This is a genomic window from Desulfovibrio sp. SGI.230 (assembly GCF_050313065.1).
GTDB lineage: Bacteria > Desulfobacterota > Desulfovibrionia > Desulfovibrionales > Desulfovibrionaceae > Desulfovibrio.
This window is the reverse complement of record NZ_JBNPKS010000004.1, coordinates 1-57,671: the sequence shown is the minus strand read 5'-3', so window position 1 is coordinate 57,671 and position 57,671 is coordinate 1. Positions and strand designations below refer to the sequence as shown.

Genomic DNA, 57,671 nt, shown 5'->3' with positions numbered 1-57,671 from the left:
TCTGCCCGCGCTGCCGGAGGCGGCCGTGCTGCCGTCCCTGACGGAAGATGAACGCCACGAACTGTGGCGCGGGGTGAAAAAACTGCTGCTCAAGGAGGTGGCTCCGTCATGGGCGCCGTGTTTCGACTGACGGGCAATACCGTGATGCCCGCCCCTGGGGTGCGGGTGCTGCGCGCGGCCGATTATGCGCGTCTTGTGGAAGCCAACGATGTGCTGGCCGCTGCCCGGGAACGGGCTGCCGCCATGGCTGCCGAGGCGGAAAAAGCCTACGAGGAGCGCAGGCAGGCAGGTTATGAGGACGGCCTCATGGAAGGCCGCATGGAGCAGGCCGAAAAGATGATGGAAACGGCCATGCAGGCCGTGGAATACATCGAAGGCGTGGAAGCCAAGCTCGTGGGCGTGGTGACCTCCGCCGTGCGCAAGATCATCGGCGAGCTGGACGACCGGGAATGCACGGTGCGCGTGGTGCGCAATGCCCTGAACGCCGTGCGCAGCCAGCAGCGTGTGCTCATCCGTGTCTCTCCCGACGACAAGGACGCGGTGCGGACCTCGCTGGCGGCCATGATCTCGTCCGCTCCCAACGGCGCCACGTTTCTGGACGTGACGGCCGATCCCCGCATGAAGCCCGGGGACTGCATCCTGGAATGCGAGCTGGGGGTCGTGGACGCCAGCCTGGAGACCCAGCTCAAGGCTATCGAGCACGCCTTGCTGGGCAAGATCAGGGAGTCGTAGATGGCCTTCGAATACATCGGCGACCTGCTGGAAGAGGCCGTCCGCGACGTCAATCCCCTGGAGACGCGGGGACGCGTGGAGCAGGTGGTGGGCACCATCATCCGTGCCGTGGTCCCCGGTGTGAAGGTGGGGGAACTCTGCCTGCTGCGCAATCCTTGGGAAAACTGGAGCCTCAAGGCCGAGGTGGTCGGCTTTGTCAGGAACGTGGCTCTGCTGTCGCCCCTGGGCAATATGCAGGGCATCTCCCCGGCCACGGAAGTCATCCCCACGGGCGAGATACTCTCCGTCCCCGTGGGCTATGAGCTGCTGGGCCGCGTGGTGGATGGTCTGGGGCAGGCCATGGACGGCGGTCCGGCCATCAGGACGCGCACCCACTATCCGCTGGTGGCCGAAGCGCCCAATCCCATGACCCGCAAGGTCATCAGCAAGCCCATCTCCCTGGGCCTGCGCGTCATCGACGGCGTGCTGACCTGCGGGGAAGGGCAGCGCATGGGCATTTTCGCCGCAGCCGGCGGCGGCAAGTCCACGCTGTTGTCCAGTATCCTCAAAGGCTGCACGGCCGATGTCTGCGTGCTGGCGCTCATCGGGGAACGCGGCCGCGAAGTGCGGGAATTCATCGAACGCGACATCGGTCCGGAAGGGCGCAAAAAGGCCGTGCTCGTGGTCTCCACGTCGGACCGTTCCTCCATGGAGCGGCTCAAGGCCGCCTATACGGCCACGGCCATTGCCGAATATTTCCGCGATCAGGGCAAGAGCGTGCTGCTGATGATGGATTCCGTGACCCGTTTCGGACGCGCCCAGCGCGAGATCGGTCTGGCGGCCGGAGAACCGCCGACCCGCCGGGGCTTCCCTCCGTCGGTCTTCTCGGAGCTGCCCAAGCTCATGGAACGGGCGGGCAATTCGGACAAAGGCTCCATCACCGCCCTGTATACGGTGCTGGTGGAAGGTGATGACATGACCGAACCCATCGCCGACGAGACCCGGTCCATCCTTGACGGGCATATCGTGCTTTCGCGCAAGCTGGCCGCTGCCAACCATTATCCCGCCATCGACGTCCAGGCCAGCGTCAGCCGCGTCATGAACGCCGTGGTGGACAAGGAGCACAAGGCCGCGGCCCAGGCCCTGCGCAAGATACTGGCCAAGTATGCGGAAGTGGAGCTGCTGGTGCAGATCGGCGAATACAAGAAAGGGGCCGATGCCGAGGCGGATTTCGCCCTGGGACATATCCAGGCGGTCAATGCCTTCTTGCGCCAGGGGCTGGAGGAAAAAAGTTCGTTCGAGGAGACCCTGGCGGCCCTGAAAAAGGTCGTGCTGTAAGCGGGGCCCGGCCTCTGCATATGGCAAAGGTGCATCATGGCGCAACGACTCTATCCCTTGCAGGCCCTGCTGTCCGTTCGCCACTATCGGGAGGACGCCGCCCGCAACGCCTTGCGGCTGGAGGAACGCCGGCTGGTACAGGCGCGTGAGGAAGTGGGGCGGCGGCAGGCCGAGCTGGAACGCTACCGCGTCTGGCGGCAGGAAGAAGAAGAGCGGCGTTATGCCGCCATCCTGGGGGCCAGCCTTTCTCTGGAAGAGGTGGCGGATTTTCGGGCCTCTCTGGGCATGCTGGCCACCGGAGAGCAGGAACGCTTCCAGGCCGTGCGCCAGGCGGAGGAGCAGGTGCGGCAGCAGGAACAGGCCGTGACCGGTGCGCAAAGGGCCGTGGCCCTGGCCCGCCGGGAAGCGGCGAAGATCGAGAAACATCGTGACATCTGGCAGGAGAACGCCAAACGGGAGCAGGAGCATCTGGAAGATCTGGAGCTGGAGGAGTTCGCCACCCCTTCCCGCGCCAGTGACGATGCCTGAGGCCCCCGCAGGGTGTTCGGCCGGATCCGCATGGCGGCATATGCTGGAGGTGCCCATGGGCATGGAGATCAGTTCCCGACGCTTGCAGGAAGCGGATTCCCGCATGCAGGCGGAGCGTGAAGGCGCGGATCGTCCCGTGGACGACAGGGACAAGGAACGTTTTGACCGGGCCATGCAGGAATCCCGGGAACGGGACGGGCAGGGCGGTCAGGAAAATGGTCGGGGCGGTTCCCGGCAGGATGCCCTGTCGCCCCAGGCGCTGCTGGACAGCCTTTTCGGCAGCCGCATGCAGAGCATGCAGACGAGCGCCGCACAGGCAGCTCCGGCTCCCGGGGATGTGGACGCCCTCGTGAACGAACTGGTGGACCGCATCCTGGTCTCCGAGCCGGGCAAGGGCTCTCCGGAAGTCCGCATCACGCTGGGGCAGGGCCCGCTTTCGGGCGCGGAGCTGTGTCTGGCACGGGCGCAGGACGGCCAGCTGTTCATCCGGCTCGCCTGCGCCGATCCGGCGTCCTTCCAGACGGCGGTGGGGGCACAGGATGCCTTGCGCAGCGCTTTGGAGCGCAGTGGCGAGAACGTTCGCGTGGAGATCGTCCAGAGCCGGGCGGACGGCGACAATGAAGGCGATGCCCGGCAGCAGTCCCGGGGCCGCCAGGATTACGTCCCTGACGTGGAGTAGCTACGGCCGCCACACGGCGCGCCGCGATATTTTCCCCCTCCGAAGGGGAGCGGACAGATCCCGCTGATTTCGGAAAAGGTGAGTCATGTCCCAGGTGATCCCTTCCCGGCCTTTCATCCCGCCAGCGCTGCCGCCGTTGCAGGCGCGGCTGGTCAATGCCCTCGTCTGCCGGGCCCTGCCGCTGACCGTAGCGCTGGATGCCGGTGCGGAGCAGCCTGTTCCCTGTACGTTGTCGTTCAATGTCGCAGCGGCCACCGCGGAGCAGGATGCTCCCTTTGTTCCGGCGGCCGTGCTGTATCTGAGCAGTGGCGAGGAGCTGTGGCGCTTGGAATGGTCATCTCTGGAGGCACTGGCCCTGAGGACGGATCTTGCCGCCTGGCGCAGCGCCCTGCCCGCAGGGGAGCAGACCTTTGCCCGCCTGCCCGGCGAATTGTGTCTGGCTGTTCTGGAGCGTTTGCTGCAGCCTGCGCTGCAACGGCTGGAACCCTTCCTGGGCTGTGAACTGCGTTTTAGCGGTACACCGCAGGCCGGGATCGCCTGGGGCGGTTCGTTGCCCCTGCGGCTGGATCTGCCCGGTGGTGAGGCTGTCTTCCTGCGTCTGTCCTGGACGAAGGAAAATGCCGCACGCTATGTGCTGGAGCGGCTGGAACAGCTCCCCATGCGCACGGAGGCCGGGGGCTGTTTCACGGGGACATTGGCCTGTCCGCTGGAAGCGGGGCGCATGCATCTGTCCGCAGACGAGGCGGCGACGCTGGTCCCGGGGGATGTCCTTTTGCCGGAGAGCTGGGCCCCTGAGACGCCGCGTCTGCGCCTGCCGCAGGGCAGGGCACTGGCCTGCCGGCTTGGGGAAGGGATCTTGTCCGTGCTGGGGCCGGATATGGGTGATCCCGGCCGGGAGTCTGCAGAGAAAGAAAGCGAGGACGGCATGAGTGAAGAACAGCTGGCCCCTGCCGGGGCCGTCCAGGGCGATGGGCCCGCCGCAGAAGCCCCCACGGTGGCCCCCGCATCTGTCGGGGCACTGGAACTGCCTGTGGTCTTTGAGATCGGCAGGCTGCATCTTCGTCTGGACGAACTGGCGGCGCTTGTCCCCGGGCATACGCTGGCCTTGGGCGGCGAGACGCCGTCGCCCGTCGTGGACATCCGTGTGGCGGGGCAGCTGCTGGCGCAGGGACGTCTGGTGGATGTGGGCGGCATGCCGGGCGTGCAGATCACCCGCATGCATGCTGCCGGACAGGACGGCGGTACGCCGCAGGGGGCCGGGGATGGAACTGGCCGGGATTAATCCCCTCTATCTCATCGCGGGCCTGGCGCTCTTAGGGCTGGCGCCCTTCCTGCTCATGATGGTCACGTCCTACGTGAAGATCGTGGTGGTCACGAGCCTTGTCCGCAACGCGCTGGGCGTGCAGCAGGTGCCGCCAGCCATGGTCATGAACGGCCTGGCCATCATCCTGACGGTCTTCATCATGGCGCCGGTGGCCATGGATACCAAGGCCCTGCTGGAGGAACAGCGGTTCAGCGCGAACCCGAAGCCTTCGGAGATGCTGGAGACCCTGCAGGCCGTCTCGCCGCCGTTGCGGCAATTCCTGGAAAAGAACACCAGCCCCGCCATCCTGCAGGAATTCATGGGTACGGCCCAGCGCATATGGCCGGAGCATCAGCGGCAGAGCATCACGCGTGACAACATGTTCATCCTGGTGCCGGCCTTTACCATCACGGAACTGACCAAGGCGTTCCAGATCGGCTTTTTGCTCTATTTGCCTTTCGTTGCCATAGACCTTATCATTTCCAATGTCCTGCTGGCCATGGGCATGATGATGGTTTCGCCCATGACCATTTCCCTGCCGTTCAAGCTGCTGCTGTTCGTGACGCTGGACGGCTGGCTGAAGATCAGTCAGGGCCTGCTGCTCAGCTATCAGTAGCCAGATTCGGAGGTTCTATGGAAGTCATCGTAACGGAACAGGACGGTATCGCCATCGTGGAGCTTGCAGGCCGCATGGACGCCACGACGACACCGGAATTCGAAAACGCGACCCGCGCCCTGCTGGAAGCGGGCAAGCAGCGTTTGCTCATCGACATGTCCCGGCTGGAATACATCAGCTCCGCCGGACTGCGGGGCATTCTGGGGCTCGTCAAGGCGCTCAAGGCCTGTGCCGGCAAGCTGGCCTTCTGTTCCCTGCAGCCCATGACGGCGGAAGTGTTCCGCATCTCCGGGTTCAACGCCATGCTGACTGTCCGGGACAGTCGACAGGAAGCCCTTGCGGCTCTGGCCGGCTGAGAGGGCAAGGAGGTAGGCTGTGGCCAGAATCATGCTTCCCGCCCGTGTTGACAGCTGCGCGCCGGCCATGGAATTCCTGCGTGAACACCTGGCCGCCGACTACGCCGACATCCTTGGTTTCGTGGAACTGGCAGTAGAAGAACTGCTGGTCAATGTGGCCACCTATGCCTATGCCGGCACCTGCCCGCAGGAAGGCGACAGGAGCGCCCACTGGGGGCAGATGGAACTGGGCTTCAAGCGGGTGAGCATGGACAGCGCGCCCTTCCTCTGCGTCTGGATACGGGACTGGGGCACGTCTTTCGATCCGTTCATGGAGACCGCCACACCGGACACGTCGCTGGCCGCAGAGGATCGCCCCATCGGCGGTCTGGGCGTCCACCTGGTCAAGAACGTTTCCGCGCACCATTGCTACAGCGGTGATGACGGCACCAATACCATCGAACTCTATTTCCAGCTTGCCCACGACGAAAATTGAGCCGTGAAGGATAGCCGCTGCCTTCATATTTTCTGTTTTTTTTGCCTGCTGCTGTGCCTTTTGCCGGCCGGGGGCTGTGGCTCCCGGACGTCCGGGCATGTGGCGCCTCCGCCGGAAGCGGCATTGCCGCCGGTGCCCCTGCAGCCCGGTACGGGCATCCTTTCCCATGAATATCAGGAGCAGAAGGTCCTGCCGCGCATGGTACGGGTCGCTTCCCTGCCGCAGAAAAAAGCCCCGGGCGATGCCCGGCAGGCCGCAGCGGCCATGACGGCTCCTGCCCCCCAGACCATGACCGTGGCCGCCGTATCAACGGCTGACCGGGACGAGCGGCAGGCTTTTGCTGCCGCACCGGCACGGCGTACGCCTTTTCGCCCGCCGTCCGCACCGGTGATCCATGACGACATCGTGCCTCCCGCACCGGAGGAATGGCGCCGTCTGGCCCGTGAGGCCGAGGAGATCTTCGGCCTTGACGCGGGGCTTGTGCTGGCGGTCATCCAGGCCGAATCCTCCTTTGACCACACCGCGGTCTCACCCGTAGGCGCCCAGGGGGCCATGCAGATCATGCCCCATACCCAGGAAGAGCTGGGACTCATCGACCCCTTCGATCCCCGGGCCAATGTCTATGCCGGTTCCCAGTATTTGATGCACCAGCTGCAGCGCTTCGGCTCCGTGGAGCTGGCCCTGGCGGCCTATAATGCCGGGCCCGGCAGCGTGGAGCAGTACGGCGGCATCCCGCCTTTTCCTGAAACGCAGGAATTCGTCCGGCGCGTCCTGGTCTACTGGAACCGGAACGTTCCTGCGGACCAGCCGACGCACTCTTAAGAACAGGCGGGGCGGGAGCCCTTGCTGCCTCTCTCATCTCCTCTGCCAGCCTTTATGCTGACGCGGGGCCGCTACAAGCCTCGCCTCCCTGGTGCCTCGGCTGAGCCCTTCCGGCCCTGAGCCGGTGCCCTTTCCCTGTCTATCCTCTCTTTTCCCTCTGCTTTCTCCGTTCCCTTTTGTTCCCTGTTTACCATGGCTGGAGGCTAAGCTGTCTGTCGGCGCATCCGGGATTTCTCGGGCGCATCCTGTCCGTATCGATTCTTCCGGGGGGCCTGCCTGGCGTCCTCTCCCGGCTTACTGCGGGCTCTGGCCGTTCGCCCGATCAAGGATGATACGTTCCCCTCGTGGTGCCGTCAGCGGGGAATGACGCCGGATGTAGTCGCCCGTCAGCTCCCTGACGGACAAGGGGCTGGTGCCCAGCAGACGGCCTTGCCGCAACATCCCGAAACCGTCGCCGCCTGACGCCAGAAAATCGCTCAGGACCACACCATAACGGCCCTGAGGATCGAGCACATGCCGCCGACCGCGTTCGTCCACGATATGGACGGCCTGCAGACGCCGGCCTGCAGGGCGGCTGGTATCCGCCTCATAGGCCAGGCCCGCCACCTGCAGCAGCTGCGGCCCTTCCCCGTCGGGCCCGGACACGGCGTGCTCCAGGGCGTCCATGATCTGTTTGCCTGAATATTCGCGGACATACACCTGACCGTCAAAGGGATGCAGGGCCAGCAGATCCCCCCGGGAAATGTCGCCTGCGGGCAGGGAGGCCCGGATGGCGCCGCCGTTCACCAGAGCCAGACGTGCGCCCTGTTTCCTTCCGTATTCCAGAAAAGCGTCTGCCGTCAGCAGGCCGCTGAAACAGTCGCCCTTGCGGCAGGCTTCCATGCCGTCCGGCATCCGCACGCTGTGGCGGCCTACGATCTCCGTACGATAGCGCTCCAGGCTCTTCGCGTAGCCGGCCACCAGACGGGTCATGGCTTCGTCCTGCGGCAGGGCCGGGAGGAGTTCCCGGGGACCGCCCGTCCAGGACACAGGGGTGCCCGCCGCATCGAAGGTGATGCTCAGATCCCCCAGATAGCGGGTCGCACGGGCGGCTGTCACCACGAGGACAGGAGCGCCGTCCGGCGCGTGTTCCACGATGGGGTAGGGACCATCCTTGGAACCGGGGCCGAGATAGGTGTGGGTATGGCCGCCCACGATGACATCCACGCCGTTGACGCTGCGGGCCAGCTCCCTGTCCCGTTCCAGCCCCAGATGGGTCACGACGATGATATGCCGGATGCCCTGAGCCTCCAGCTCGGCGACGTACTGCTGCAGTGTTGTCCGCGCATCCCGGAACGTGGTCCGGGGGCAGGCGGCCGCCAGTCCGGTGACTTCGTCATTGGCCAGCCCGATGATGCCCACCCTGGTCCCGCGTACCGTCCGGACAAGGTAGGGGCGTATGCGGCTCCCGGCCAGCGGGCAGCCCTGCTGCGGCGTCAGATTGGCGGCCAGCACCGGCAGGGGCTGGGCCTCCAGGGAAAGGGCCAGTTCGCGGCATCCTTCGTCGAACTCATGATTGCCCAAGGTCATGGCGTCGTAGGGCAGCAGCGCGTCCGCAGCGGCGATCACGGGCCATTTGTTGACGCTGTAGAACAGGGTGCCCTGGAACTGGTCGCCCGCGTCCAGGGCGATGACGTTGTCCTGCTTCTGCCGGGCAGTCTGGATGGCTGCGCTGATGCGAGCCAGGCCGCCGCGGCAGTCCGCGGCCTCGAAACAGGCGTTCATGCGGTCATCGATACCGGCAAGAAAGGCATGGGTATCATTCACGTGCAGGAGACGCAGCTCCAGACCTGCATCCGGGGTTGTCTTGCGGTGCGCAGGAGCGCAGGCAACCATGAGGAGGAAAAGAACACAAAGGAGGGCCGTTAACGGCAGGAGCCGCATTCGTTCCCGTAGCAGGTGATGCATGGATATATCCTTTCTGTTTGCCTGATGTGCGGGAGAACCGAGCCAGCACGATGGTGAGGGCCCCAATGCCTGCCAGGCTTATGCATGGAGGCATCCGTTGCAGGATCGCATGGTGAGGCTGGTCATGCGCAGGCAGCGTGCCTGTGTTTTCCTTGGGGCAGGATGGCCGCAGCCGGACGGTATGCACGGACGGGATAGGCAACCCTTCCTCGCCCGACGATTGTTATACGGGGAGGCCGTGAAAGGGAAGGGCATATCCGGGGTGGCGGGTGTGCCTTTGTTTTGCTTTTGGCTGAGGCCCCCGGGAACAGAAAAACGGCACCTGCATGACTGCAAGTGCCGTTGGACATGTTGCCGGATCGGGGCAATGGTGTGTATGGCTGGCAGCCTGCCGGTCAGACAGGCCGGGGAGAGGCGTTAGAGCGCTTCCCGGTAGATGTTGATGGCATCCTGCAACGAGACGCTGCGCGGATTGTTGCCCAGCAGGCGGGTCACTTGCAGTACGGATTCGGCCAGCACGGGCACATCGTCGGGCGTGACGCCGTAATCGGCAAGATGACGGGGCACCTGCAGGTCGCGGGCCAGGCTTTCCAGAGCATCGAGGCAGCGACCGGCGGCCTTTTCGTGGCTCAAACCGGTGGTGTTTTCTCCCAGCATGGCGGCCAGTCGGGCAAAGCGTTCCATATTGCCTACCATGTTAAAGCGGAAGACGGGCAGGAGCATCAGGGTATTGGCCAGACCGTGCGGGATGTGGTAGCGCGCGCCGATGGGATAGGCAAAGGCATGCACGGCCGTGACGCCTGCATTGCAAAAGGCCACACCGGCGTAGAAGCTGCCGGTCAGCATGGCCTGCCGGGCCTGGATGTCCTCACCGCGGGCCCAGGCCTTGCGCAGGTTGGGAGCGATGAGGGCGATGGCATGTTCCGCCCACATGTCGGTAAGGGGCGTGGCATGGATCGAGGTGTAGGCTTCCATGGCGTGGATGAGGGCATCCATGCCGCTGGCTGCGGTGGGGCCCTTGGGAAGGCTCAGGGTCAGTTCGGGATCCAGGATCACGCTGGCGGGCAGCATATGGCGGCTGACGATGCCCATCTTCAGCTGGGCGGCTTCGTCGGAGAGGATGGCGATGTCCGTGACTTCGCTCCCCGTACCGGCAGACGTGGGGACGAGGATCAGGGGCGCTCCCGGCTTGGACACCTTTTCGATGCCGTACAGTTCGCGGATGTCCTGCTGGTTGCCCAGCAGCACGGAGCAGGTCTTGGCGGTATCCAGCGATGAGCCGCCGCCGATGCCGATGACACAGTCGGCCCCAAAGGCACGGGCCTGTTCGGCGGCGGCCAGGACGCTCTCCACCCGGGGTTCGGGTTCCACGTCGGCATGGATCGCCACCTCAAAGCCCTTTTCACGCAGCAGGGCCGCGGTCTTCTCCGTCAGGCCCAGCTTGGCCAGGATGGGATCGCAGACCAGAAAGATCCTGTGGCCGTTCAGCGAGGCGGCCTCTTCGGCGATATTTCCGTAAAAGCTGCCGCATCCGTTGACGATACGGCGACAGATCTTGAACGTCGTGATGTCCATGGTGTTCTCTTTGATGTTGATGGTTCCGGTACGCCTGCCTACAGGCTGCTGAGGCCCAGCAGCTTCATGCCGTTCTCATAAAAGAGCTTGCGGCGGCATTCTTCAGTAAGATCGAGACGCTGATATTTTTCGACGGCCTTGTGGACTTCCACGAAGGGATTGGCGCTGGCAAAGACGACTTTGTCCGTGATGTATTCGTTGGCGGCCTGGATGTAGTTCTGTCCCATCAGCTTGGATTCGCAGGTGGAGAAGTCCATGTAGACATTGCTGTGGCGCAGGACCAGGGCGATGGCTTCCAGAACCCAGGGATAGCCGCCGTGGCTGAGCAGGATCTTCAGTTCGGGGAAGTCGGTGGCCACGCGGTCGATGTGACGGGGATCGGTCGAATCCAGGACGACCTTGGGCATGAAGGGCGAAAGACCGGCGGTCATGATGACGGGGATGTCGAACTCGCAGCACATGGCGTACAGCGGATAGAATTTGGCATCGTCCACGGCACAGTGGGCCATGGCGGCGTCGATGGCGGCACCTCGGATGCCGTCTTCGAGAACGGCCTTGCGGAAGCGGCGCACTGCCGTCATGCCCTTGTGGGGATCATAGGCCCAGAAGCCGATGAACAGGTCGGGCGCGGCCGCCATGCATTGCAGCACGTCGTCATTGGTGCTTTGGATGGCATAGGTGGATTCGATGTCGCGCCCGGAGACCACAGCCTTGGCGATGTCGAGGCCGCGCAGTTCGTCAATGCACTCCGGCAGGCTCTTCTCGGGGCGGGAGCAGAAATCCGTCTTTTTGATGTATTCGCAGTACACGGGGTTTTTGATGACACTGTCGAGAGAGGCACGGGTGCTGGGACGATAGCGGAAGTCGATGATCTTCATGATGTTCTCTTACAGGTTGATGGTGAGGTTCTTGCGGACGAGGGAAAGGGCCAGAGCGAAGACGCCCGTGAGGCAGAGGACATAGGAAACGATGCCGAAGTGGCTGTAGACCATGACAGGCAGCCAGGTCCCCAGGGCGCTGAAGGTGTAGTAAACGGAAAGATAGACGCCATTGGTCATGTTCTTTTCGGCCAGGCTCATGCGGTTCACCACGCCGGGCAGCGTGGTGTAGACCAGTACGAAGCCCGTCGTCATACCGAATATGGCCAGGAGCAGGGAGAGCGGGCTCGAAGGGAGAAGGCTCGGGACAGAGGCGAGGAAGAGCAGGACGCCGCAACGGATCGTGCGCATCTCACCGTGCAGCAGCCGCATGATCTTTTTGGAAAAGATCCCCAGCAGGGAGCAGATGAAGGCAGGGACATAGAGCAGGCCTGTAGCCCAGCTGCCGGCATCAGGCAGGAGTTCCCGCATACGGAAGGGCGCCAGGTTCAGGACAGAGGCATGCGCGAAGATGCACAGGGGGCCGATGAGCATGAGCAGCAGCAGGCCCGGCTGGCGCAGCACTCCTAACAGGTGGGCCGGGGAGAAAACGTCATGCTGTGTGCTCCTGGTCCGCTGCAAAAGCAGGAGGCAGGGCAGTGCAGACCCCAGCAAAAGGGCATATGTCAGGAAGGCGGCCTGCCACCCAAGCCAGCTGGTGATGAAACCGGAACCTATCCTGCCCAGGAAGGCCCCGAACATGGTGGTCGTGGTATAGATGGCCATGGCCCGTTGCAGGGACTCCTGCCGGCTGTGCAGGGAGATGTGCGTCATCAGGGCCAGCAGGATGGCAGGGACCAGCAGCCCGGTCAGGGTGCGCAGGGCCAGCAGCTGCCAGAAGGCCGTCGTAAACGAGGCTGCCAGCAGGACAAGAGCGCACAGAGCTGTGGTCAGCTGCAAAAGGCGGCGGGTACTGCACAGGTTGAGGATATAGCCGTAGCAGACCGGCGCCAGCCCCAGCGGCAGGATAGCCAGCGTCATGAGCAGACTGGCAGACTGGCTGCCGACCCCGAAATGTTGCTGGATGACCGGCAGCAACGGCTGGGGACCATAAAGAGCGGCAAAGGCCGCAAAGGTCGTCCAGAGCAGGACAAGGAATTCCACCTTGCCCAGGCTGGGGGCCGGTGAACGCATGGACATGGGGACTGCTTCCTCCGCATGGTTTTGGGGAGGCTGGCAGGATCTCCCCGTTGCGGAGGGGCAAAGCAAAAAGGGTGCCGTTATGGGGAATTTACTATGTTTTTACGTATAACTAGTTTATAATATTTATTAAATAATTTTTTATGGATGGCCTGCCCCTCGCAGGCAGGAGAGGAGTATAGAAGGATGGTATTGCATATTTGCATTGCGCAAATGCATGATGATCTCTGTAGCAAAGGAAAGTCTTCACAATTTGCATAAATGCAGTATCATCGCAAAAACAGCCGGGGCCGCTCCGGCCTGCCGGTCTGTACCGTGACATATCTCCAATCTTTTCAGGGCGTGCCATGAGTTCTATGGGTATTCAACTTTTGCCGCAGCAGCTTGTCCCCCTCATGCCCATCCTGGATGCCATGAGCGATGGTGTCCTTGTGGTGGATGCCAGCGGCAGCATCATTGCCGTCAATAAAAGCATGAGGCGCTTTTACCAAGGGGGCGAGACGCCCTTTCCCGGGTATCCGCTGGCGGATTTCAATGCCGCTGACTGGGTGGAAGCCAAACGGGTCCTGACATCGGGAAAACCGCTGCTGGGGCAGACCATGCACCTGCCTGCGGCCACGGTGGTGGCCAACCGGTTGCCTATCCTGCAAAACGGCAAGGTGGCGGGCGTGGTCTGCGCCATGCAGGAGATCTCATCGCTGGATGCCGTGGTGCGCCAGCTGGGGGCGTATCGGGAGCTGGACAGCCAGCTGAAAGGATTGCTGGAGGCCTTGCCGCAGGCCGTACTGGTGACGGATGCGGAAGGGCGCATCCTGCGGGTCAATGCTCCCTGCTGTCGCTTGTGCGCCATGGAGCGCGACAGCTTGCAGGGACGCAACGTGCGCGAGCTGGAAAAAGATTTTCCCGAGCTGGCCGTGGAGGTCGCGCACTGCCTCCAGCGGGCCCTGCCTGCCCAGAGCATCGCCCGCTGCCAGGGACGGCCCCTGCTGCTGTGGTCGGTCCCTTCTCTGGACAATCACAAAAAGCCCCGCTTCGTCGTGGTCTCGCTGATGGATCTGGAGCGTTTCGATTATGTGCGCCAGCAGCTGGAAGACAGCCGCCGGAGTGCCGAAGAGGCGGAAGCCGTGGCACACGGGGGCGACATCTTCAGTCAGGTGACCCAGGAAGTGGGCATGGTCGTCCGCAGCGCGGCCATACGTCGCGTGGTCGACAGGGCCATCAAGGTCAGCCAGACGGACAGCTCCGTCCTCCTGCAGGGAGAATCGGGGGTGGGCAAGAGCATGCTGGCGGCCATCGTCCACCGTCTTTCGCCCCGGAAGAGCGGGCCGTTCGTTTCCATCAACTGCGGTGCCATCCCCGAGCAGCTCATGGAGAGCGAGCTTTTCGGCTACGAACGCGGGGCCTTCAGCGGCGCCAATCCCAAGGGCAAGACAGGCTTGCTGGAAGCGGCCCACGGCGGTACGGTCTTTTTTGACGAGATCGGCGAACTTCCCCTGCCCATGCAGGTCAAGCTGCTGGAAGCACTGGACAAGCACGCCTTTTTGCGGGTGGGGGGGACGAAGCCGGTCTCCGTGGATGTCCGCATCGTGGCGGCCACCAACAGGAACTTGGCCGAGGATGTGGAGCAGGGCAGGTTCCGCAAGGACCTTTTTTACCGGCTCAACGTCATCCCGATCCTGATCCCGCCATTGCGGGAACGCAAGGAAGATATCTATGCGCTGGCCCTGGACATGCTGGACAGGCATAACGTCCGGCACGGCTGCCGGAAGCGCCTTTCTCCCGAGGTCATCGACCTGCTGCTTTCTCACTCCTTTCCGGGCAATGCCCGGGAGTTGGGCAATATCATGGAGTGGATGCTGGTCATGTCCGAAGGCAATGTCCTGCGGCCCGAAGACCTGCCCCTTGCCATGCGGCAGGGAGGGGCGGCGCAGGCGGCAGCCCCGGCCGAGCAGGAGGGAGATGCCGCGAGCCTGGTCTACCAGCACGGCAAGCCCCTGAAGGACATCCTTTTTGCTGTGGAGGAGGAATGCCTGCGGCAGGCGCTGCAACGCTGCGCGACCATGCATGAGGCGGCCCAGATGCTGGGCATGCATCCCACCACCCTGTGGCGCAAGCTCGCGCAGCACAACATGGGACAGGAAGGTAAGGCGTGATGGCATACGGGGAAGCAGTGGAGAATCTTTCCAGAGAGATGGTCCTGGTCTCCCATATCCAGCGGGGGGCCGTCCAGGACGGGCCCGGCTGGCGGACGACGGTCTATCTCAAGGGCTGCCCCTTGCGCTGCCCGTGGTGCTACAATGCCGAGAGCCTGCATTTTCAGCAGGAATTGCGCTATGTACCGCAGTTCTGCATCGGTGCGGCGGCCTGCGGCAGATGTCTGGAGGTATGCCGGTCCGGAGGGATCGTCCCGCCGGGACCGGATACGGACGGCAGGCCCGTGGTGCGGCGGCAGCTTTGCCGTGTCTGCGGGGAGTGCACGCAGGTCTGCCCCTCGGGGGCGCTCTCGCTGGTAGGGCGGGCCATGACGGCCGCGGACATCGTGCAGGAAGCGGAAAAAGACAGGGATTTTTACTGCACCTCCGGCGGAGGGCTGACCCTGAGCGGCGGCGAGCCGCTGGTCCGGCCGACCCTGGCCGCCGCGGTCATGACGCTGGCCCATCAAAAGGGACTGCATACCGCTATCGAGACCTGCGGCTGGTTCGATCTGGATGCTCCAGAAAACAGGACGGCCCTGCGGCATTGCGATTTGCTGATCTTCGACCTCAAGCATCTGGACAGCCGCCAGCACCGGGCGTTCACCCATATGGACAACAGCCGGATACTGGAGAATCTGGACAGGATCGTGCGTGAGTTCCCGGCCTTGCCCCTTTGGGTCAGGACCCCGGTCGTCCGGGGCTTCAATGACAATGAGGCGGATATCCGGGACATGGCACGGCATGTGGCCCAGTTGCCCACGGTGACGCGCCACGAGCTTTTGCCGTGCCTGCCGGTAGGGGAAGAAAAATATGCCCAGCTCGGGATGGTCCGTTCCCAGCTGGCCAGCGTTGGTCCCGACAGCGCCCAGTTGCAGGAGCTGCGGGCCGTGGTGGCGGCCTGCCGTCGTGAGGCGCGGCACGGACGGGCAGAAGGGGAGGCGTGATGAAGGCTGTCATGACGAGTCCGCGGGCACGTACGGCCCGCATATTGTCCCGCTTCGCGGGCCAGGTGCCTCGCCTGTCGGTGGACAGAGCACGTTATTTCACCCGTTCGTTCCGCACTACCGAGCACCTGCCGCTGGTGGTGCGCTGGGCCAAGGCCCTGGCGCACGTCATGGAGAACATAGACGTGCGGATCCTGCCGGACGAGCTCATCGTGGGCAGGGGGGGGCCTGAAGGACGCTACGGCATCCTTTATCCCGAACTGGAAGGAGCCTATTTTGCCACCGCCGGCAGCCTGCTGGAGTCGGCGGAAGATATGCCGCATCATTTTTCCGAGCAGGACATCGCCGTCATACGCGACGAGCTGCTGCCCTTCTGGGCCGGCAGGACCTTCCGGGAAAGTCTGGCCGATGCGGTGCCCCTGCATCTGCGCAGGCTTCTCTACAAGGACGGGGACATTTACGTACCGTCCTTCATCATCCACGAGACAGCCACGGTCCGCCATTCCCTGCAGTGGGTGCTGGATTACGGCAAGGTCCTGCAACGGGGGTTTTGCGGCATCTATCAGGAGGCCGCCCGGCGTCTGGATGCCCTGGACATCAACGACCCGTCCAACAACTGGGACAAGGCACCTTTTTACCGGGCGGTGATGATCCTTTGCGAAGGCATACGGAGCTTTGCCTGCCGCTATGCCGCGCTTGCCCGGCAGCAGGCGGCGGCCTGTGGCGATGCCGTGCGCCGTGAAGAGCTGGAGCGCATCGCGGCCATTTGCGAGCATGTGCCCTGGCAGCCCGCCCGTACGTTCCACGAGGCATTGCAGGCCCAATGGTTCACCCAGCTGGTGTCGCGCCTGGAACAGCTGCACGGCGGCATCATCAGCAACGGCCGCATGGATCAGTATCTGTATCCTTTTTACAAGAAGGACAGGGAGGAGGGCCGCCTGGACGAAGATCAGGCCCTGGAGCTGCTGGACTGCCTGTGGCTGAACATGGCGCAGTTCGTGCGTGTCCAGCCGACGGCGGCCGGGATCCAGATCTATGAAGGCAATGCCCACTGGGAACACACCTGCATCGGGGGCCAGCTGGCGGATGGCAGTGATGCCACCAACGAGCTTTCCTGGCTGCTGCTGCGTTCCCGGCGCGAGTTCCCGCTGGATTATCCCGAACTCAGCCTGCGGATCCACGAAAAGACGCCGGAAGATCTGCTGCAGGCGGCCTGTGCCGCCATCCGGGAGGGGCGCGGCCCGAAATTCATGAATGATGTCGAGATCATCGATCTGCTCGTGAGGAAAGGGGCCGGCCTTGAGGAGGCGCGTGACTACAGCGGCTCCGGCTACAGCGAGGTGCGTCTGATCAACCGGACGACCTATCTGACCGGCACGACCTGGTTCAACCTTGCGGCCGTGCTCGAGATGGTGCTGTATGACGGGCATTGCAGCATGGAGGGAAGCGGCCGGCTGGGGCTGGAGACAGGCGATCCGTGTGCTTTCAGCACATACGCTGCCTTTGAGGAAGCCTTTTTCGCCCAGCTTTCCTTCATTCTGGAGCAGGTCCTCATCCAGCAATATGTGGCGGATACCCTGCGCCCAGCCCATGTGGCGGCACCGTTGCTTTCCAGCCTGCATGACCTGTGTATGGAGCAGGGCAGGGACATCAACGTGGGCAGACTGGAAGGCGCCCTGATCCTGGGCGGGCAGATCGGCCCTACCGGCTTCGCGACAGTGGTGGATTCGCTGGCGGCCATCCGCTGGCTGGTCTATGAGCGGCGCGTTCTGGACATGGCCCGCCTTCTGGAAGCTCTCAGGAACAACTTCGAAGGTTTCGAGCTGGAGCGCCAGTACTGTCTGGCCGCTCCCAAGTTCGGCAATCAGGATGACAGGGTCGATGACATCGCTGCCAGGCTCGACCGTTTCATGGTCGAGTTCTGTGGCCGTCATCTCAATTATTACGGTGGTACCCCCGAGATTTTCTACGTGCCTGTGACCAGTCACCGGGCCATGGGGGGCGTCACGGGCGCCACGCCTGACGGGCGCCGGGCCGGCGATGCGCTTTCCGCAGGGATCTCGCCGGGGGCGGGCTGCGCCCGCAACGGCTTTACGGCGATCCTGCATTCCGTGGCTGCCTGCAAATATGAGCAGGGCCTGGCCCGTGCCGCCCGCATGCTGGAGATCCCCATGCCGCCGCGTGCGGTGGCTGGTAAGGACGGCTGCGCCAGGATGGCGGCTTTTGTCAGGACCTGGAGCCGGCAGAAGCACTGGCACCTCAATATCTGCATGCAGGATGCCCTGCAGCTGCTGGCCGCTCGTAACGACAAAGAAAAATTCTATGCCCAGATGATGCCTTTCGAGGGCTATGCGGCCCTTCCGGGGCCGCTTCGACCGGAGGTCCAGGCGGAATTGTTGCGGGATGCGCTGGAGCAGGACATCCAGGCATGATGGCCTGTTTCATGTGAACCTTTTCCTTATATGCGAAAAAAGGGAACGCTGTGCGTTCCCTTTTTTTATGCCCTGATGTCCTTTGTCGGCATCATTTTCCCCTTCGTTTTCGAAAGGATGCATCCCATTTAATATTATGGATAATCATTATTTGTTTTTACATTGCATCCCTACAGTATTGCAAAAATGAAATAAATATTATAACTATTTGTTTTTATTTATTTTATTTATAAAATAGAATGTATACTGCGAATTTGCAAATGTGCAGGCATCACACGGGCATTGATTATTGCAATAATGCAATAATCACAAAAGGAATCGAGGGGATTATTTTTTAACATATTGAAAATATTGCTTGTTATTTTTGTGGCACAGCCTTTGCTTTATACGGACCAAGAAATCAACAGGAGTTTCCCAATGGCAAACCATAAGATCACCATTTACCATGACGGTACCATCCTGACCATGGATGCGGATTTCCCCCAGGTCGAAGCGCTGGCCGTGATGGACGGGCGTATAGTGGCCACGGGCTCTCTGAAGGATGTGAAGCAGGCTGTGGGCGATGGCGCCGACCTGGTTTCTCTGGAAGGGGGCACGCTGCTGCCGGGATTCATCGACGGGCACAGCCATTTTTGCAGCGGCGGCATGAACCGTCTGTATGCGGCCGACTGTGCTGTGGAGAACATGGAAGCCCTCAAGGAGAGCCTGCGCCGCAAGCTGCATGACGACCGTCCTTCCCAGTGGGTCGTCGGGCACAGCTTCGACGAAAAAGGCATGGAGGAGCAGTGTTATCCCACCCGCGAGATCCTGGATGAAGTTTCCACGGACGTTCCCATCTTTTTCCGCCATGTGACGGGCCATACGGGCATCGCCAACAGCAAGGCCCTGGAGATCGCGGGCATCACCCGCGATACGCCCGATCCGGCCGGCGGCATCATCGGCCGTGATGCCCAGGGCGAGCCCAACGGCATCCTGGAAGGCATCCCGGCCCAGACCCTGGTGCGCAAGCACATCCCCGGCTTTACCCTGGACGAGATGCGTGCGGCCCTGGCTGACGACAGCGCCCGCTATGCCTCTTGCGGCATCACCACGGCGCAGGGTGGCCCGGCCTTTTCGCCCATGGATGCGGAACTGGGCCACAAGGTGACCGAGCTGGTCCTGGACTGCGCGCACGACGGCACCCTGACCATCCGTACCGTGCTTTTCATCCGCGCCAATGACATGAGCCGCCTGGCTCCGTATCCCAACCATGTGCCCGGTACGGATCTTTCCGGCAACGGCCGGGTGACCATGGGCGCGGCCAAGCTGTGGGCCGACGGGGATCCGCGCGGCCATACCGGTTACTTCCTGGAGCCCTATCCCTTCGTGGATCCTGCCAAGGGCGCGGATTACCGCGGTGAATTCCTTTATACCGTGGACGAGCTGGTGGAAAAGATCCTGCCCATCCACAAGGCCGGCTGGCAGATCGCCATCCATGCCAATGGCGACGGTGGCATCGAGATCGTGACCCAGGCCTACGAGCGCCTGCAGCAGCTCCATCCCCGTCCCAATGCGCGGCACCTGGTCATCCATTGCCAGTATCCCAGCTACAGCCAGCTGCAGCGTCTCAAGGCTGCCGGGGCCTATCCCTGCTTCTTCATCAGCCCCCTGTACCACTGGGGCGAGATCCATGCCGGTTATGTGGGCGCGGACCGTGTGGCCCGCTTCTGCCCCTGCCATGACGCTGATGAACTGGGCCTGCCCTACAACCTGCATACCGACGCCCCCATCACGCCGGTGGATCCCCTGATCCAGGTCTGCACGGCCGTGACCCGCACCAGCCGCAAGGGCACCGTGTACGGGCCTGACCAGGCCGTGACGGTCATGTCGGCCCTCAAGGCCGTGACCATCCATGCTGCTTTCCTCAACTTCGAGGAGCATGTGAAGGGTTCCCTGACGCCCGGCAAGTACGCTGACATGGTTCTGCTGGCCGAGAACCCCCTGACGGTCGCCCCCGAACACATCAAGGACATTGCCGTGCTGCGCACCTATGTGGGCGGCGATGTCGTGTACAGCCGCTCCTAGGATGGAGGAGATCATGGAAAACCAGTCCCTGATACATCGCGAGGCCAATTGCCTGTCCCGCTTCGACCGCCTGCCGGTCAAAAGCGAAATGCTGAAGATCATCGCCGTGCTGGCCGCGGTGAGCGTGGTGGAAGCCTTTGACCTGGGCCTGATCGGCCAGACCGTGCTGGTCCTCAAGCAGATCTGGAACCTCGGCCCGGCGGAGACCGGCCTGCTGGCCACCTGCTCCACCATCGGTGTGGTGCTGGGCACCTTCAGCTGCGGCTTCCTTTCGGACCGTTATGGTCGCAAGCGCGTCCTTTTCTGGGCCGTGTTCATCTTCACGGTCTTCACCTTCATGGGCCCCCTGATGGAGAACTTCTACTGGGTCGTGGCCATGCGCTTTCTGAGCGGCCTTGGTTCGGGCGCCGTCTTCCCCATCCCGTATCTGTACATCTCCGAACTGGTGGGGGCCAAGCAGCGCGGCGTCACCTTTGCCTACTGCAATTCCATCCTCGTGCTCTCCTATGTGCTGCCGTCTTCCTTCGGCGCCTGGGCCGTGGCCACCTTCCCGCTGGAAGTGGCCTGGAAGCTGCCCTTCCTCGTGGGTGGTCTGCCCATCGTGATGCTGTACTTCATCCACAAGTACATGCCGGAATCTCCCCGCTGGCTCATGCGCCACAACCGTCATGACGAAGCCGAGGCCCTGGTGGAACGTCTGGAAAGCAGTCTGGGCATGGAGCATGACAAGAACTACATGGATCCCGCCATCCTGACCGCCGTGAACGAGGCCCGTTCCGGCAACAAGCCCAAGGTCAGCTGGACCATGCTCTTCAAGCCCCCGTACCTGAGCCGCACCATCGTGTCCTACTCCATGTTCTCGGCCGCCCTGGTGTTCTGGTACGTGGTCATGGTCTATGCGCCCACCATCCTCACGGGCAAGGGCTTCCAGATGTCCAGCTCCGTGCTGATGGGCGGCCTGATGATGGCCATCGGTGCCGTGGCCGGCATGGTCTGCGGCCACATGATCGAAAAGTACGGCCGCAAGCCCATGTACATCATCCTGGCCCTGCTGACCGCCGGTTGCAGCATCCTGCTGACCATGGTGGAGAGCCTCAATGCCTGGCTCATCGTGGGGACGGCCCTGGCCTTCTTCGGCAATGCCATCTTCTCCATCTGCAAGCTCTACATCGCCGAACAGTATCCCACGGAACTGCGCGGTACGGGCGCCGGTCTCGGCGAAGCCGTGAGCCGCATCTGCGGCGGCGTGCTGGCGGCCTACTTCATCGCCTTTCTCATCGCCTCCGGCAACCAGCACGCGGTGTTCTGGTTCCTGGCCATCTGCTACCTCGTCTCCACGGCGCTCCTGGCCATTTGGGGACAGGAGACCATGGGCAAGAGCGTGGACGCCACGGGCAGCTCCAGCGGCAAGTAGAGGATCGTACAACAAGAACAAACAACGGGCCTGCGGGCCCTGGAGGAACATATCATGTCGTGTGCCTGCACTTATTCCGAACAGGAACAGCTCCTTCTCGATACCATCGCCGGCAAGAGCAATCCCTATGCTGAAAAGCATCCCCGCCTGTACCGTCTGGTGGCTGCCTTTGAAGGCAAAAAGCCCCATATCGACGTGGAGCGCGCGCTGCTGTTCACCGAATCCATGAAGCAGACCGAAGGCGAACTGCTGGTGCTGCGCTGGGCCAAGGCCCTCAAGCACATCGGCGAGAACATGACCGTCTACATCGACGATGACCAGCTCATCGCCGGCCGTTGCGGCCAGCAGGGCGCCCGTTACGGCATCCTGTATCCCGAACTGGACGGCGACTATCAGGCGTCCGCCCTCAAGGAACTGCCCGGCCACGAGGCCTCCCCCTTCGACGTCAACGCCGAAGACGCCCGCGCCGTGGAAGAGATCATCACCCCCTACTGGAAGGACAAGACCTTCCACCAGGATCTGAACAGCCGTCTGGATCCCGAGTCCCACCGCCTGGCTTATGCCGACAAGGGCGGCTACATCTCCCGCTACATCTGCTGCGAAACGGCCTCCAACCGTTCCAGCCTGCAGTGGTGCCTGGACTGGGAACGTCTGTTCAAGCTGGGCTTCAAGGGCATCCGTGAAGAAGCCCTGGCCCGCATGGCCGAACTGGATCCCGACGATCCGGTGGACCAGAGCGAAAAGCGTCCCTACCTGGAAGCCATCGTCACCGTTAGTGAAGGTATCGTCACCTGGGCCCGCCGCCATGCGGAACTGGCCCGCCGCAAGGCCGCCGAAGAGACCGATCCCCGCCGCAAGCAGGAGCTGCTGACCATCGCTTCCAACTGCGAATGGGTGCCCGAGAACCCGCCGCGCACCTTCCATGAAGCCATCCAGGCCCACTGGTTCACCCAGGCTTTTGCCCGCCTGGAGCAGAAGATCAGCTCCAACCCCACCAACGGCCGCATGGACCAGCTTTTCTGGCCCTACTACCAGAAGGACCTGGCCGAAGGCCGCATCGACGAGGAAGGCGCCATCGAGCTCTTCCAGTGCATGTGGGCCAGTATGGCCCAGTGCCTGGACCTGGCCATCACGCCCTACAACAAGGCCACGCATGAAGGCTATTCCCACTGGGAAGCCGTGACCGTGGGCGGCCAGACCCGCGACGGCCGCGACGCCACCAACGAGCTGTCCTACATCATCATGCGTTCCAAGCGGGAATGCCCCCTGCATTACCCCGACCTGGCCGCCCGTGTGCACAGCCGTTCTCCCGAGCGCTTCCTGACCGCTGTGGCCGAGATGATCAAGCAGGGCTGCGGCTTCCCCAAGCTGCTCAATGACGACGAGATCATCCCCCTGCATCTGGCCAAGGGCGCGCCCCTGGAAGACATCTATGACTATGCCGCTTCCGGTTGTGCCGAGATCCGTATGCCCCGCGTGGATACCTACACCAGCGGCCATGCCCAGATGAACTTTGGTGCCGCCGTGGAACTGGTGCTCTACAACGGCCGCATGAAGAAGTACGGCGACGAACTGCTGACCGTGGAGACCGGTGACGTGCGCAACTTCACCACCTGGGAAGAGTTCTGGCAGGCCTACGCCACCCAGCAGAACTACCTGATGCGCCACGCCTTCATGCAGCAGTACCACATCATCAAGGCCCGCGCGCAGCACTTTGCCACGCCCATCTCCGATGCCCTGCATGTGCTGGCCATGAAGGAATGCGTGGACCTGCACCAGGATCACCACTACGAAGGCGGCCTGGATCTCGGCTACTTCGAATGCCTGGGCTACAGTACGGCCATCGACTCCCTGTCGGCTGTCCGCAAGCTGGTCTTCGACGACAAGAAACTGACCATGCAGGAGCTGCTGGACGCTCTGGAATGCAACTTCGAAGGTAAGGAAGACGTCCGCAAGATGCTGCAGAGTGCCCCCTGCTACGGCAATAATGATGATTACGCCGACAGCATCGGTCTGGAGATCGATCGCCTGGCCCAGGAATTCAGCAAGAAGTACGCGCCCCGTCTGGGCATCAAGTGCGACTTCCGCATGGTGCCCTTCACCTCGCACGTGCCCTTCGGCCGCGTGGTCTCCGCCACGCCCAACGGCCGCAAGGCCTGGACGCCGCTGTCCGACGGCTCTTCCGCTTCGCACGGCGCCGACGTCAACGGGCCTACCGCAGTGCTGCTCTCCAACTTCAACTCCAAGAACTACAACATGTTCCAGCGTGCCGCCCGCCTGCTGAACATCAAGTTCACCCCCAGCTGCCTGGCCGGCAAGGAAGGTACCCGCAAGCTGGTGAGCTTCATCCGCGCCTTCGTGGACCTGCGGCTGTGGCATGTGCAGTTCAACGTGGTCAACCGCCAGACCCTGGTCAATGCCCAGAAGGATCCTGAAAAGTACCGCGGCCTCATCGTCCGCATCGCGGGCTACAGCGCCTACTTCACGGAACTGTCCAAGGATCTGCAGGACGACCTCATCGCCCGTACCCAGCACGAGCAGGTCTAGTAAATCGCCAATCCAACCTCAGGGAGGGGGCTTCGGCCCCCTTCCGCCTTTCGGGAGAGATGCCATGTCGGACAAGAATCGCGGTACCGTTTTCAACATCCAGCGCTATTCCGTGCATGACGGCCCGGGCATACGGACGCTGGTCTTCCTCAAGGGCTGTCCGCTGCGCTGCCTGTGGTGCAGCAATCCCGAATCCCAGGAGGCCGCACCGCAACAGGCGTACAATGCGGACAAATGCCTTGGCTGCGGGCGCTGTGTGGCCACCTGTCCGCAACAGGCCCTGCGCCTTGAGCAGGACGGCATCCATCGGGACAGGGAACGCTGCGATCCTGCTTGCCGTGCCTGCGCGGAGGTTTGTCCGGGACAGGCGCTGACCTTTTACGGCAAGACCATGACGGCCCGCGAAGTGCTGGACAAGGTGGAAGAAGATGCCGCCTTTTATGCCCGCTCCGGCGGCGGCCTGACCCTGAGCGGCGGCGAGCCGTTGCAGCAGGGGGATTTTTGCCTCTCCATCCTGGAAGAGGCGGAGCACCGGGCCGTGCATACCGCCATGGAAAGTTGCGGTCAGGCCCCCGAAGAGACCATCCTTGCCGCCTGCGGCAAGCTCGACTACCTTTTGTTCGACATCAAGCATCTGGACAGCGAGGCCCACAAAAAGGCGACGGGCATGGGCAATGAGCGCATCCTGCGCAACCTTGCGGCTGTGCGGAGCGCGTATCCGCATCTGCCCATCCACCTGCGTACGCCGCTTATCCCCGGTATCAATGATGACGAAGAGCTCATCCGGCGTATCGTCGAGCTGGCCCGCTCCATGGATGCCGTCCATTACGAGCTTTTGCCCTACCACCGTATGGGTGAGCAGAAATACCGCTTTTTGGGCAGGGAATACCCCTATGGCGGTCCTGCTCAGGTGGATGCCGGGATACTGGTGCGCCTGCGGGGGGTCGTCGAGGAAGTTTTTCCGGAAAAGGACTGATATCCGTTAAAGAATGTGTCTCCATTGCCGGAATATCCTCCAGTGCTGTCAGCATTGGAGGATATTTTCATTTTTGAATATAGGTATGTATTGATTTTTTATCCTGATAATAGAATGTTGTTTATGTATTTCTTGAATAGATCATGTTATATGTTTTAATAGCTATTTATTATGTATTAGAATGATGATGGATTGTTTATTTTTCGACTAAATTGTTTTTATAATAAAATTATTGATTATTGTGTATTTATTCTTGAAAGCATCATCCTTGAAATAATTTTTTATTTTTGCTATCGGTGCCGTCGGCATCCAGGAAAGGAAGGAAGAGAAGCCAGGATACATGATGAAGGGAGTGTTTTCTGCTGATGCAGAAAATATTGCCTGCTGATATGCCAGGGAATTAGCTATTGATTAGCTTGAGGAGAATACTGTGAGAAACGTGTTTGTGCTGATGCTCATGCTTTTGGCGATACCTTTGAATGCATTCGCTTTTGATATCCGTGGCTGGTGGCAGCTTGAAGAGATGCCATCCATCTTCATGAAGATCAACGAAGAAAAGATATACGGATTCAAGTATAGGATAAACAAGGAGACCGAGGAAAGGGTGGAGATCTTTGTCGATAACTCGGACGTTCCCTGTTATCTTGATAAAAAAGGCGAAGATGGGCTTTTGCTCATCAATGCCCTTGGAGAGCAGAAGTCCTACAAGCTGGTGACGCGAGATACCAGCCTTCCGCAAAAGGATGTACGGAAATTGTGCGGTATTGAAGAATAGTCCCCCTGTGCCCCCAATATTGGAGGCAGGGGAGAGTGCTTTTGGAATATGACGGCATGCCTGCAGGTAACGGGCATGCCGTTTTTATGTATGGTCTGTAGAAACGGTATCGTATGCTGTGCGGTAGCAGGGTATCATGCGTATGATGCTGGCATGTGGAGGCGTCCCGGTCTTGCTGGGGCTTTTTTTAGGGAGGAGCTTGCACTTCAAGCGTAGACATCTGGAGCTGTCATCGCCACGCAGGAAGGGAATGATGGGCGGCCTTACGGCCAATGGGTCCCCACCCATATCATCGCCGAGCCGTACCGCACCATCATCCACTGGCACCCCAATACGGAGTTTCGCGAGGATCAGTCCAGCTGCGAGGCCCTGTATCAATCCGTTCTGCAGGCCAATGAGGTTTACGCCCAGGAGCAGGCCAAGGCGGATCAGGAGCGCCGCGAGCGGGAAAGCCGCTGCGAGGCCTTCTGGCAGGAACACACGTCGGAATGGGCCAAGGGCTACATCGTCGCCGAGCTGCGCGAGGAATGAGAGAGATATCATGACCGACTACTTCGCGCATAGCGTGACCAGGCGCGTCCTGCTGGGCTTCTCCAAGTCCGACCGCAACAACTTTCGCGAGATGCGCAAGCTGGCGGCCACCTTCAGCCCCACGGAAAAGCTGGCCACAGAAGGGCAGGAGAATCGCGAGAACTACACGGGCGGCTCCGGCTACTGCCTGAGCGGCCCCTATCGCCGTTCCGGCTGGACGATCCGCAAGGAGAGCCTCAAGTACGGCCTGCCTCGCGGCAGCCAGGCCCTTCTGGATTTCGCCCACTGGCTGGAGACCACTTCCCGTTAAACGACAAAGGCCCCGGCTTTCGCCGGGGCCGTTATGTAGGTGTCACACACTGCCTTCTATTGGTAAGTATGCTTTTAAATAATATACTTTTGCGTTACATATGATTCATCAATGGCCTTTTGTAGAACTGAGTGAATCTTTCCCGAAAGCACAATGTCCAAAGATTCAGAAGCACGACTAGCGGCAACGTATAAAGCTGTCAATTCGGCAATATTTGCAAAAGGACTTGTAGCTATGCTTCCAGAAGGCCAAAGTAATATAACATGAGTAAATTGCATTCCTCCCAAGTATCGCCATTCACCTATTGTAATAGATTTCCTTGTGTAGTTAAGTTTTTCAACATCATCAAAGGATTGAATTACTGTAGTCGATATTTGCTTTAGCTCTTTTATTATATCATCAACTGCAGATTTTCCAATACAGATAATTGCAAGCCTTTTTTGAGGAGAGTCCATAGTATGAAATTTTTCTACTAACTTAACAGCTTCTTCGATAGCCTTGGCTTGACTTCCACTTGTATACAATATTGGCTGTTCCAATCCTCGTCCCTCTTTTTGGTATGATAGAGGAATCGAATTAAGAGGGAACTGCGCGTATATAAACTTAATAAATTCTATAATTTTTTCTGAAAATCTATGACTTTCTTTTAATTCTATTGCAGTATGGCTATCTCTTTTTACTAGTTTGTTCTCATTCCAATTGGAGGATATAGAAGAAAATATTCCTTGGCGAGGGTCTTCCGCTGTTGTAAACACAGTTTCAGAAGTATCAGATCCCAGTAATGTAATAGCAAAACGTTCTTGGGCATTAAAATATTGAAGTTCATCAATAAAAATTGATTTATATCCTTCTGTACTTCTTTTGGCACTCCATACAAATGTCTCCATCAGAGAAATAGCATCACTAACGAGTTGATCGGTTGTAATACAGTTTAAATCTTGAAGACTCAATATGAATTTTTTATATATTTCAAATATAAAAAGTCTGTCTCCTTGTGTGTTAAAAGGCGGTAAAAGCTCTGATCTATCTTCTCCTTTTATGTATTTAGCTATTTTTGTAATATTGCTAGGAAGAATGCCTTCCGCTGCAAGCCCTCCAGTAATCTCTAAATAAATATTTTCTAAAAATTCATGATAAATTGAGGGCTCTATATTAATGTTGTCTAATATATTTTTGATATTTTCGGATAGTTTATGAATAGAATTTATTTTTTTGATTTTAGACTTATCTTTTATGAAATCAAGGACAATTGATTCAAGGATTGAGAATTGTTGAGCTTTTCCATCTGAGGAATCAATTCCAAGAACATCAAGTGTGCCGATTTTATCTTTTCCGAGAGCTTCACGCAAAAGCTCCAGTAAAGGCCAAACTTCGATATTCTGAGCGTTGTTGAAATCTAAAATTCTTAAGGTTTCATCAATACGTTCAGCCATCGCCCAACTGTGAGTAACAAACAGTATTTTCTCTTGAGACCCAGCTGCTGCCAACTTTCGCGAGTCACTGATAGCCTTTAAACATAGCGTAAGAGTTTTACCACTTCCGGCAGGCCCAACAATATTAACACTTTGATTAGCATAATCATTAATAGCGCGGTACTGTTCAGATGTTAAATTCTGCATCCAACTTTCAAAACTTTTTTCTTTGCTGATAGCAGCGCTGCCAAGAGATTGAAAGTCAAGCTGGGGAACTATATTGGCTTCTGTTTTAGTAGTTTTTGAGATATTGTTTGTAGAAACAATTTTATCCAAGATAGCTCGGCTACCCTCAGGGACAGTTGGTGCAACAAAGTCTTCTAAAATAATTTTTGTACCTGTCGTTATTTGATAAAAAAATAAGGAACGGTAGGAACTCTTTATCTCAGCTATCCATCGAGATGATCCTATATTCATCGGGGTAGCAAAAAAAGAAATGAACGAGCCAGAATGATATTCTGACCAAGTACTAGGCAAGCGCACAGGAACTTGAGCAGTAGCCCGAAGTGCGCGTGCCAAGCGAATAAATATGTCTCTGGATACATCTTCAGATAGTTTTTTCAACTCATCAATATTGATAAGAATATAAGAACATCCATTTAAATCATTTTTAGTGTAGACAACATCGAACACGTCTTCTTTTTTATATAAAATTTCCTTACTGTCTGAAAAAGGAGGCGTAAGCTTTTGAAAAATTGATGAAATAATCGCAAACAGTGCACTTTCTGTAATGATGGCGTACATCTTAATCCTCGATGGAGTCTATAATATTGTTGACGTGCTTTTTTTTCTTTGCACTATGCTCGTCTGGAAGGCCAATACTTGAAAAAATTTCTCCAAGTCGCTGAGTCAATCCGTAGCGAAAAACAGGGGCAAGGCGGGCGATTCGTGCTCCTAGCCTAGGAGTTTGGGGGGTGCGTGTCAAAGAAATTTCTGAGATATCAACTTCTCTGATGATGCGTAACCAAGCGATTGCCGGAGCGTCACTTTGCTGAGTTAAAACACCTAGTTGCAGTTTTCCCAAGTAAAAAAACTCTTCAGCTGGATTATTCAACTCACTTGATAATTGGTCCTTAAAATTTTTTATTTTCATGATTTCATATACAGCTCGAAGAGCCTCAAGATTAGACGCATATTCTTGTTTAAACCCATTGATATGTTTTAGTATTTTTATGCACTTATCTGCAGTTTCAGATATTGAACTATCGGCTTCTGTGCGCAAAAAATACAAATCGATATCTTCTTTTGAATAACTATATCTTTTTTTTCGCAACTCTTTATTTAAAATTTCATATATTTTTTCACTCATTTTTTTTAATTTTTTTACACATGCAAAATATTCAAGATAATGCCCCATTGAAAAAAAAGGTACTACTGATATCTTACCCCAACATTTTTCTTGTGCAATATCACAATCCCCCGTTACAACAATTCCAAATTTTTTTAAATAATCTGTCTCGTTAGGCCAAAGAATAATATCGCCTTGTCCAAGATGAGGATTTTCTTTGAAATCATCTATCAGGTAAACTTCATCGAAAGCGTCATTTCCGGACATTTCATTTCCTTATTTTTTTACTATGTTCATCACCTTGCTCAGCAAGGGTAGTTCGTCGCATTTTTGCAGGAAGGCTGTCCACGCCGTATCGAGCGTCCCGTAATTGGTGCTGTTGACCAGATAGGGGAGGGAGCGCTTGCCCACAGCTTTGTATGTTCCGGCCTCAAAGGCTTCCTGCTCATCGTTCCATTTTCCGTGGACGTATTGGTACTTGATGGGCTCATAGGAGAGTGAGAGCAGCTGGGTGGGCTGCTTGCGCGGCGTGCCGTTTTTGTAGAATTCCTGCACGAGGATGGTGATGCTTTCCGAGCCGTCGTCCTTGCTGCTGTATTCGTGCCAGAGCGTGGTCTGTTCCAGCAGGCGATCCATGTAGGGGAGCAGGCGTTTGAGGCCCTGATCCGGCGCACCGGGGGCAGCGATGGTTTCCCTGTGTGACCATGGTTTGGCCGTATATCCCTGGGCTTTGTCCAGCAGGGGGGAGCCGTTCGCCCGTGAGCGCAGGGCGGCCAGATCGACGGAGCCGTCGACCAGGCGCGAGGCGTCGCCCTTCAACAGGGCGGCCGCATGTTTGCAGAAGGTCTTGCTCATTTTTCCGGCCGGGCAAGAGCAAAAAGCTACCAGGTCCGGCCCTTCTCCCCGGAACCTGACTTTGTAGGGCGTGGAAGCGCTCCCCTGGACGAGATAGACCAGTTCGGGCAGCGCTTTGGCAGGGCTGGGGGAGGCTTCAGCCTGCAAGCCGGAGGGCAGGGACTCTGTTCGGGACGCATGGCGGGAAGGCTCCATGTTCCCCATGCGGCCCAAGGCCTCCCGCACGGCGCCGCACAAGTTGTCCTCCTCATCGCTGTTCTTGGCCAGCCATTTTTCCAAGGCCAGCTTCACGGCACGATCATCCGGCACGGCCTCCAGAAGAGAGGAGAGCAGCGCCTTCTGCCTGGCCAGTTCGGCTTTGAGCTTTTGGGCCTTGTCAGCCTTTTCCTGTACAGCAGGAGCCTTGAGGCTCTCGGCGTAAGCAAGGACGTCGTCTTCCCGGAACTGTTTGTCCGAGGTGCATTTCAGCCGCCCGCTGCGGTAGTCAGCACTGAGCTTTGACCGCCCAATCTTCAGGCCCAGACTGTGCAGGAATTCCAGCACTTCTCCTTGAGTGGCAAAAATACGCTCGCTCATTCCTTCCCCCGTTATCCGCTACTTGCTCCCCATCTCCAACAATCGTTCCGTAAGCCGCCGGTTCAGGCGCGTTCTTCTTTCAGCTCGGCTTCCAGTTTGGCGATGCGCCGCTGGCAGTGAGAGGCAGTGGCCGTTTCTGCCGAGGCGTCGCTGGTAAGAATCTCTCCTTCCCCAAAGTAGAGCCAGTCGCGGTTCAACTCGGAAAAAAGTTCGAGGATACGCGGTATGCTCAGCATCCGTGGCCGTGATGGCAGCCTGCAAGGAGCAGGGCGGTCAGCATGGTCAGCAAAGGAAGAAGATATTTCATGGTTCGCTCACTTGCTGGAGAATTTGCTTATCCGTGCCCGTCGCTGGCCTTGCCGGTACTGCTGGCAGCGGTGTTATCCCCTACGCCATCGACCAGCAGGTGGCCGTGAGTTTGCGATTCAGGCGGTCTGCCTCGCGCAATTCCGCCTCAAGAGCCGAGATTTTGGCTCGAACCTCGTCGAGCTGCCGCTCTAGATCCGGCTTGGGAGAGGGGAGCCAGCTTCCCGCGATATGGGACCGTCCTCGCAATACAGCCACTCCGGCCGGACATCGGGAAAGTTTTCCAGGATCGTCGGCAGATGTTCCCAGATGTTTTTCTGGCTTTTCTCGGTAAGCCACTGGCTGAACTTTTGGGGATAGATCTCAATGATTTCAGCAAGTTTTGACTGGAGGATGCTCTTTTCCTGGGCGAGGAAGCGTATCCGTTCGAACAGCTGCATTGCGCAGGAGAGTCCTTTTTCGTCTAATCTTGGTGAATAAATATCTTTTGATATAAATAAAGAAATTTTTTATGGCAACCTATTCAAATAACCTGGCAAGAGGGAGTGCCATGGCAAGTCTGAATCTCCCGCACTCTGTACTGTTACGGGTCTGGATGAAAAAACTCTTTATTCGCACAAGACCCTGCTGACCAGCTGGGGGGGACGCGCAGCTGGTCAGCAGGATGATCTGCGCGGAGACTATACCGCCCCACCACCATGCCACCTGCCTTCGGCTGGACTTTTACGAAGAATTGCTTCCGAAGCCGTTTGACGGTCATCTTGGGCCTGTCTGCTGCCAGCCCATTTTCTCCCGACTGGCTCAGCCACGGGTGTACTGTCCGGGGTGGGACACGAATCTTGCTTGCCCGGCCGGCAACGTCACGCAAGGCAAGAGATCAACAAATCAGGATTTTGTGTCAGCACGTGCCAAATACGCGCTCGCGGTATCTCCACCGAGGCCGTGTCCGATGATGCGAAAAGTCCTTCAGCAGACGTATAATCAGGATTGGGTGATTTGCCCGATGTATTAGAATGCCAGAGCGCGGCAGGGGGAAGGTGTTCCGCTATGTTCGTGGTGCCGGATTACACGGCGGCCGGAGTAGCATGCCTGGGAGAGTGTGGTAGGGATCGCAGCTGAATAGCCGCTGGGGTGCACGGACATTTTTTGAAAATGCCTCAAAATGAAAAAAGCCCTTACGATTTCTCGTAAGGGCATGATTTCGTTGGCGTCCCCAAGGGGATTTGAACCCCTGTCGACGGCGTGAAAGGCCGTTGTCCTGGGCCGGCTAGACGATGGGGACGCGCTATGAAGTTTTGATGGCTGGGCTGCAAGGACTCGAACCTTGATTAGCGGAGCCAGAATCCGCCGTCCTGCCAATTGAACGACAGCCCATCGCGAAAATGAAACCTACGCAAAACCGGCTCTCTTGTCAACAAAAAAATCGAAAAAATTTTAAGGCTTCGTATCCGGCAGAAAAAATGCGGGAGCGGACAGGAGGGAAGTGCCCTTCGGCACAGTCACGGGATGCTGCATTACAAAATATTTCACATGATATCTAACCTGTTGATTTTCCATGGTGACATGATGGGATGAATGTTTCTATCCTGTGAGAATAGTTTACTTTACTTTGCCCCTTTGCCCGGTATTATCCTTGGGATGTGCGGCCTGTGCGCGCCGCAAGAGCAAGATGGTTTGTGAAAAAAGCCGCTGTCTTTTTTCGGGATGGGAGGGAACGCTCCGCAAGAAGCCTTCTTGTTGCCATTTTCAATACGACGTGGCGGGGAGCAGCCCGGCCGCAAACGGAGGTTGTCTGTTATGGAACAAAACAACGAAGTCGTTGTCGACCGTGCCAAGTCGCAGTGGTCCGACTTGTGGAAGAAGGAAGACTACTGGGCCATCTGGATCGGCTTCTTCTTCCTGATCGTGGCCGCATGGCTGTGCTTTGGCCAGCGCCCGGCCCTGGAAGCCAAGTTCAACGAATACGAGACCATCATCAAGGCTGAGGAAAGCAAGCCCTTCAAGACCATCGAATGGTACAAGGCCACTGCCGCCCAGAAAAACGTTCAGGCCCAGAAGCAGTCCCAGGTGGCTGATGTCATCGCTTATCTGAAGACGCCCGCCCGCTGGACCGACAATCCTCTGGATGCCCTGATGATGGATCAGGCCCGCGCGGATGAGCGCAACGCCGCCCTCAAGCCCAAGGTCGAAGCTGCCAAGCAGGCCGCTGCCGAGGCTCTGGCCACGGCCAAGGCCGCCCAGGATGCCGCCGCGGCTGCCGGTTATCAGGATGCCGGTCTGAATGATGCCGCCAAGGCCGCCATCGACTCCTGGCAGAGCGCCGAGAAGAAGGCCTCCAAGGCTGCTTCCGGTCTGGCCAAGCCCTTCAACCGCATCCCCACCCTCATCGTGCTGGGTCTGGTGCTGGGCGCCCTGTGCACCGTCGGTGCCGCGTTCATGGGCATGAACCCCGGCAAGTTCTTCGTCTCCTTCCTCATCATCTACGCCCTCTGCGTGCTGGCCAACATCCTGGGTAACCAGAAGACCATGCGCCTGTACGGCATCAACGCCGAGATCTGGTCCATTGCCATCGGCATGATCATCGCCAATACCATCGGCACGCCCAAGCTGGTCAAGGACGGCGCCCAGGTGGAATACTTCATCAAGGCCGGTCTGGTGCTGCTGGGTGCCGAAGTGCTGTTCCACAAGATCCTGGCCATCGGTATCCCCGGCATCTTCGTGGCCTGGGTGGTGACCCCCATCGTGCTCATCAGCACCTTCATCTTCGGCCAGAAGGTGCTCAAGATGCCTTCCCGTACCCTGAACATGGTCATTTCCGCCGACATGTCCGTGTGCGGTACCTCGGCGGCCATCGCCACCGCCGCTGCCTGCCGCGCCAAGAAGGAAGAACTGACCCTGTCCATCGGCCTGTCCCTGACCTTCACCGCCATCATGATGGTGGCCATGCCCGCCTTCATCAACTGGGTGGGTATGCCTGAGGTCCTGGGCGGCGCCTGGATCGGCGGTACCGTGGACGCCACCGGCGCCGTGGCCGCTGCCGGTGCCTTCATCGGTCCCAAGGCCCTGCAGGTGGCCGCTACGGTCAAGATGATCCAGAACGTGCTCATCGGTGTGACGGCCTTTTGCGTGGCCATGTACTGGTGCGCCAAGGTGGACGTGCAGGAAGGCCAGAAGGTCAGCGCCATGGAGATCTGGCACCGCTTCCCCAAGTTCGTGCTGGGTTTCCTGACGGCTTCCATCGTCATGTCCGTGGTCAGCTCCTCCCTGGGTGCTGATGTGGGCAAGATGCTGGTGGATAACGGCATCAACAAGATCTCCGTTCCCCTGCGCGGCTGGTTCTTCGCCCTGGCCTTCGTGTCCATCGGTCTGACCACCAACTTCCGCGAACTGGGCAAGTACTTCAAGGGCGGCAAGCCCATCCTGCTCTATGTTTGCGGCCAGTCCCTGAACCTGGCCCTGACGCTGCTCATGGCCTGGATCATGTTCTACAAGGTCTTCCCCGAAATCACGGCCAAGATCTAAGCTTCATCTGCAATCAAGGGGGCCGTTCCGGGAACGGCCCCCTTTTTTTCCCGGATGTTCCGGTGTAGGGTGATCCTCATGAATGACAGAATCTTCAAGATGGGCAAGCTTGTCCTCTGGGGCGTCGGCCTGTGGGTCTTTTTCGCGGTCATCACGCCGCGCCTTGTGGCCTTGAGCCCTGCCTGGCAGCATTATGACCGCGTCCAGGAAGAGAACGGGCTGGACAGCGGTGCCCTGTATTACACCAATGTCCCTGTGGTACAGTCTGCCGAGGAGGCCATGAAGCATGCCGTCAAAGCCGGGATGGCCGAGCGGCGCGAACTGGCCATAGCCCAGCGCCGGAATGCGGAGCTGTGATGACGACGCCCGTATGCCGTTTTGTGGTCAGCGCCTGTCTGGCCGGGGAATTTTGCCGCTATGACGGCGGGAGCAACGCCTGTGCTGCGGTCCAGGAACTGGTGCGCAGGGGAGAGGCCGTCACGGCCTGTCCTGAAGGGCTGGCCTGCCTGCCCGTGCCCCGCCCGCCGTGCGAGATCAGAGAAGGGCGCGTCCTGTCGCAGGATGGCAGGGATCTGACGGAGGATTTCCTCCGGGGGGCCCGCCTGGCCATGGAGACGGCCCGCAGGCACGGCTGTACGGCGGCCATCCTCAAACGGCGTTCGCCCTCCTGCGGTGTGGGGCAGATCTATGACGGCACGTTCAGCCGTACCCTTTGTCCCGGTGACGGGCTGTGGGCACGCATGCTGCGCGAGGCCGGGTTCGCCCTGTATACCGAGGAACATCTGCCCGAAGATATCTAGACCTGTGAAAGGTCGTTGCCGTCGTTGCCCGTCTTCCCTGAGGACGGGCTTTTGTTTTGGGGCGCTGCGGCTTGTGTTTCTCCTATCCATCAGATAAGAAAAAAGGCCGGCAGACGCTGCCGAATGGACTTTTTACGGAACGAGGAACCCATGAAAACCGAATCGCTTTGCCTGCATGCGGGCTATACCCCCAAGAACGGTGAGCCCCGGGTACTGCCCATCGTGCAGAGCACGACCTTTACTTATGACTCCACGGCCGAAGTGGCCAAGCTTTTTGACCTGGAAACTTCCGGCTTTTTCTACACCCGTCTGGGCAATCCCACGGTGGACGCCGTGGAGCAGAAAATCGCGGCTCTGGAAGGCGGCGTCGGCGCCCTGTGCACCTCTTCGGGACAGGCTGCCAACCTCATCGCCATCCTCAACGTGGCCCAGAGCGGCGACCATGTGGTCAGCATGGCCAGCATCTACGGCGGCACCTTCAACCTGTTCGCCGTGACGCTGAAGAAAATGGGCATCGAAGTGACCTTCGTGGACCAGCGGGCCGATGACGCCGAGATCGAGAAGGCCATCCGCCCCAACACCAAGGCCGTGTTCGGCGAGACCCTGACCAATCCTTCCATGGACGTGCTGGACATCGAACGCATCGCGGCCCTGGCCCATCGTCACGGCCTGCCCCTGATCGTGGACAATACCTTTGCCACGCCTGTGCTCTGCCGTCCCTTCGATTTCGGTGCCGACATCGTCGTCCACTCCACCACCAAATACATGGACGGCCATGCCCTGCAGATGGGCGGCGTCATCGTGGACAGCGGCAAGTTCGACTGGACTTCCGGGCGCTTCCCCGAATTCACCGAGCCCGACGCCTCGTATCATGGCCTGATCTATACCAAGGCCTTCGGCAAGGCCGCTTACATCGTCAAGGCCCGCGTGCAGCTCATGCGTGACCTGGGCTGTTGCCAGACGCCGCAGGGCGCTTTCTACATCAATCAGGGCTTGGAGACCCTGCCCCTGCGCATGGAACGCCACTGCCGCAATGCCGAAGCCGTGGCGACCTTCCTGGCCGGGCACGACAAGGTGGAGAGTGTTTGCTACCCCTGGCTGCCGGACAGCCACGACAAGGCCCTGGCCGAAAAATACCTGCCCAAGGGCTGCAGCGGCGTCATCTCCTTCTCGCTCAAGGGCGGCCGCGACGCCGGGGCCCGTTTCATCGACAGCCTGAAGATGGTGTCCCTGCAGGTGCATGTGGCCGATATCCGTACCTGTGTCCTGCATCCGGCCAGCTCCACGCATCGCCAGCTCAGTGACGAGCAGCTCACGGAAGCTGGCATCACGCCCGGCATGGTCCGCCTGTCCGTCGGTCTGGAAAATATCGACGACCTTCTGGAAGACCTGTCGCAGGCGCTGGCTCAGGCCTAAGCCATAACAAGACGGTACAAAATGAGAGAGCGGGTCCCGCAGGGGGCCCGCTCTCTTTGCGTTGTGGCTGATGGGCTGCTCCTGCTCCGTCAGGGACAGGCAGGAGAGGACGTCTCAGACTTTTTTGCTGTCTTTTGCAAACTGTTTCAGTCTGCATTATTGGCGATCTCGGCCATGGTGGCGCCGGTGGCCCGGCACAGGTCGTCCGGTGAAAGGCAGAGCTGCACCCCGCGCTGTCCGGCGCTGATGTAGATCTGCTCCCAGAGGATGGCATGCTCATCCAGAAAGACGGGGTAATCCTTTTTGGCTGCCAGCGGCGAACAACCGCCGCGGATGTAGCCTGTCAGGGGCAGGACTTCCTTGAGGTGGACCATCTCCACATGCTTGTTGCCGGATGCCGTGGCCAGGGCCTTCAGGTTCAGTTCCGCCGCGGCGGGGATGCAGGCCATGATGACGCCTGTTTTGTCACCGCGGGCCACCAGGGTCTTGAAAACGCAGCCGGGATCCACGCCCAGCTTGTGGGCCATGGTCACGGCGGAAAGGTCGCTTTCGTCCACATCGGCCTGATGCAGGGTGAAGGGGATCTCCAGACGCTCCAGCAGGCGCGCGGCATTGGTCTTGGCTATTTTTTTGCTGCTCATAGTGCTTGCGATAAATTTGTGATCGAAACGGGGGATGGCGTCATTTGACCTGCCAGCAGGCCGTGATCTGCCGGAGGATATCATCCTGTGCCTGTTGCCGCAGAGCGGTCAGCTGTTCCAGCAGGGCAGGGATGCGGGCGCGAAGGTCCGCCGGTGTTCCGGCATTGTCCACCACCAGATCGCTGGCGGCTTCCTTGCGCTCGGCTGGCCACTGCCAGGCTTCCAGAGTCGCGGCTTTTTCTTCGCTCCAGCCGCGGGTGGCCATGATGCGTTGCAGGCGGATCTCGCGCGGGCAGCGTACCGTCAGGCTCAGGGCACCGGGCAGACCGGCCTTGTGCCAGCCGCATTCGAAATACAGGGGGATCTCCGCCACGGCGCAGTCCTTGCCCTCGGCTTCCGCCTTGTCCCAGAAGGCCAGGATGGCGTCCCGGACAAGGGCATGGACCATCTGCTCCACTTCTTTGCGCAGGCCGGGGTCCTGCTGCATGGCCTCCAGCAAAGCGGGTTTGCACACGCTGCCGTCATCCTCCAGCAGACGTTCCCCGAAGCGGCGGCCCAGATAATCGGCCATCTCCCCACCGGCGGCATAGAGCTGCGCCACCAGGGCATCGGCGCTGACCGTGGGCAGGCCCGCCTCTTCCAGGGCATGGGTGAGGGTCGATTTGCCGCAACCGGGATTGCCGGTGATGACCAGCCGCTGCATGCGGCTGCTGTTGTTCAGGATGGTCCGGAGCATGTCGTCGGGCGGCGGGCAGAAAAATTCCAGCGCCTCGCCCGACAGGGGATGGCAAAAACTGATGTGCCAGGCATGCAGCATCTGGCGCGGGGCACGGGCCGCCACAGGGGCCGGGGCGTACAGGGCGTCGCCCAGCAGGGGATGGCCCACATGCGCCATGTGGACGCGGATCTGGTGCGTGCGTCCGGTATGGATGCGCACGGCCACCAGCGAGAAATCCTTGCGCGGGCTGCTCCAAAGCACGCGCCAGTCGCTGTGGGCCGCCTTGCCGCCCCGGTTCTCCGGGACAACGGCCATCTTGACCTTGGCGGTAGGATGGCGGCCCAGAGGTTCCCGGCAGGTGCCCGTCTGCGGGGGCACGCCCTGCACCAGGGCCAGATACTCCTTGTGGACTTCCCGCCGGGCAAAGGCCTCGCTCATGCGCAGACGGGTGGGCTCGTCCAGGGCCACGAGCAAAAGGCCGCTGGTGTCCTTGTCCAGACGATGGACCACACCGGGGCGCAGGCCTTCCTGTTCCCGCAAACGCGGGAAGTGGTGCAGCAGGCGCTGGACAAGCGTGTTTTCCGGGCAGGAGGGACAGGGATGGACCGTCAGGCCCGCGGGCTTGTTGCACAGCAGCAGATGCTCGTCCTGCCAGAGGATGTCCACGGCTTCGTCTTCGGCGCGAAGCTCGTTGGCCGTATCGGGCAGATCAAGACGGACCTCCTGGCCGGCCTTGAGCTTGAGGGACGCCGTGGAGACCGGCAGCCCGTCGATGCGGCAGGCCCCGGCGGAGATGGCGCGCTGCACGGCAGCCCGGGAGAGGTCGGGCAGCAGACCGCACAGGGCTTTGTCCAGCCGCTGCCCCACCAGAGCGCCCGCCACGCGGAAGTCCAGCTGACGAGGGCTTTCCCCGCTCATCAACGGCCTCCCAGGACGGTGATGCTGTTCACGCGGTCACCAAAGGTGGTGGTGCGGTACAGATTGCGCAGTTCGCTGCCGGGCGTGATGGAGCTGACCACGGCACGGCCGATGACGAAGCGCTCGTTGTCGCTGGCGCCCTCTACGGTGCGCACGCCCCAGACGTTGTGGAAGATGGCGGGCCGCCCCTTGTAGGGCCCCACATAGAGCATGATGTGCCCGCGCAGCCAGACCAGGGTCAGGAAGGGGACGCCGTCGCGCAGGATGGCCTTTTCCTTTTCCTTGATGCTCATGCCGTCCAGCATGATGCGCCGTCCGCTGCGCGCCTGGGACAGGGAGTTGCGGGGCAGCCAGATGCCGAAGGGCGTCAGCAGCTCGCGGGTCAGGGCGGAGCAGTCGCGGTCGCCGAACATGCCGCCCCAGCCATAGCGCTGCCCCATCATGACGTTGCCGATGAGGGCCACCTGCGCCGGGGTCATGGGCAGGGGCTTGATGGCGGCGTCTTCATGGGCCAGCGTCAGTGTGACCACGGTCGCCCGGCTGCCGTTCTTGACGGGGACGAGCACCGCCAGGCGGGTGTTGTCGCTCTGGGACGGGGCCAGAGGCAGGACAGTGCCGATATTGACCTGTCCGGCCAGGCTGCCGGGCAGGGGGACGTTGTCGCGCAGCACGGCCACATAGCTGCCGGTCTTGTAGCTGGCCTCGAAAGCCTCGTCCACGATGCCGATATCATTGGCGTCCACCCAGCCCGCGGCCACGGGGGTCTCCACATAATACCAGTTGCCGTCACGGCTGGTGTGGGCGATGAAGACCGGCGTCCCCACCGGCAGCAGGGAATACTGGAAGTAGTCGAAAGGATTGATGCGCGGGTCAGGCGTGGGCTCGCTGAAACGCGGCGTATGGCTGGGCATCTCGCGCAGGTCGGCATTGCGTACCGTGATGCCGTACATGGCCGTGTTGGGGAAGCTCTTCAGACCGGCGTTGGCACGCATGGCGTCCCATTCGTCCTGGGTCCAGCGCACGTCACCGTATTTGTAGCCCTTGGCCTTGCGGAAATAGATCTCCACGTCCCGTTTGCGGATGGAGGTCTTGCGCATGTCCCAGGGGCCGAAGAAGATGCGGTTGAAGCGCGCGTCCTGCTCCGCCTGGGCCTGGCTGTCCAGCAGGGGCGTGTCGGCACCGGCCTGCTGGGCGAACACGGTCAGATCCTGCGGAAAGCTCCGCATGTCACGGATGGTGCCCAGATGCGGGGAAGGGATGCCGTCACGCGGCGGGATCTGTTTGCCGCCGCAGGCGGCCAGCAACAGCAGCGAACACAGCGCCGCCAGCCGTACCCCTGTCCAGAGGAAAGACCGAGTCATGATGCCCCCTTATTTGAAGCTCACCTGATACTTGCGCAGAAAGTCCGTCGGCAGATAGGTCATCTTGGCCTGGCGCAAGCCTTCTTCATCCAGATCCTGGGCCCGGTTCAGCAGCTCGAAGCCGTTGCCCGCCTCTCGGGAGAAGCAGGCATTGATGGTCTGGTAGACGCCGCGGAAACCGTTGAGCCCTTTTTCATAATGGACCCCCAGCGTCTTTTCGTCCAGTGCTTCCCCCACGCTGAAGGCCACCATCTGGCCGTCCACATACAGGGAACCGCCGCACAGGCCGTCCAGAAGCTCCCAGTGGGAGAGCACGCGGTTGATGGCTTCGTTCTCGGCACGCAGGGAAGGGGAGTCCTCGCATTCATGCCACTGGCACCAGTCGTCCTGCAGGCCCAGCACGTCTTCCACCATGGCATCGTCCAGCGGCCGGTAGTCGATGCCGTAAGCCTTTTCGAAGCCGCGCAGGTGGTTACGCTTTTTATGGTAGCGGTTGCCCGGCAGCGTGGCCAGATCGCTCTGCAGATACAGGTATTCCCACTGGCCGCGCGAATCATGCTCTTCGACCTTGTCCGGCAGGGCCGCGCGCCAGCGCTCCAGCAGTTCTTCGGGCACGCGGATGAAGCTGCGGCAGGCGTCGATGCCGCTTGCAGCCCAGTCCACGGCGTCCCAGTCGCCCACAGGGGCCCAGTAGGTGACGAAGGGCACGGTCTGGCGCAGCCAGCACAGATCGCCGTCAAAGGCCCACTGCAGGCCGAAATACTGCTGCCAGCCCCAGATATTGGGCAGGCTGTAGTCCAGGGAACGACGCGGGGTCTTGTGCCACAGTTCGTAGAATTCGGAACGACCGTCCAGGGTGACGGGAGTGAAAGAAAGATTCTTCATCAGGGGAACCTGTTGTTATCTGTTGTCGTGATGGTGCCGGGCGCGCATGGCAAAGCGGGCCCAGTCGCGGTACAGCAAAACATAAAACATGATGGCCGTTTGTAAACACTGCGAGACCAGCATGGCCAGGAACACGCCGGAGGCCGTGCCCCACAGCCAGTGGCCCAGCAGCCAGCCCAGCGGCAGACGTACCAGCCAGAAGGTACCGCCGTAGACCATCAGATTGTAGCGTGTGGCGCCCGCGCCCACCATGACGCCGCCCATGACGGTGCTGGCGATGGAAAAGGGCGTGGAGAGCAGATTGTAGGTCAGATAGTTGATGATCTGGGCCTGCGTGCCCGCCTCGTGGGAGAGCAGGGCCGCCAGTTCGGCCCGGAAGGGCCAGAGCAGGGCCGCCACGACGCTCATGCCCAGCGAGGCGATGACGATCATCTGCAGGGCGACGCGCTTTGCCTTGGCGGGCTCGCCCATGCCGAGACAGTTGCCCACCAGCACGGAGACGCTCATGTTGAAGGCCATGCCCGGCAGGAAGAGCAGGGCCTCGATGCGCAGACCGGCGGTGAGGCCCGCCAGAGCGTTGATGCTGTCGAAAGGCAGGGAGGCCACCAGGACGAAAAGCATGAGGTAGCCGGACTGCCAGACGATCTGGGCCGCGCCCGCGGGCAGGGCCACTTTGAGCAGGTAGGGCAGACCGGCCCGCAGCCAGCGAGTGGTGGGCATGGCCCGGCGGCACAGGTAACCGGCCCGGCAGAGCAGCAAACAGTTGGCCACGGCTCCCAGACACTGGGCACCGGCATTGGCCCAGGCGATGCCCATATAGCCCATGCAGGGCAGGCCGAACCAGCCCAGGCCCAGCCCCAGACAGCCCAGCAGGTCGAAGACGCAGACCGTGGCCGCCACCCAGAGCGGCGGCAGGACCTGCCGGGTGGCACGGAACATGACGCCGGTGGCGGCGTAGACATACTGGGCGGGCAGGGCCAGCATGGTGATGTCCCAGAAACCGGCGGTGACCGGCAGGATGCGCTCCGGGACCTGGAGGACGCGCAGGATGGGGCTGCCCAGCTGCCAGCCCAGCAGGGCCACCAGGATGCCGGCCAGCAGGCTGCCCAGGACGGTGGTGCCCACATAGCGCTGGGCGCGGCGCATGCGCTTGGCCCCCAGCGACTGGCTGACCGCTGCCGTGGCGCCGCTGGACATGGACATGGCCACGACCATGAGGAACAGGCCGCACTGATTGACCATGCCGAGCGCGGCCTGCACGTCGGCACTGATGCGTCCGGCCACCCAGATATTGATGAAGCCCATGAAGAAGACCAGATACATCATGAGCATCTGCGGCCAGGTGAGCTTCCATATGGCACGGGGAGAAACGCTGAGATCCGGTTCCGGCATGAGGTGTTCCAAAGATGTTTGCGTGCGGCTGACACGGAAAAGGTTGGTGGACAGCAAGGGGGCTCTGGCCGGAAAGGCTTCCTGCTCCGGCAGCCCGGCGGCAGGCCGTGAACGGCAGCGCACCGGCGTATCGGGGAGTCGTACGCCCCGGCAGAGCTGGGGACAGGCGACGTGCAAGAACTGCGGCCCTGACGGGGGATCAGGTCCCGTGGACTGCCGGGCAGGGCAGGACGCCGTCACTGCAAGGAAAAAGGAGGAGCGATCGTAGCTGGCCGAAGCGCTCGAAGGGGGAAGAGGGCGCTTTCCCGCTGGAAAAGTCCCCTTCCCCCTTCGTGGAAATCAGGCAGGCGGCCCAGGATTACAGCAGGCCCTCGTAACAGGCGGCCAGATCTTCCAGGGTCTCGCGGCGGCGGATCAGACGCACGCTGCCGTCGGCCTGGATCAGGATCTCGGCGGCCCGGCAGCGCTGGTTGTAGGAGGAGGACATCACGAAACCGTAAGCCCCGGCGTCCAGCACGCCCAGCACGTCGCCTTCATGCAGCAGGGGCAGCTGGCGGTTCTTGGCCAGGATGTCGCCGCTTTCGCAGATGTTGCCCACGACGCTCTGTTCCACGGTCTCGGTATCCGGGCCCTGCGCGCCCTGACGGTACACTTCCACATCATGGAAGGAGTCGTACATGGCGGGACGCACCAGCACGTTGAAGCCCAGGTCGGTACCGGCATAGCGTCTGTCACCGTTGGTCTTGGTGGCGTTGACGCTCCCCAGCAGGACGCCGCATTCGGCCACCACATAGCGGCCGGGCTCCACCAGGAAGCGGCCGGTGTAGCCGGTCTTTTCCGCCCAGCCGCTGATGAGGCCGTGCAGGCGGCTGCCCAGGTCGTCCATGTCCAGACGGGGCTGGTCTTCGTATTTGTGGTAGGGGATGCCGAAACCGCCGCCGAAGTCGATGACTTCCAGTTTTTCCAGCACGTCGGCGGGCAGACGTTCGGCCAGATGCAGCAGGACCTCGGCAGCGGCGATGTAGCCGTCGGCCTCCATGAACAGGGAGCCGATATGCTGGTTGATGCCGGCCAGATGCAGGTCATATTTTTTCAGGATGGCGAACAGGTCGTCCAGCAGTTCCGGCGAGACGCCGAACTTGGTCTCCTTGCCGGCGGTGACGACCTTGGCGTGATGGCCGGCGCCGATACCGGGGTTGAAGCGCACCATGACCTTGCCGCCGGGATTGACGCGGCCCAGGGTCTCCACCTGGGAAAGGGAATCCACGCTGATCAGCACGCCGTGCCGGACGGCATTGCGCAGCTCGTCTTCAGAGATGTTGTTGGAGATGTAGAGGATCTCGTCGGCGGTGAAGCCCGCCAGCTGGTCCATGTACAGCTCGCCGGGGCTCATGGCGTCCACCACCAGGCCTTCTTCGCGGATGATGCGCAGCAGCACGGGGTTGGTGTTGGCCTTGACCGAATAGTTGACGCCAAAGCCGGGCAGGGAGGAAAGGGCCTTGAGTTCGCGGCAGCGCTGGCGCAGCACGGTCTCATTATAGACATAGAGCGGCGTACCGAACTGTTGGGCCAGATCCAGAGGAGAATGGCCACCATAAAAATTGATACTGTCGGTATAGCTGGAGCGGATCTGGGACATAGGGGATTCCTTGGTCTGAAAGGCTGCCGGCTCTGGCCGGCTCAGGAATTGTTTGGGCGCTCAATATATGCTGTTGCCTCCCCCGGCTGTCAAGATGGCAGGCCCGCGGCAAGGACGATTTCATGGCCGCCCGGGCCATGCCGCAAGGGGAGGGCGGGCCCGTCCGCATTGACATGGCAGCCCCCCTGCTTTATTCCAAAACAGCGGACCGGTGGAAAATGCCCTGACGGCATCCGGGTTCCAGCCTTTCACGCGGCCCTTTGCCGCGCATTCTTTTTTGTAATCAACCGGGCTTGCCCGAATCATACGGAGTATCCATGGCTATCAAGAATGGCGACACCCTGCGTGTGCACTACACCGGCACTCTCAGCGACGGCACTGTTTTCGATTCTTCCCGCGAACGCGACCCCCTGGAATTCACCATGGGCAAAGGCATGCTCATCCCCGGCTTCGAAGCCGCCGTCATGGGCCACGAAGCGGGCGAGACCGTGACCGTCACCATTCCCCCGTCCCAGGCTTATGGCGAAAGCGATCCCGAGCTGGTCTTCACCGTGGACCGCGCCCAGGTGCCCGATCATATCCCGCTGACCGTGGGCGTGCCGCTGCAGCTTTCCAATGAACAGGGCCAGATGGACGTGACCATCACCGAAGTCACGGACGAAGAGATCACCCTGGATGCCAACCATCCCCTGGCCGGCAAGGAACTGACCTTCGAAATCGAAATCGTCAGCGTCAACTAGGTTCCCGGACGTTGACAAGGGAGCTTTCATGAGCAGCAATTCCGCCCGCAGAAGTGCCGTTCAGGCCATCACCACCTACAAGCCGGAAGCGTCGCCGCTGAACTTTTACGATACCAAGCCCACCGACATTTTCGGCTGTAACGTGTTCACCGACAAGGTGATGCGTGAACGTTTGCCCAAGGATGTCTACAAGGCCCTGCACAAGACCATCGAATTCGGCGAACGCATGGATCCCGGCATCGCCGATACCGTGGCCGCCGTCATGAAGGACTGGGCCATCGAAAAGGGTGCCACCCACTTCACCCATATCTTCTACCCCCTGACCGGTCAGACGGCGGAAAAGCACGACAGCTTCCTGATGCCTGACGGCCAGGGCCGCATCATCGCCGAATTCTCCGGCGCCATGCTGATCCGCGGCGAGCCGGACGCCTCGTCCTTCCCCTCCGGCGGCCTGCGCTCCACCTTCGAGGCGCGCGGCTACACGGCCTGGGACGTGACCAGCCCCGCCTACATCATGGAAAACCCCAACGGGACCTTCCTGTGCATCCCCACCATGTTCCTTTCGTGGACCGGTGTGGCCCTGGACAAGAAGACCCCGCTGCTGCGTTCCGGCCAGGCCCTCAACCGTGAGGCCCGCCGCGTGCTGAAGCTGTTCGGCATCGAGACCAAGCTGCCTGTGGTCTCCTACGCCGGTCTGGAGCAGGAATACTTCTGCATCGACCACAACTTCAACTTCGCCCGTCCCGACCTGCAGGTGGCAGGACGCTCGCTGTTCGGCGCCCGTCCGGCCAAGGGCCAGGAATTCAGTGACCAGTACTTCGGGGTCATTCCCCAGCGCGTGCTGTCCTACATGATGGAAGTGGAACGCGAGCTCTACAAGCTGGGCGTGCCCGTGCGCACCCGCCATAATGAAGCCGCTCCCAGCCAGTACGAGATCGCGCCTCTGTACGAGGCCAGCAACCTGGCCGTGGACCACAACCACATCATCATGTCCACCCTGCGCAACGTGGCCAAACGCTACGGGCTCAAGTGCCTGCTGCACGAAAAGCCCTTCTACGGCGTCAACGGCTCGGGCAAGCACGTGAACTACTCCATCGGCAATGCCGAGCTGGGCACGCTGTTCAACCCCGGCGAGACCCCGCACGCCAATGCCAAGTTCCTGGTGTTCTGTGCGGCCATGATCCGCGCCGTGCACAAGTTCGGCGGCCTGCTGCGTGCCACTGTGGCCAGCGCCAGCAACGATCACCGTCTGGGCGCTCACGAAGCCCCGCCGGCCATCATGTCCATCTTCCTGGGCGACCAGCTGACGGAAGTGTTCGAAGCCTTCCGTGCCGGTCGTATCGACGATGCCGCCAACAGCAAGAGCGGCCGCGTCATGAACGTGGGCGTGGATACCTTGCCGCCCCTGCCCACCGACCCCGGTGACCGCAACCGCACCAGCCCCATTGCCTTCACGGGCAACCGCTTCGAATTCCGCGCCCTGGGTTCCAGCCAGTCCGCGGCCGATTCCATCACGGCCCTGAACGCCATCATGGCTGATTCGCTGGGCCATGCGGCCGACTTCCTGGAAGGCGACCTGGCCCGCGGCAAGGACCTCAACACGGCCATCCAGCACTATGTGCAGCATGTCATCGAAGAGCACAGCGCCGTTATCTTCAACGGTGACGGCTACTCCAGCATCTGGCATGCCGAAGCCGAACGTCGTGGCCTGTCCAACCTGCGCACCACGCCCGAGGCCATGCCCGAGCTGATCCGTCCCGAAGTCATCGACCTGTACGAGCGTCTGGGCATCCTGAACCGTGCCGAGCTCAAGGCCCGTTATGACATCTATCTGGAGCAGTACTGCAAGACCGTACGTACCGAAGCCATCCTGACCATCCGCATCGCCCGGACCATCATCTTCCCCGCGGCCATGCGTTATCAGGGCGAACTGGCCGAGACCGCGGCCCGCATGAAGGCCATCGGCAAGGACTTCCGTACCATCACGCTGGACGAGGTCACCGAGCAGCTGCGCGGCCTGCAGGATGCCACCCGCAGCCTGGAAGCCACGCTGGCCAGTGTGGACGGCAAGGGCGACTTCCTGGCCCGTGCCACCCGCTACTGCGAAGAAGTGCTGCCCATCATGGGCGAAGTGCGGCGCTATGCCGACCTGCTGGAGACCCGCGTGGCCGATGACCTGTGGGATCTGCCCAGCTATCAGGAAATCCTTTTCGGAAAATAATTGACAGCCGAAAAGAATTGTGATTTTCTACGCAAAGAACTTTTAACCAACAGGATTATTTCCATGTCGTGCACTTTCTCCAACATCTGCTTCCGCACCTTCTGGTGGCGCGCGAGTCAATGTACGGGGGACGTGCAGGCATAGCCTGTTGCGATTGATACGTCACATGCATTGAGCAAGCGCCGTTCCCCCACAGGGGAGCGGCGCTTTTTTTTATGTTTTGAAGGAATGACCCTATGAATACGACCACACTTCCCGACGCGGCCTCCCATGCTCCTCTCGTTTCCCTGCAGCAGCAGGCCCGCTGGCTGCCCGCCGACATGGATACGCCCATCAGCCTGTATCTGGGCATGGTGGGCCGGCAGGACGGCATCCTGCTGGAAAGCGCGGAGGTGGACGGCCGCTGGGGTCGCTACAGCGTCCTGGCTTGCGATATGGCCCTGTATGTCCGCTGCCGTGAAGGGCGGCTGGATCTGCGCATCGAGGACGAACGTCTTGCCCCTCTCGCCGTCCTGCAGGGGCTGCCTTTCGTGGAAGGCCTGCGCCGCCTGATGCAGGGCCTGCACCTGGAGGCCCCGGCACAGATCGACGGGCTCCCGGCCATCACCCGAGCCCTCTACGGCTGGGTGGGATTCGGTATGGCCTCCCTGTTCCAGCCCCGTCTGGCCGCGGTCATGCCGCCGGAAGAGGCGGAGAGCATGCTGGTGCTGCCCGGGACGCAGCTGGTCTTCGACCATCTGTACAACAGGCTGTGCCAGATCAGCCTGGGCGGACACCGCAAGGTGCTGGGCAGCCGCGGGGCGGAAGGAAATTTCACTGTCCGCGGCGATGTCCGTGCCGATCCCGGAGAGGCCGGCTACAAGGCCATGGTGGAAAAGATCAAGGTAATGCTGCACCAGGGCGAGGCCATACAGGTGGTGCCTTCCGTCAATTTTTCCGTGGCCTGCGAAGGGGATCCCTTCGTGCTGTACCGGCGCATGCGCCGCTACAATGCCTCGCCGTACATGTTTTTCATGCGCCTGGGAGATTTCTGCTTCTGGGGGGCCTCGCCGGAGGTCATGGTGCGCTGCGAAAAGGGGCGTCTGCAATTGTCGCCCATAGCCGGGACGCGCCGTCGCGGCCGGGACGATCTGGAAGACGCCCGGCTGGCGGAAGAATTGCGCAGCGACCCCAAGGAACAGGCCGAGCATGTGATGCTGGTGGATCTGGGGCGCAACGATCTTGGCCGGGTGGCCCAGCCCGGCAGCGTGAACCTGGAGCGTTGCATGGATGTGGAGCGTTTTTCCCATGTCATGCATCTGACCAGCAGGGTCACGGCCCGTCTGGCTCCCGGACGCGATGCCCTGGACGTGCTGGCGGCCACCTTCCCGGCAGGGACGGTGAGCGGGGCGCCCAAGGTCAGGGCCATGGAGATCATCCGCAGCCTGGAAGGTCGTGCCCGCGGGCCCTATGCGGGCTGCATCGGCTGGCTGGGACTGGACAAGGACAGCGTGGATCTGGACATGGGCATCGCCATCCGCAGCATGTGGAGCCGCGAAGGGCGCCTGTTCTGGCAGGCCGGTGGCGGCATCGTCCATGACTCGGATGCCGCTCTGGAATGGAAAGAAGTTTGCAACAAATCAGCCATCATGCGCCTTGTGCTTGAAGAGGGTGACGACCATGTTCCTGCTCATCGATAATTACGATTCCTTTACCTACAACCTGGTCCAGGCGTTCTACGCCCTGGGGCACGAGCCCGTGGTGCTGCGCAACGACGATCCCGCCATCCTGGACATGGCCGCGGATCCCGCTCTGGAGATGGTCTGCATCTCGCCCGGGCCGGGACATCCCTCGCAGACGGGCTTCTGTCCCGAATTCCTGCGCCGCCTGCCGCACCATGTACCGGTGCTGGGCGTCTGCCTGGGCCATCAGTTGCTGGGCCTGCATGCCGGGGCGCGGGTGGATGTGGGGCCCTGCATCATGCACGGCAAGCAGTCCGAGATCGTGCACGACGGCAGCGGCCTGTTCGAAGGCCTGCCCAATCCCATGAAGGTGGCCCGCTATCATTCGCTGGTGGTCCATGCCGGAGAAGGGGAGGGCAATGCGCTGTTCACGGTGACGGCCCGCGCCCCTGAAGGCGAGGTCATGGCCCTGCAGTATCGCGACAGGCCGTGGGTGGGCGTGCAATTTCACCCCGAGTCCATCCTGACGCCGGACGGCCTGCGCCTGCTGGGCAATTTCCCGCAGGCCATCCTGCCCCGGCAGGGACGGGACGGCGGCATGGCCGAGGTGTTGGAACATCTGGCGCGGCGGGAAGACCTGACGGCGGACATGGCGTCCCGCAGCTTCGGGGCGCTCATGGACGGCAGACTGACGCCTGCCCAGGCCGGGAGCTTCCTCATGGGGCTGCGCATGAAGGGAGAAAGCTCTCTGGAACTGGCCCACGCCACCCGGGCTGCCCTGGCCCGCGCCGTGCGCGTGGAAGGCATCTCGGGCCCGTGCATCGATGTGGTGGGGACCGGCGGTGACGGCCGTCATTCCTTCAACTGCTCCACAGCGACCTCGCTGGTGCTGGCGGGCATGGGCTACAAGGTGGTCAAGCACGGCAACCGGGCGGTCTCGTCCACCTGCGGCAGTGCCGATGCCCTGGAGAGCCTGGGCATCCCGCTGGATACCGATCCCGCGGCAGTGGCGGACATGGTGGCCAAACGCAACTTCGCCTTTCTCTTCGCCCCGCATTTCCATCCGGCGTTCAAGAATATCGGCCCGCTGCGCAAGGAGCTGGGAGTGCGTACCCTGTTCAATCTGCTGGGCCCCATGATCAATCCGGCCCGGCCCAGCCATCTGCTCATGGGGGTGGCCCGGCCCGAGCTGGTACCGCTTCTGGCCGACACCCTGTCGCAGTCCGCGCTTTACCGGGCGGCGGTCGTCTGCGGGGCCGGGAATTATGACGAGCTGACGCCCATGGGCCCGGCCACGGCCATGCTGTTGCACAACGGCAGCGTCCGGCCACTGGAGCTGGATCCGGCCAGCTTCGGTTTCCAGAGCTGCACGCCGGAGGATCTGGCGGTGGAGAGCCGCGAGGAGGCTGTGGAGGTGCTGCGCCGCCTGCTGGATGGTGAAGGCCCGCGTCCCATGCGCGACATGGTGGCCCTCAATGTGGGGCTGGCCATCTTCCTCATGGAAGAGGGGATGCCCCTGGATGTCTGCATGGCCCGTGCCCGCGAAGCGGTGCGCGCCGGTCTGGGAAGGAGGGTCCTCCATGCTGCTTGAGCGTTTTCTCTGGGCCAAGGCGGACGAAGTGGCACGCTTGCGGCAGCAGGAAAGAAGAGGGGCCCTGCCTGTCCCCTTCAGCGGGCAGCGCGGCGACTTTGCCGCGGTCCTGCAGCGGCAGGAGGCTGGCGTGCCGCTGACCGTCATCGCGGAATTCAAGCAGGCCTCACCTTCACGCGGGTCCATCTGCCGGAGCCTGACGGTGGAAGAGGCTGTCCGGCAGTATGTGGCAGCCGGGGCAGGGGCCCTGTCCATCCTCACGGAGCGGCGTTTTTTTGCCGGTGAGCTGGATTTTCTGGGACGGGCGGCGGCCCGTTGCCCCGGGACGCCCCTGCTGCGCAAGGACTTTATCTTCGATCCGTTGCAGGTGCGGGCCACGGCAGCCACTCCGGCAGCGGCCCTGCTGCTCATCGTGGCCCTGACCCCGGATGCCGCGCTGTTGCGCCGTCTGCGTGAGCAGGCGGAAAGCCTCGGCATGCAGGCCGTGGTGGAAGTCTGCGGCAGGAAGGATCTGCTGCTGGCCCGGGAGAGCGGGGCACGCATCATCCAGGTCAACGCCCGCGATCTGGATACGCTGCGGGTGGACAGACAGGCCTGCCTGGAGCTGGCACGGCAATGCCCGCCGGAACGGGGCGAGATCTGGATCGCTGCCAGCGGCATGGATCGCCGCGAGCATCTGGAAGAAGCCGCCCGGGCCGGATTCTCCGCCGCGCTGGTGGGGACGGCCCTCATGCAGGAAGGGCAGCCCGGTGCCGCGCTGCGGCGGCTGCTCCGCGGCCGGGAGGAAGGGCATCATGCTGCTTAAATTCTGCGGTCTGCGGCGGCAGGAAGATGTGAGGCTGGCAGCCCGGCTGGGGGCCACGCATTGCGGCTTCGTGTTCCATGCGGGCAGCCTCCGTTGTGTGGATGCCGTGACGGTCTCCCGCCTGGAGAGCGGGGACATGGTGCGTGTGGGCGTCTTCACCGGGCAGGACAGTGACGAGATAGCCCGCATCATGCGGCTGGCGCGACTGGACATGGCCCAGCTGCATGCAGACCAGTCCGTGGACTGTGCCCGGCAGCTGGGTGCGGAGCGGGTGATCCGGGTGCTGTGGCCGCAACGGTACGGTGATACGGCCGCTCTGGAAGTCGCGGCGGGACAGTACGCCGACAGCTGTGCCCTGTACCTGCTGGATGCCGGCAGGTCAGGCGGCGGCAGCGGTCACACGCTGGCCTGGAAAACGCTGGGCGGCCTGCGCCTGCCCCATCCCTGGCTGCTGGCCGGGGGCATGTCGCCCGCCAACTTCCGTCAGGCGCTGACGGCGTGCCGTCCGGACGGCGTGGACTGCAATTCCGGCGTGGAAGATGCGCCGGGGCAGAAGGATGCCCGGGCCATGACGGATATGGCCCGCCTTGTCGAAGAAATTTTCCGGGATGCTCCGGCAGATCCTTCCAGACGGGCCTGACGGCCTGATCCCGGCAGGGCTGGAGAGCCGGACGGATAAAAGTTATAAAATACGATACAGTTCAGATACAGTGGAGAACGACCATGAAGAAAGGCTATTTTGGCGAATTTGGGGGATGTTTCGTTCCTGAGTTGCTGATGCCGCCGCTGCTGGAAGTGGAAGCCGCCATGCGGGACATCATGCCGACGCAGCAATTCCAGGACGAGTTGCAGGATCTGCTGCACAATTATGCGGGGCGGCCCACGCCTCTGACCTTCTGTCCGCGCCTTTCCGAAGAACTGGGCTTTGAACTGTGGCTCAAGCGTGAAGACCTGCTGCATTCCGGCGCCCACAAGATCAACAACACCCTGGGGCAGGCGCTGCTGGCCAAGTATATGGGCAAGACCGCTCTGGTGGCCGAGACCGGTGCCGGGCAGCACGGTGTGGCCACGGCTGTGGCGGCCGCCCGTCTGGGCATGAGCTGCACCATCTATATGGGGGCGGAAGATGTGGAGCGGCAGGCGCCCAACGTCATGCGCATGCGCCTGCTCGGGGCCACCGTGCACCCGGTGGAAAGTGGTTCGCGCACGCTCAAGGATGCCATCAATGAGGCCCTGCGTGCCTGGATCGTCAGCCAGCAGACCACGCATTACTGCTTCGGCACGGCTGCGGGACCGCACCCCTTCCCCACGCTGGTGCGCATGTTCCAGCAGGTCATCGGACAGGAAGTGCGGGAACAGATGCTGGCCCGTGCCCAGCGCCTGCCGGATGCCGTGGTGGCCTGCGTGGGTGGCGGCTCCAACGCCATCGGCCTGTTCCATCCTTTCCTGGAGGACGAGCGCGTGCGCATCATCGGGGTGGAAGCCGCCGGTACGGGCGAGCCGGGTTGCTTCAATTCCGCGCCGCTCAATCTGGGCAGCCCCGGCGTGCTGCACGGCAACCGTACCATGCTGCTCCAGAACAGTGACGGCCAGATCGAGCCTTCGCACTCTGTTTCGGCCGGGCTGGATTATCCCGGCGTGGGGCCTGAGCATGCCTTCCTGCACAAGACGGGCCGTGTGCGCTATGTGATGGTCCGTGACGCCCGCGCTTTGGCCGCCTTTGAAAAGCTGTGCCATGCCGAAGGTATCCTGCCCGCCCTGGAATCTTCCCATGCTCTGGCCTGGGTCCTGGATCATCCCGAAGAGTTCGAGCCCGGCAGCAAGGTGGTGGTCAACCTCTCCGGCCGGGGAGACAAGGACTTGGCCATCGTGCGCAAAGCCCTGAACCTGCCGGAAAGCGGAGACATCTGCTAGCGCCATCCGCGGAATAGAGCCTCCGGCAACGGACGGGCAGGGGAGCCGCGCTGAGATGGTACATCCCCCGCGTGCGTGGAGAGGGGAAACAGCCTCATACCCTGCTGTCGTTCGGGAAAAGCCGGCAGAGAGCCATATAACAACAGCCATAACGGGAGTGGTCGTCAACAGCCGCTCCGGGAGTTCGTCATGCATATCCTTGAAGAAAAGATCCGTGCGGCCCGTGCCGCCGGACGTCATGCCCTGATCCCCTTCGTGACCTTCGGTTTCCCGGATGAAAAACGCTTCTGGCCCGCTCTGGTGGAACTGGACGAGAGCGGGGCGGACATCATCGAGATCGGTGTTCCCTTTTCCGATCCTGTGGCCGACGGCCCTGTGGTGGAGGAGGCCTCGCGCCGGGTGCTGAGCGACGGTGTCTGTCTGGAACGGATCATGGAAGAGCTGAAGTTGCGCGCCGGTGTCTTCCGTGCGGGCATCGTCCTGATGGGCTACCTGAACCCCTTCCTGCAATACGGTCTGGAAAAGCTGGCTGTGGAGGCCCGCGAGGCCGGTGTGCATGGTTTCATCATCCCGGATCTGCCCTTTGAGGAATCCGGGGACATCCGCCGCATCTTCGCCGCACAGGGCCTGGCCCTGATCGCCCTGGTGGGTCCCAATACGCCGGAGGAACGGATGCGCCTGTATGCGGGTGTCAGCGAAGGCTATGTCTATGTGGTCTCGGCCATGGCGACCACCGGGCAGCGCGCCCGTATGGAGATGCAGGTCGCCGAGACCCTGCAGCGGGCCCGCTCCGTGTTCCGCCTGCCGCTGGCGCTGGGCTTCGGTCTGGAGCAGCCGGAACAGATGCAGGGGCTGCCGCCGGACACCCTGCCTGATGCCGTGGTCTTCGGCAGTGCCCTGCTGAAGCATCTGGATGCCGGAAAACCCGCGGCCGAATTTATTGCACGCTGGAAGTAACCCGTAGGGATATATTGTTTTTTCAGAATTAGGTGAGGGCGGTATCGCGTGTTGCCCTTACCGGAAAAGAGGAGCCATCTCTGTCAGAGCAGGGACGGCTCCCCTTTTTTTAGGGAGTTGTTGATTTTTTTATTGACATTGAAATTCGTTTTCAATTAGGTTGGATCTGCAGCAAGTGGGGGCTGAGCGTGAAAACAAGATAAGGAGCCATATATGTGCGTCACTCTCATCGGCGGAATGGACAGACTCAAGCAGGACTATATCGCCGCTGCCCGTCAGGGGGGAGCAACCCTCAAATGCATCAGCCGTAATGAACGGAATTTTATGGACAAGATCGGCAACCCTGATGCCATCATCGTGTTCACCAACAAAGTCTCGCATGAAGCCAAGCGCAAGGCTCTGCTGCATGCCCGCTCCCGCAATATCCCCATTCATCTGGTGCACTCCTGCGGCGTGTCCAGCCTTCGGGATTGTTTGTTCTCTTCATAAATATTGACATTCATTTTCAAGTTGGATAGGGTTCGGGAAATGAAATTCGTTTTTTCGAACCCTTACCTTTGTTTTGCCAATTAGTCACACAAGGCCTCAAAGAGGAGTTTTTGGAATGAGTGCTGAAGCCCGGTTTGATGGTGGTCAGGGGAAAATGACCACGGGAGCGTTGCGTATCGCTCTGGCAGGCAATCCCAACTGTGGCAAGACCACGGTGTTCAATGCCTATACAGGCGCGCGGCAGCATGTGGGCAACTACCCCGGCGTCACGGTGGACCGCAAGGAAGGCCATGTGCGCCACGGCAACGCCGACATCACCCTGGTGGACCTGCCCGGGACCTATTCGCTGACCGCCTATTCCATGGAAGAGCTGGTCGCCCGAGCCGAACTGGGTAGCGGCGATGTCCAGGCCGTCATCAACGTGGTGGATGCTTCGGCTCTGGAGCGCAACCTGCTGTTGACCGTACAGATGATGGAGATGGGCCTGCCTGTGGTGCTGGTCTGCAATATGATGGACGAAGCCCGCAAGGCCGGCGTGCATATCGACATGGAGCGCCTGTCCGCGATGATGGGCATCCCTGTGGTGTCCGCCGTGGCTCGTACCGGCGAAGGCCTGCAGCAGGCTCTCGGTGAGGCGGTGCGTCTGGCCGGCGAAGGCCGGCACCAGGTGCTGGAGCTCAATTACGGCGCGGACATCGACGAAGGTCTGCGGGCCATGTGTGCCATCATCAACCGTGAAGGCCTGCTGAAAAAGTACGCGCCCCACTGGATCGCCGTGAAGCTCATGGAAGGTGACGCCGAGATACGCAAGGAAGTGCACCAGGCCAGCAGCGAGGCGGCGGCGGAACTTGATGCCGTACGCCGCAAGGTGGCCGAGCACATCCGTACCGGGCACAACATCTCCATGGAAGCCTACATCACGGATGCTCGCTACGGGTATATCCGCGGGCTGCTGCGTGACGGTGTGGTGCGCCAGGATGCGGGCAAAGACCGTCTGGCCCTTTCCGACAAGCTGGACAAGGTGCTGACCAATGCCTTTTTCGGCCCGCTCATCATGCTGGCCGTACTGTATGCCCTGTTCTATGTGACCATCGAGGTCGGCGCCTATCCCCAGGGCTGGGTGGAAGACGGCTGCGCCGCGCTGGGCGAATTCTTTGCCGGGATCATTCCTGAAGGGGAGCTGCAATCCCTGGTGGTGGACGGCATCATCGGCGGCGTGGGCGGCGTGCTCAGCTTCGCGCCCCTCATCGTCATCATGTTCGCTCTCATCGCCTTCCTGGAAGACAGCGGCTACATGGCGCGCATCGCCTATATGATGGACCGCATCTTCCGCGCTTTCGGCCTGCACGGCGCCTCCGTCATGCCCTACATCATCGCGGGCGGCATCGCGGGTGGCTGCGCCATCCCCGGCGCCATGGCCACGCGTACCCTGCGCAGCCCCAAGGAAAAGCTGGCGACCCTGCTGACGCTGCCGTACATGAGCTGCGGCGCCAAGCTGCCCGTGTTCCTGCTGCTGGCTGCGGCCTTCTTTGGGGATCAGGCCCCGACGGTGATGATGCTGGTCATGCTGTCCGGCTGGGTATTCGCCCTGCTGGTGGCCCGCCTGCTGCGCTCCACCATCATCAAAGGGGAGGCGACTCCCTTCGTCATGGAACTGCCCCCCTATCGTCTGCCCACCCTGTTCAGCGTGCTCATGCACTGCTGGGAACGTACCTGGATGTATGTGAAGAAGGCCGGTACCGTGATCCTGGCCATCTCCATCATCATCTGGGCCGGTCTGACCTATCCCAAGCTGGATGAAGCCGAATCGGCCAAGTTCGACACGCAGATCGAGCAGCTCACGTCCCAGATGGAAGCCCTGCCTGCCGAAGACGAAGGCCGCGCTGCCCTGGAAGAGCAGATCACCAAGCTGGAAGAAGAGAAGGGTGCCGCCGAACTGGCTTACAGCTATGCCGGCCGCTTGGGTAAGGCCATCGAACCCCTGACCCTGCCCGCCGGTTTCGAATGGCGCACGGACATCGCCTTGCTGGCCGGTGTGGCCGCCAAGGAAGCCGTGGTCTCCACCATGGGCACGGCTTACTCTCTCGGTGACGTGGACCCCGAAGATGCCCAGAGCCTGGGCCAGTTGCTGCAGAGCAATCCCAACTGGAACAAGGCTACGGCCCTTTCCCTGATGCTCTTCGTCCTGCTGTACTCGCCCTGCTTTGTCTCCCTGGTGGTGATCCAGCGTGAGGCCGGGGGTTGGCGCTGGCTGATTTTCAGCATGGTCTTCAATACGCTGCTGGCCTTTGCCGTCTCCGTAGCAGCCTACCAGATCGGTCTGGTGGTCTGGGATTAGACCCGATATACGCTGAACGTCCGGTGACGGGTAACGTCGCCGCTATGAGGGGGGGCTTTCTGGAGCCCCTCCTTTTTTATGGCAGATACTTGGAGGGGGGGCTGCTAAAGCAGCAGGATCGCGAGGGGGTGTGGCATTCTTGGATACCTGCTGCCGAAAGCGGCATAGTTTTTCAGGGAGATCTCTGCCTGACGGGAAAACGAAAGTATTACGGCGAAAAAGAGGAGGCTTTTTGCTTCCACTCATTTCCTCACCAGCAAGAAAAGGGGAGGGCCTGCGGTACACGAGGAAAAAACTGGTTGTGCCTGTTCATGTGAAGACCAGGGAGGGCTGGGGGAAGCCTGCCGGAGACAAGTCTATGCGAGCCCAAGCTTTGAAAGAATGGAATATGATGGATGTATAATTGATTTTTATATTATTATAGGTGGTTAGTCTAAAGTTGCCTCAGTTTTTTGTAACTCCACAAATTTTTTGCGGAAAAATGCTTGACGGTGGGGTCGAAAAGGCGCATAAAGCCGTTCGCGCCAACGAGCTGGCCACGTCCGAAAGGATGACGGGAAAAGAAATTTTT

48 protein-coding genes and 2 tRNA genes (1 of these 50 running past the window's edge) are annotated in these 57,671 nt (G+C 60.8%); 33 read left to right on the top strand and 17 right to left on the bottom strand.

The window, feature by feature from the left end; genetic code table 11:
* From ACQRAG_RS05425 to ACQRAG_RS05380, 10 genes are all read left to right on the top strand, one after another.
* A protein-coding gene (locus tag ACQRAG_RS05425; RefSeq protein ID WP_427803910.1) for a SctK family type III secretion system sorting platform protein crosses the window boundary here: on the top strand, nt 1-130 show its 3' end. 554 nt of this gene lie to the left of the window's left edge; the window shows 130 of its 684 coding nt (coding positions 555-684); its start codon lies off the left edge, out of view; the stop codon is at nt 128-130.
* Nucleotides 109-732 (top strand): HrpE/YscL family type III secretion apparatus protein, encoded by a 624-nt coding sequence (locus ACQRAG_RS05420; protein ID WP_168936122.1) that lies wholly within the window; start codon nt 109-111, stop codon nt 730-732. Before ACQRAG_RS05425 ends, ACQRAG_RS05420 begins: the two co-directional genes overlap by 22 nt.
* Nucleotides 733-2,049, top strand: coding sequence for a type III secretion system ATPase SctN (gene sctN, locus ACQRAG_RS05415; RefSeq protein ID WP_168936123.1), 1,317 nt, complete (start codon nt 733-735; stop codon nt 2,047-2,049).
* Nucleotides 2,050-2,085: 36 nt separating this feature from the next.
* Complete coding sequence (sctO, locus tag ACQRAG_RS05410) at nt 2,086-2,577, top strand: type III secretion system stalk subunit SctO (protein ID WP_168936124.1); 492 nt, start codon at nt 2,086-2,088, stop codon at nt 2,575-2,577.
* 55 nt (nt 2,578-2,632) lie between these two features.
* Nucleotides 2,633-3,256 carry a hypothetical protein gene (locus tag ACQRAG_RS05405; RefSeq protein ID WP_427803911.1) on the top strand — a complete coding sequence of 208 codons (624 nt, stop codon included), beginning with the start codon at nt 2,633-2,635 and terminating at the stop codon, nt 3,254-3,256.
* A gap of 85 nt (nt 3,257-3,341) precedes the next feature.
* The gene (sctQ, locus tag ACQRAG_RS05400) at nt 3,342-4,538 is read left to right on the top strand and encodes a type III secretion system cytoplasmic ring protein SctQ (protein WP_427803912.1); all 1,197 of its coding nucleotides are present in this window, start codon (nt 3,342-3,344) and stop codon (nt 4,536-4,538) included.
* Nucleotides 4,525-5,175, top strand: coding sequence for a type III secretion system export apparatus subunit SctR (gene sctR, locus ACQRAG_RS05395; RefSeq protein WP_320620020.1), 651 nt, complete (start codon nt 4,525-4,527; stop codon nt 5,173-5,175). Before sctQ ends, sctR begins: the two co-directional genes overlap by 14 nt.
* A gap of 17 nt (nt 5,176-5,192) precedes the next feature.
* The gene (locus tag ACQRAG_RS05390; protein WP_168936127.1) at nt 5,193-5,531 is read left to right on the top strand and encodes an STAS domain-containing protein; all 339 of its coding nucleotides are present in this window, start codon (nt 5,193-5,195) and stop codon (nt 5,529-5,531) included.
* A gap of 19 nt (nt 5,532-5,550) precedes the next feature.
* Nucleotides 5,551-6,006, top strand: a complete 456-nt coding sequence (locus ACQRAG_RS05385; RefSeq protein ID WP_168936128.1) for an ATP-binding protein — start codon at nt 5,551-5,553, stop codon at nt 6,004-6,006.
* Between the two features lie 99 nt (nt 6,007-6,105).
* Nucleotides 6,106-6,828, top strand: a complete 723-nt coding sequence (locus ACQRAG_RS05380; protein ID WP_427803913.1) for a lytic transglycosylase domain-containing protein — start codon at nt 6,106-6,108, stop codon at nt 6,826-6,828.
* 294 nt (nt 6,829-7,122) lie between these two features.
* Here the strand turns inward: ACQRAG_RS05380 and ACQRAG_RS05375 are convergent, their stop codons facing one another.
* The 4 genes from ACQRAG_RS05375 to ACQRAG_RS05360 all read right to left on the bottom strand — a co-directional run bounded on the left by ACQRAG_RS05375 (nt 7,123) and on the right by ACQRAG_RS05360 (nt 12,407).
* Nucleotides 7,123-8,703 (bottom strand): bifunctional metallophosphatase/5'-nucleotidase, encoded by a 1,581-nt coding sequence (locus ACQRAG_RS05375; RefSeq protein WP_427805287.1) that lies wholly within the window; start codon nt 8,701-8,703, stop codon nt 7,123-7,125.
* Nucleotides 8,704-9,192: 489 nt separating this feature from the next.
* Entirely contained in the window at nt 9,193-10,350 is a 1,158-nt protein-coding gene (locus tag ACQRAG_RS05370; protein ID WP_168936130.1) for an iron-containing alcohol dehydrogenase, read from the bottom strand.
* Between the two features lie 38 nt (nt 10,351-10,388).
* Nucleotides 10,389-11,228: an amidohydrolase family protein gene (locus tag ACQRAG_RS05365; RefSeq protein ID WP_204625444.1), complete on the bottom strand. Its 840-nt coding sequence runs from the start codon at nt 11,226-11,228 to the stop codon at nt 10,389-10,391.
* 9 nt (nt 11,229-11,237) lie between these two features.
* A complete protein-coding gene (locus ACQRAG_RS05360; protein ID WP_297159611.1) occupies nt 11,238-12,407 on the bottom strand; it encodes an MFS transporter in 1,170 nt (389 codons plus the stop codon).
* Between the two features lie 356 nt (nt 12,408-12,763).
* Here ACQRAG_RS05360 and ACQRAG_RS05355 point away from each other — a divergent pair, with 356 nt between their 5' ends.
* The 9 genes from ACQRAG_RS05355 to ACQRAG_RS05315 all read left to right on the top strand — a co-directional run bounded on the left by ACQRAG_RS05355 (nt 12,764) and on the right by ACQRAG_RS05315 (nt 26,595).
* Nucleotides 12,764-14,560 carry a sigma 54-interacting transcriptional regulator gene (locus ACQRAG_RS05355; protein ID WP_304020444.1) on the top strand — a complete coding sequence of 599 codons (1,797 nt, stop codon included), beginning with the start codon at nt 12,764-12,766 and terminating at the stop codon, nt 14,558-14,560.
* Entirely contained in the window at nt 14,560-15,546 is a 987-nt protein-coding gene (locus ACQRAG_RS05350) for a glycyl-radical enzyme activating protein (RefSeq protein WP_240937719.1), read from the top strand. Before ACQRAG_RS05355 ends, ACQRAG_RS05350 begins: the two co-directional genes overlap by 1 nt.
* Complete coding sequence (locus ACQRAG_RS05345; RefSeq protein ID WP_427803915.1) at nt 15,546-17,978, top strand: pyruvate formate lyase family protein; 2,433 nt, start codon at nt 15,546-15,548, stop codon at nt 17,976-17,978. The genes ACQRAG_RS05350 and ACQRAG_RS05345 overlap by 1 nt, the downstream gene beginning before the upstream one ends.
* A 417-nt stretch (nt 17,979-18,395) precedes the next feature.
* Nucleotides 18,396-20,042, top strand: a complete 1,647-nt coding sequence (locus ACQRAG_RS05340; RefSeq protein WP_304026562.1) for an amidohydrolase — start codon at nt 18,396-18,398, stop codon at nt 20,040-20,042.
* A 13-nt stretch (nt 20,043-20,055) separates the two neighbouring features.
* Nucleotides 20,056-21,456, top strand: a complete 1,401-nt coding sequence (locus ACQRAG_RS05335; RefSeq protein ID WP_204625438.1) for an MFS transporter — start codon at nt 20,056-20,058, stop codon at nt 21,454-21,456.
* A gap of 54 nt (nt 21,457-21,510) precedes the next feature.
* Entirely contained in the window at nt 21,511-24,003 is a 2,493-nt protein-coding gene (gene hpsG / locus ACQRAG_RS05330; RefSeq protein ID WP_204673965.1) for a (2S)-3-sulfopropanediol dehydratase, read from the top strand.
* Between the two features lie 64 nt (nt 24,004-24,067).
* Nucleotides 24,068-24,979, top strand: coding sequence for a glycyl-radical enzyme activating protein (locus ACQRAG_RS05325; RefSeq protein ID WP_427803916.1), 912 nt, complete (start codon nt 24,068-24,070; stop codon nt 24,977-24,979).
* 430 nt (nt 24,980-25,409) lie between these two features.
* On the top strand, nt 25,410-25,754 hold the full coding sequence (locus tag ACQRAG_RS05320) for a hypothetical protein (RefSeq protein WP_427803917.1): 345 nt from the start codon (nt 25,410-25,412) through the stop codon (nt 25,752-25,754).
* A 541-nt stretch (nt 25,755-26,295) separates the two neighbouring features.
* Nucleotides 26,296-26,595 carry a hypothetical protein gene (locus tag ACQRAG_RS05315; protein ID WP_427803918.1) on the top strand — a complete coding sequence of 100 codons (300 nt, stop codon included), beginning with the start codon at nt 26,296-26,298 and terminating at the stop codon, nt 26,593-26,595.
* 74 nt (nt 26,596-26,669) lie between these two features.
* On the opposite strand, the gene ACQRAG_RS05310 is transcribed toward ACQRAG_RS05315, so the two are convergent.
* The 7 genes from ACQRAG_RS05310 to ACQRAG_RS05280 all read right to left on the bottom strand — a co-directional run bounded on the left by ACQRAG_RS05310 (nt 26,670) and on the right by ACQRAG_RS05280 (nt 32,466).
* Nucleotides 26,670-28,811, bottom strand: a complete 2,142-nt coding sequence (locus ACQRAG_RS05310) for a UvrD-helicase domain-containing protein (protein WP_427803919.1) — start codon at nt 28,809-28,811, stop codon at nt 26,670-26,672.
* A gap of 1 nt (nt 28,812) precedes the next feature.
* A complete protein-coding gene (locus ACQRAG_RS05305; protein ID WP_427803920.1) occupies nt 28,813-29,622 on the bottom strand; it encodes a hypothetical protein in 810 nt (269 codons plus the stop codon).
* A gap of 9 nt (nt 29,623-29,631) precedes the next feature.
* Entirely contained in the window at nt 29,632-30,786 is a 1,155-nt protein-coding gene (locus ACQRAG_RS05300) for an SWIM zinc finger family protein (RefSeq protein WP_427803921.1), read from the bottom strand.
* Nucleotides 30,787-30,848: 62 nt separating this feature from the next.
* The gene (locus tag ACQRAG_RS05295) at nt 30,849-31,022 is read right to left on the bottom strand and encodes a hypothetical protein (RefSeq protein WP_427803922.1); all 174 of its coding nucleotides are present in this window, start codon (nt 31,020-31,022) and stop codon (nt 30,849-30,851) included.
* Between the two features lie 261 nt (nt 31,023-31,283).
* Nucleotides 31,284-31,532 (bottom strand): hypothetical protein, encoded by a 249-nt coding sequence (locus tag ACQRAG_RS05290; protein WP_427803923.1) that lies wholly within the window; start codon nt 31,530-31,532, stop codon nt 31,284-31,286.
* 765 nt (nt 31,533-32,297) lie between these two features.
* Nucleotides 32,298-32,374, bottom strand: a tRNA-Glu gene (locus tag ACQRAG_RS05285).
* Nucleotides 32,375-32,391: 17 nt separating this feature from the next.
* Nucleotides 32,392-32,466 (bottom strand) — tRNA-Gln (locus ACQRAG_RS05280).
* 423 nt (nt 32,467-32,889) lie between these two features.
* Here ACQRAG_RS05280 and ACQRAG_RS05275 point away from each other — a divergent pair.
* From ACQRAG_RS05275 to ACQRAG_RS05260, 4 genes are all read left to right on the top strand, one after another.
* Nucleotides 32,890-34,614 (top strand): YeiH family protein, encoded by a 1,725-nt coding sequence (locus ACQRAG_RS05275; protein WP_427803924.1) that lies wholly within the window; start codon nt 32,890-32,892, stop codon nt 34,612-34,614.
* A 78-nt stretch (nt 34,615-34,692) separates the two neighbouring features.
* Nucleotides 34,693-34,971, top strand: coding sequence for a hypothetical protein (locus ACQRAG_RS05270; protein ID WP_168935989.1), 279 nt, complete (start codon nt 34,693-34,695; stop codon nt 34,969-34,971).
* The gene (locus ACQRAG_RS05265; protein WP_297138535.1) at nt 34,971-35,414 is read left to right on the top strand and encodes a DUF523 domain-containing protein; all 444 of its coding nucleotides are present in this window, start codon (nt 34,971-34,973) and stop codon (nt 35,412-35,414) included. The genes ACQRAG_RS05270 and ACQRAG_RS05265 overlap by 1 nt, the downstream gene beginning before the upstream one ends.
* 150 nt (nt 35,415-35,564) lie before the next feature.
* Nucleotides 35,565-36,830 carry an O-acetylhomoserine aminocarboxypropyltransferase/cysteine synthase family protein gene (locus tag ACQRAG_RS05260; RefSeq protein WP_204626228.1) on the top strand — a complete coding sequence of 422 codons (1,266 nt, stop codon included), beginning with the start codon at nt 35,565-35,567 and terminating at the stop codon, nt 36,828-36,830.
* Nucleotides 36,831-36,976: 146 nt separating this feature from the next.
* Here ACQRAG_RS05260 and ybaK read toward each other — a convergent pair whose 3' ends face one another.
* The 6 genes from ybaK to lysA form a co-directional block, all read right to left on the bottom strand.
* Nucleotides 36,977-37,471, bottom strand: a complete 495-nt coding sequence (gene ybaK, locus ACQRAG_RS05255; protein WP_168935992.1) for a Cys-tRNA(Pro) deacylase — start codon at nt 37,469-37,471, stop codon at nt 36,977-36,979.
* Between the two features lie 40 nt (nt 37,472-37,511).
* Nucleotides 37,512-39,107 (bottom strand): dephospho-CoA kinase, encoded by a 1,596-nt coding sequence (gene coaE, locus ACQRAG_RS05250; protein WP_427803925.1) that lies wholly within the window; start codon nt 39,105-39,107, stop codon nt 37,512-37,514.
* On the bottom strand, nt 39,107-40,468 hold the full coding sequence (locus ACQRAG_RS05245) for an NlpC/P60 family N-terminal domain-containing protein (protein ID WP_168935994.1): 1,362 nt from the start codon (nt 40,466-40,468) through the stop codon (nt 39,107-39,109). Before ACQRAG_RS05245 ends, coaE begins: the two co-directional genes overlap by 1 nt.
* A 9-nt stretch (nt 40,469-40,477) precedes the next feature.
* The gene (locus tag ACQRAG_RS05240; protein WP_204626231.1) at nt 40,478-41,353 is read right to left on the bottom strand and encodes a DUF2156 domain-containing protein; all 876 of its coding nucleotides are present in this window, start codon (nt 41,351-41,353) and stop codon (nt 40,478-40,480) included.
* Between the two features lie 15 nt (nt 41,354-41,368).
* The gene (locus tag ACQRAG_RS05235; protein ID WP_204626232.1) at nt 41,369-42,745 is read right to left on the bottom strand and encodes an MATE family efflux transporter; all 1,377 of its coding nucleotides are present in this window, start codon (nt 42,743-42,745) and stop codon (nt 41,369-41,371) included.
* A 358-nt stretch (nt 42,746-43,103) separates the two neighbouring features.
* Nucleotides 43,104-44,384: a diaminopimelate decarboxylase gene (lysA, locus tag ACQRAG_RS05230; RefSeq protein ID WP_204626233.1), complete on the bottom strand. Its 1,281-nt coding sequence runs from the start codon at nt 44,382-44,384 to the stop codon at nt 43,104-43,106.
* A 317-nt stretch (nt 44,385-44,701) separates the two neighbouring features.
* On the opposite strand from lysA, the gene ACQRAG_RS05225 reads away from it, so the two are divergent.
* From ACQRAG_RS05225 to feoB, 10 genes are all read left to right on the top strand, one after another.
* Nucleotides 44,702-45,124: an FKBP-type peptidyl-prolyl cis-trans isomerase gene (locus tag ACQRAG_RS05225; RefSeq protein ID WP_072332620.1), complete on the top strand. Its 423-nt coding sequence runs from the start codon at nt 44,702-44,704 to the stop codon at nt 45,122-45,124.
* A gap of 28 nt (nt 45,125-45,152) precedes the next feature.
* Nucleotides 45,153-47,345, top strand: a complete 2,193-nt coding sequence (locus ACQRAG_RS05220) for a glutamine synthetase III (RefSeq protein WP_168935998.1) — start codon at nt 45,153-45,155, stop codon at nt 47,343-47,345.
* A 236-nt stretch (nt 47,346-47,581) separates the two neighbouring features.
* On the top strand, nt 47,582-49,024 hold the full coding sequence (locus ACQRAG_RS05215) for an anthranilate synthase component I family protein (RefSeq protein WP_427803926.1): 1,443 nt from the start codon (nt 47,582-47,584) through the stop codon (nt 49,022-49,024).
* Complete coding sequence (trpD, locus tag ACQRAG_RS05210) at nt 49,005-50,597, top strand: anthranilate phosphoribosyltransferase (RefSeq protein ID WP_427803927.1); 1,593 nt, start codon at nt 49,005-49,007, stop codon at nt 50,595-50,597. Before ACQRAG_RS05215 ends, trpD begins: the two co-directional genes overlap by 20 nt.
* Nucleotides 50,587-51,402 (top strand): indole-3-glycerol phosphate synthase TrpC, encoded by an 816-nt coding sequence (locus tag ACQRAG_RS05205; protein WP_427803928.1) that lies wholly within the window; start codon nt 50,587-50,589, stop codon nt 51,400-51,402. Before trpD ends, ACQRAG_RS05205 begins: the two co-directional genes overlap by 11 nt.
* Complete coding sequence (locus tag ACQRAG_RS05200; RefSeq protein ID WP_427803929.1) at nt 51,392-52,042, top strand: phosphoribosylanthranilate isomerase; 651 nt, start codon at nt 51,392-51,394, stop codon at nt 52,040-52,042. Before ACQRAG_RS05205 ends, ACQRAG_RS05200 begins: the two co-directional genes overlap by 11 nt.
* Before the next feature lie 83 nt (nt 52,043-52,125).
* Nucleotides 52,126-53,316 carry a tryptophan synthase subunit beta gene (gene trpB, locus ACQRAG_RS05195; protein ID WP_204626237.1) on the top strand — a complete coding sequence of 397 codons (1,191 nt, stop codon included), beginning with the start codon at nt 52,126-52,128 and terminating at the stop codon, nt 53,314-53,316.
* A 189-nt stretch (nt 53,317-53,505) separates the two neighbouring features.
* Nucleotides 53,506-54,273: a tryptophan synthase subunit alpha gene (trpA, locus tag ACQRAG_RS05190; protein ID WP_427803930.1), complete on the top strand. Its 768-nt coding sequence runs from the start codon at nt 53,506-53,508 to the stop codon at nt 54,271-54,273.
* Between the two features lie 213 nt (nt 54,274-54,486).
* Entirely contained in the window at nt 54,487-54,762 is a 276-nt protein-coding gene (locus tag ACQRAG_RS05185) for a DUF2325 domain-containing protein (protein ID WP_168936005.1), read from the top strand.
* A gap of 115 nt (nt 54,763-54,877) precedes the next feature.
* Nucleotides 54,878-57,100: a ferrous iron transport protein B gene (gene feoB, locus ACQRAG_RS05180; RefSeq protein ID WP_204626240.1), complete on the top strand. Its 2,223-nt coding sequence runs from the start codon at nt 54,878-54,880 to the stop codon at nt 57,098-57,100.
* The last annotated feature ends 571 nt before the right edge of the window (nt 57,101-57,671 follow it).

Bases quoted from the DNA above. Each gene is read 5' to 3' on its own strand.
- ACQRAG_RS05420 (WP_168936122.1), top strand. From the start codon at position 109: ATGGGCGCCGTGTTTCGACTGACGGGCAATACCGTGATGCCCGCCCCT.
- sctN (WP_168936123.1), top strand. From the start codon at position 733: ATGGCCTTCGAATACATCGGCGACCTGCTGGAAGAGGCCGTCCGCGAC.
- sctO (WP_168936124.1), top strand. From the start codon at position 2,086: ATGGCGCAACGACTCTATCCCTTGCAGGCCCTGCTGTCCGTTCGCCAC.
- ACQRAG_RS05405 (WP_427803911.1), top strand. From the start codon at position 2,633: ATGGGCATGGAGATCAGTTCCCGACGCTTGCAGGAAGCGGATTCCCGC.
- sctQ (WP_427803912.1), top strand. From the start codon at position 3,342: ATGTCCCAGGTGATCCCTTCCCGGCCTTTCATCCCGCCAGCGCTGCCG.
- ACQRAG_RS05390 (WP_168936127.1), top strand. From the start codon at position 5,193: ATGGAAGTCATCGTAACGGAACAGGACGGTATCGCCATCGTGGAGCTT.
- ACQRAG_RS05375 (WP_427805287.1), bottom strand. From the start codon at position 8,703: ATGGTTGCCTGCGCTCCTGCGCACCGCAAGACAACCCCGGATGCAGGT.
- ACQRAG_RS05370 (WP_168936130.1), bottom strand. From the start codon at position 10,350: ATGGACATCACGACGTTCAAGATCTGTCGCCGTATCGTCAACGGATGC.
- ACQRAG_RS05365 (WP_204625444.1), bottom strand. From the start codon at position 11,228: ATGAAGATCATCGACTTCCGCTATCGTCCCAGCACCCGTGCCTCTCTC.
- ACQRAG_RS05360 (WP_297159611.1), bottom strand. From the start codon at position 12,407: ATGTCCATGCGTTCACCGGCCCCCAGCCTGGGCAAGGTGGAATTCCTT.
- ACQRAG_RS05355 (WP_304020444.1), top strand. From the start codon at position 12,764: ATGGGTATTCAACTTTTGCCGCAGCAGCTTGTCCCCCTCATGCCCATC.
- ACQRAG_RS05350 (WP_240937719.1), top strand. From the start codon at position 14,560: ATGGCATACGGGGAAGCAGTGGAGAATCTTTCCAGAGAGATGGTCCTG.
- ACQRAG_RS05345 (WP_427803915.1), top strand. From the start codon at position 15,546: ATGAAGGCTGTCATGACGAGTCCGCGGGCACGTACGGCCCGCATATTG.
- ACQRAG_RS05340 (WP_304026562.1), top strand. From the start codon at position 18,396: ATGGCAAACCATAAGATCACCATTTACCATGACGGTACCATCCTGACC.
- ACQRAG_RS05335 (WP_204625438.1), top strand. From the start codon at position 20,056: ATGGAAAACCAGTCCCTGATACATCGCGAGGCCAATTGCCTGTCCCGC.
- hpsG (WP_204673965.1), top strand. From the start codon at position 21,511: ATGTCGTGTGCCTGCACTTATTCCGAACAGGAACAGCTCCTTCTCGAT.
- ACQRAG_RS05325 (WP_427803916.1), top strand. From the start codon at position 24,068: ATGTCGGACAAGAATCGCGGTACCGTTTTCAACATCCAGCGCTATTCC.
- ACQRAG_RS05315 (WP_427803918.1), top strand. From the start codon at position 26,296: ATGACCGACTACTTCGCGCATAGCGTGACCAGGCGCGTCCTGCTGGGC.
- ACQRAG_RS05310 (WP_427803919.1), bottom strand. From the start codon at position 28,811: ATGTACGCCATCATTACAGAAAGTGCACTGTTTGCGATTATTTCATCA.
- ACQRAG_RS05305 (WP_427803920.1), bottom strand. From the start codon at position 29,622: ATGTCCGGAAATGACGCTTTCGATGAAGTTTACCTGATAGATGATTTC.
- ACQRAG_RS05300 (WP_427803921.1), bottom strand. From the start codon at position 30,786: ATGAGCGAGCGTATTTTTGCCACTCAAGGAGAAGTGCTGGAATTCCTG.
- ACQRAG_RS05295 (WP_427803922.1), bottom strand. From the start codon at position 31,022: ATGCTGAGCATACCGCGTATCCTCGAACTTTTTTCCGAGTTGAACCGC.
- ACQRAG_RS05290 (WP_427803923.1), bottom strand. From the start codon at position 31,532: ATGCAGCTGTTCGAACGGATACGCTTCCTCGCCCAGGAAAAGAGCATC.
- ACQRAG_RS05275 (WP_427803924.1), top strand. From the start codon at position 32,890: ATGGAACAAAACAACGAAGTCGTTGTCGACCGTGCCAAGTCGCAGTGG.
- ACQRAG_RS05270 (WP_168935989.1), top strand. From the start codon at position 34,693: ATGAATGACAGAATCTTCAAGATGGGCAAGCTTGTCCTCTGGGGCGTC.
- ACQRAG_RS05265 (WP_297138535.1), top strand. From the start codon at position 34,971: ATGACGACGCCCGTATGCCGTTTTGTGGTCAGCGCCTGTCTGGCCGGG.
- ACQRAG_RS05260 (WP_204626228.1), top strand. From the start codon at position 35,565: ATGAAAACCGAATCGCTTTGCCTGCATGCGGGCTATACCCCCAAGAAC.
- ybaK (WP_168935992.1), bottom strand. From the start codon at position 37,471: ATGAGCAGCAAAAAAATAGCCAAGACCAATGCCGCGCGCCTGCTGGAG.
- coaE (WP_427803925.1), bottom strand. From the start codon at position 39,107: ATGAGCGGGGAAAGCCCTCGTCAGCTGGACTTCCGCGTGGCGGGCGCT.
- ACQRAG_RS05245 (WP_168935994.1), bottom strand. From the start codon at position 40,468: ATGACTCGGTCTTTCCTCTGGACAGGGGTACGGCTGGCGGCGCTGTGT.
- ACQRAG_RS05240 (WP_204626231.1), bottom strand. From the start codon at position 41,353: ATGAAGAATCTTTCTTTCACTCCCGTCACCCTGGACGGTCGTTCCGAA.
- ACQRAG_RS05235 (WP_204626232.1), bottom strand. From the start codon at position 42,745: ATGCCGGAACCGGATCTCAGCGTTTCTCCCCGTGCCATATGGAAGCTC.
- lysA (WP_204626233.1), bottom strand. From the start codon at position 44,384: ATGTCCCAGATCCGCTCCAGCTATACCGACAGTATCAATTTTTATGGT.
- ACQRAG_RS05225 (WP_072332620.1), top strand. From the start codon at position 44,702: ATGGCTATCAAGAATGGCGACACCCTGCGTGTGCACTACACCGGCACT.
- ACQRAG_RS05220 (WP_168935998.1), top strand. From the start codon at position 45,153: ATGAGCAGCAATTCCGCCCGCAGAAGTGCCGTTCAGGCCATCACCACC.
- ACQRAG_RS05215 (WP_427803926.1), top strand. From the start codon at position 47,582: ATGAATACGACCACACTTCCCGACGCGGCCTCCCATGCTCCTCTCGTT.
- trpD (WP_427803927.1), top strand. From the start codon at position 49,005: ATGTTCCTGCTCATCGATAATTACGATTCCTTTACCTACAACCTGGTC.
- ACQRAG_RS05205 (WP_427803928.1), top strand. From the start codon at position 50,587: ATGCTGCTTGAGCGTTTTCTCTGGGCCAAGGCGGACGAAGTGGCACGC.
- ACQRAG_RS05200 (WP_427803929.1), top strand. From the start codon at position 51,392: ATGCTGCTTAAATTCTGCGGTCTGCGGCGGCAGGAAGATGTGAGGCTG.
- trpB (WP_204626237.1), top strand. From the start codon at position 52,126: ATGAAGAAAGGCTATTTTGGCGAATTTGGGGGATGTTTCGTTCCTGAG.
- trpA (WP_427803930.1), top strand. From the start codon at position 53,506: ATGCATATCCTTGAAGAAAAGATCCGTGCGGCCCGTGCCGCCGGACGT.
- ACQRAG_RS05185 (WP_168936005.1), top strand. From the start codon at position 54,487: ATGTGCGTCACTCTCATCGGCGGAATGGACAGACTCAAGCAGGACTAT.
- feoB (WP_204626240.1), top strand. From the start codon at position 54,878: ATGAGTGCTGAAGCCCGGTTTGATGGTGGTCAGGGGAAAATGACCACG.